Genomic DNA, 54,669 nt, shown 5'->3' with positions numbered 1-54,669 from the left:
GGCTCCCCTCGGCACCTCGCAGCCTCAACTGCGCAGGACATTCAGACTATCACTGTGGAGCCGCAGCGCAAGTGGAAATTTTTCAGAGGAGCCCGCCAATGTTGGGTCTCTGAAGAAATCCCCAGGCATTTCCTAGGAAATCCCCAGTTTCAGAAGGGTCCGGCGCTTCCCCGACTCCACCGCCGGCTGATCAAAGGGATCAACCTCCAGCGCCATGCCGCTAAGCCCCACCACCAGTTGCCAGGCCATGAGGAAGGCGCCCAGAGAGGCTTCGTCCAGAGCATCCAGATGCCAATGCAGCACGGAGATTCCCGCCCCCTCCAGGGCTTCGCGGGTGCCTTCGGCTTGCGCCTGCAGAATCTCGGCGCCGCCCCACCGGCCCAGGCCGGGGAACGGGCACTGCGCCGGAGGATCGGAGGGTTCTGCGGCGATGCTGTTGCCCGTCGTCACCAGCACCACACCGACATTGCGGGGACCATCAAGCCAGCGCTGCAACTGCGCGTGTTGATCCTGGGGACCGACGGCGCGGATGGGCGTGATGCCTCGCCGGCTGCCATCCTTCGCCTGCTTGCCCAGGCTTTCCGCCACGAGCTGGACCCACCAGGCACCCACCGTTTCCAGCGGCGTGGCGTAGGGCAGCAGCACCCACTGATCAGTGCCGCGGAGGAAACCTCCCGTGAAGGCGCGGACCATGTCCCAGACCCGCGTGCCCCACACGCCCCGTTCCTGTTCCGCCTGCGCCACCACCTCGCGGGCTCCTACGAGGAGCCGGCCCGCGTCCAATCCCGCCCAGTGCAGCGGCAACGCACCGATGGCCGTGAAGGCCGAGTAGCGCCCGCCCACCTGCTCGGGAATGGGCAGGATCCTCCAGCCCTCGGCCCGTGCGAGCTGGGCCAGCGGGTTCGCGTCATCCTGCGTGATGGCGATGGGCGCCTGCCGCCAGCGTCCCCAGCCGGCCTGGGCCCGCAGCCGCCCGATCCAGGTCCACAGCTCCAGTGTGCGGCCGCTCTTGGAGGCGAACACGAGCTGGTCTTCCGGCTCCAGCCGGATGCCATTCGGCTCGGGCGAGGCCAGCGGCTGCCAGCGGTGACGAAGAGAGGCTCCGGCCAAGGCATGGATCAGGGCATCCGCGGGCAGGAGGGAGCCGCCGATTCCGCACCAGAGCAGGCGCCCCGGAGCCAGAGAGGCAGGGAGTGCGACATCTTCCGCAGAACGCCACCCCGACATCGGGTGCCCGGCCATCTTTGACCACATTTCCCGCGATTCCATTCCGACCCCTGCCATTCCATTTATCTTAGGTCATCATGGGCCTTCGGAGCCGCCATGAACACCATCCACAAGGCCGTCATTCCCGTCGCAGGCCTGGGCACGCGCTTCCTGCCCGCGACCAAGGCCCAGCCCAAGGAGATGCTGCCCCTCGTGGACACGCCCGTGATCCAGTATGTGGTGGAGGAGGCCATCCGCGCCGGTGTGGAGAGCATCGTGCTGGTGACGGGCCGGGGGAAAGCTGCCATCGAGAACCATTTCGATGTCGCGTATGAGTTGGAGGACACTCTGCAGCGGCGCGGCAAGCAGGAGGATCTGGATCTCGTCCGCGGCATTACGCATCTCGCCCAGTTCGCCTATGTCCGCCAGGGCGAGCCATTGGGCCTCGGCCATGCCGTGCTGTGCGCGCGGCATGCGGTGGGTGACGAACCCTTCGCCCTCCTGCTGGGCGATGATGTCTTCGATGATCGCGATTCCGCGCTGAGCGCCCTCATCGCCGCCCACCAGGCCACGGGCAAATCCGTCGTCGGCGTTCAGGAGGTGCCCGAAGCGCATGTCTCCCGTTACGGCATCGTCAATGCGCCGGGCCCTGGCGAAACTGTTTGGAATGTGACATCCATTGTCGAAAAGCCTCGACCCGAAGCCGCTCCGAGCCGGTGGGCCGTGGTGGGCCGCTATGTGCTGGAGCCCCGTGTGTTCGAACATCTCGCCGCCCTGGAGCCCGGCGTAGGGGGCGAGTATCAGCTGACAGACGCCCTGGCGATCCTGGCACAGGAGGGCCGCCTGGTCGCCGCCCCCATCCCCGCCAAGCGGTTCGACACCGGGAACAAGCTCGACTATCTGAAGGCGAATGTGGAGTTCGCCCTCAAGCGCGAGGACCTGCGCGAGGATTTCTCCGCCTACCTGAAAGAGCTTTCGAAGGGGCTCTAGCGGCGCAGCCGCAGGGCGTTCAGGACCACGGTCAGCGAGCTGAGGCCCATGGCCAGGCCCGCCAGCATGGGGCCACCGAAGCGCTCCAGCTGCCCGAAGGCCGCCAGCGGCACCAGCAGGAGGTTGTAGCCGAAGGCCCAACCCAGGTTCTGCCGGATCACGCGATGGGTGCGCAGCGCCAGGCGCCGAGCCGCCAGCACGGGTTCCAGGCCCGGCCGCAACAAGGCCAGGGGCGCAGCGGCCATGGCCGCTGCCGTGCCCTGCTCGCCCGCCCCGGAGCCCATGGCGATGCCGCAATCCGCCTGGGCCAGGGCCGGCGCATCGTTCACGCCATCCCCCACGAAGCCCACCACGGCGCCGCGGGCCTGAAGATCCCGGATCCGTCCCAGCTTGTCTTCGGGACGCAGGCCGGCGGACACCGACTCGATCCCCGCCGCCGCGGCCATGGCCTGGGCTGCCTGAATCCGATCTCCCGTGAACAAGTGGAGACGAAGCCCCTGGCGCCGGAGCTGCTCCACCACGGCGGGGGTTTCCGCCCGCAGACGATCCCCGAGGACGAAGACGGCCTTCAGCCCGGAAGCATCCGCCAGGCCCACCGCAATGCCATCCCCATCGATTTCCGGGAAGGACGCCTCCAGGAAATCCGCGCTGCCCAGGCGCCAGGAAACGCCCTTCAGATCGCCACTGACGCCCCCTCCCGGATGGGCCCGGAACCCATCGACGGGTTTCAGGGGCCCGCCATGAGCCGCCACCAGGCCTCGGGCAATGGGATGTTCCGAATCCCGTTCCAGGCTCGCGGCGATGTCCAGCAGATCGGCTTCCGAGGCCTCCCCCAGCCGCAGGATCTTCCTCAGCCGGGGTCGCCCTTCGGTGAGAGTTCCCGTCTTGTCGAAGGCGAGATCCGTCGCCTGCCCGAGCGCCTCCAGGGCCGCCGCATCCCGTACCAGCACGCCCCTCCTGGCCGCGGCACCCAGCCCCACCATCACCGCCACGGGCGTGGCCAGCCCCAGGGCGCAGGGACAGGCGATCACCAGCAGCGTCACAGCCGGGCGCCAAGCCTGGGCCAGCGATCCCGTGACCCCCCACCAGCCCGCCAGGGTCAGCAGGGCCAGCGCGAGAATGACGGGCACGAAGACGGCGCTGATGCGATCGGCCAGATCCTGGGCCGGCGCCTTGGAGCCCTGGGCCTGGGCCACGAGGGCCGCCATGCGGGCCAGTTGGGTTTCGGCGCCGACCGCCTGGATCTCCTGCTCCAGGGCCGACCCGTGGACCACCGTGCCTGCCACCAGGGCTTCTCCCACACCTTTGGGGACCGGCAGGGGCTCGCCCGTAAGCATGGATTCATCCACTTCGGCCTGCCCGGTCACCACGCGGCCATCCGCCGGCACGGCATGGCCCGGCAGCACACGGACGCGGTCCCCGGGCCGCAGCGCCGCCACCGGGACTTCTTCCACCGATCCATCCCCCGCCAGCCGGAGGGCCGTCGGCGGCGCCAGGGCCAGCAGTTCCTTCAGCGCGTCCGTGGCCTTCGACTTGGCGCGGCTCTCCAGGTATTTCCCTGTGAGCAGGAAGGCCACGAGAGCCGCGGCGGTCTCAAAGCTGAGGTGGTGCACCCCGTTCAGCCACTCGATCCCGGCGAAGATCCAGGCGACGCCTGCACCCAGGGCGATGAGCGTGTCCATGGACGCCTGCCCATGCCGGGCCTGCCGCGCCGCGCGGCGGAAGAAGCCCCAGCCGGCCCAGAAGACCACGGGGGCCGACAGCACGGCCTGGAGCCAACCCGGCAGGTGCAGGCCCAACCCGGGAACCATCGCCAGGAGCAGGGGCGTGGTGAGCACCAGCGCCACCACCATCCGGCGACGGGCCGGGCCCGGATCCTCCCCGGCCTGCGGTCCCGGGGTCTCGGCTGCGATCCGCTCCAATCCGTAGCCCGCGTCCTCGACCTGGGCGGCCAGCACCTCGAAAGCGGCTTCGCCTTCGACGGTGGCCATGGCCGTGGCCAGGTTCACGGACGCCCCCCGCACGCCAGGCGTGGCGGTCAGGGCCTTTTCCACATGACGCACGCAGGATGCGCAGGTCATGCCGGTCACGGCATAGGTCTCGGTGCTCATGAGCCTTCCTTGGGCCGATTCAGGCCTGTTCCATCAGCTGATAGCCCGCCTCGGATACCCGGGCGGAAAGGGCCTCGAAGGTCGCGGTCCCCGTCACCCTGGCCGTTCCCTGGGCCAGGTCGACGGACACCTCGCTGACGCCGGGCGTGGCGCGAATCGCCTTGTCGACATGGCGGACGCAGCCGCCGCAGGTCATGCCCGTCACGCGATAGATCTGGGTCGTCATGGGACCTCCATTCAGAAAGGTTCAGGCTGGGAGGATCAGGCCCGCGCCGGCAGGCGCTGGGCTTCGGCCAGCAGGGTTTCCATCAGGTTGCAGCCCAGGGCGCTGCTCTGGCCGTCCGGTGTGCCGAGGGTGATCCTCAGAATCTCCACCAGCAGCTGGATTTCGCTCAGCTTGGCCTCCAGGGCGCTGAGCTTGCCGCCCAGGGCCTCCCGCACATGGGCGCAAGGGGCGCTGTCCTGGCGCAGGGCCCGCAACAGCTCCTGGACCTCATCGAGCGAAAAGCCTGCCGCCTGGGAGGCCTTGAGTACGCGCACCCACTGGACGGCTTCCTGCGGGAAGAGCCGGTAGCCCTTGGTCGAGCGGGGCAGTTCCCCGAAGACCCCGGCATCGGCGTAAAACCGCAGATTCCGGGCGGTGAGCCCGGACCGCGCGGCCAGTTGGCCGATCTTCAGCATCCGGGGCGTGGTGGTGGGGCGGGGTTCGAGAACGGCCTGCATGGGAACCTCCCGAAGGTCTACCCTTCCAGGTTAAGGTTCCAGTTACATGGAAGATCAAGGATAAATTTAAGAAAAACTATATGCCCTTGGAGCGATGGATCAGCAGGTGCAGCAAGGTGACCGCCGCCGGGGTGACTCCGGGGATGCGATGGGCTTGGCCCAGGGTTTCAGGTCGGTGCAATTTTAGTTTTTCCAATACTTCCGTGGAAAGTCCTTGAACCTGCTCCATGCGGAAATCTGCCGGGATCCGCACATGGTCCCAGGCCCGGTGACCCTCCAGCAGGCGCGCCTCCCGCTCCCGGTAGGGAGCGTAGCGGAGCTCGAAGAGCAGCAGGTCCCGCTCCCGGGCGGGATCCCAACCCTCTCTTTCCGTCCCCCACCCCTCCAGCTGGGCGAGGCAGGCATCCGCCTCGGCCGGGCCCATGTGCTGGCGGCGCAGCAGGTCCGCCAGGGTCAGGCCCGCGTCGAGGCGCAGCCCCGCGCGCGCGGCGATGGGTCCGAAGGGGCTGGTCTGGGTCACCCAGGCGGTTTCGCACTGGGCGTGCAGCCGAGCCCGGCGCACGACCTTGGCTTCCACCAGGGCCAGTTCTCCCGGCTCCAGGGCCCCCACCGCCCTCGCCACCGTCAGCAGGCGGGCGTCCGCCAGGTCGCAGGCCAGGCCCAGCCGGTGCTCGGCCCGGGCCGTGAGCATGCGGTAGGGTTCGTCCGTGCCCTTGGTCACGAGGTCGTCGACCATCACGCCGAGGTAGGCCTGGTCGCGCCCGAGGACGATGGGTTCCTGGTCCCGCAGCCAGCGCACGGCGTTGATCCCCGCCAGCAGGCCCTGGCCCGCGGCCTCCTCGTAGCCCGTGGTGCCGTTGATCTGCCCCGCGAACCAGACCCCCTCGAGGCCCTCTACGGACAGGTCCCGGTGTAGCTGGAGAGGATCGAAGCTGTCGTACTCGATGGCGTAGCCCGGCCGCAGGATTTCCGCCGACTCGAAGCCCGGGAGGCTCTGCACCATGCGCAGCTGCACCTCCGGTGGCATGGAGGTGGAGAGGCCCGCCAGGTAGATCTCCTCGGTCTCCAGGCTTTCCGGTTCCACGAAGATCTGATGGCGCCCCTTGTCGGGGAATTTCACGAATTTGTCTTCGATGGACGGGCAGTAGCGGGGGCCGATGCCTTCGATGTGGCCCCCGTAAAGGCTCGACTTGGGCAGGTTCTCCCGCACGATGGCCTCGGTCAGAGCCGTGGTGTGGACGATGTGGCAGGGCACCTGGGGCTGGGGGATGTCCCGGCTGAAGAAACTGAAGGGTCGGGGCGGATCGTCGCCGGGCTGGATCTCAAGGCGGCTGAAATCGATGGAGCCCTTCGCCAATCGGGGGCTCGTGCCCGTCTTCAGGCGGCGATGGCGCAACCCCAGCGAACGGAGTTGCTCCGCCAGGTGGGTGCTGGCGGGCTCCCCCGCCCGGCCGGCCTCCAGGCGCCGCTCCCCGATGAGGATGCGGCCGTTGAGGAAGGTGCCGCTGGTGACCACCACGGCGTCGCAGGGCAGCACGGAGCCGTCCAGCAGTTCCACGCCGCGCAGACCTCGGGTGCCGTCCCGCCACAGCAGGCCCGCGGCCGTCCCCTGCCGCAGCTTCAGGTTCTCCGTGTGCTCCAGCAGCCGGCGGGCGGCGCTGCGGTATTTCACCTTGTCCGCCTGGGCCCGGGGGCCGCGCACGGCCACGCCCCGGCTCTCGTTGAGAATGCGGAAATGGATGCCGGTGGCATCGATGAGGCGGCCCATGGCGCCGCCGAGGGCGTCCAGCTCCCGCACCATGTGGCCCTTGCCCACGCCGCCGATGCTGGGGTTGCAGCTCATCTGGCCGATCTGATCGAGGTTCATGGTGAGCAGCGTCGTGGCCAGGCCCATGCGGGCAGCCACATGCGCCGCCTCGATTCCCGCATGCCCACCGCCGATCACCACCACCTGCTTCATCCCAGGACCTCCGCCCAGCCTTCGATGAGGGGAATCGAGGCCTCCCTCCTATCGCGGGCGACATCCAGTCGCCCACTCCCGCGTTCCGCTGCGCGGAGCCGCGGAGTCGGGACAATTCCCGCATGCCCACCGCCGATCACCACCACCTGCTTCAAGCCGCCCTCCACGAGGAGCCAGGATACCCTTCCGCACGCCGGGGAACCCCGGGGGCCGGGATGTGAGAAACTATCCCCATGCGACCCCGTCTGAGCCCCGAGGAACGCCGTGACCGGCGCAAGCGCGCCATGCGGCGGTCCATGTTCGTGCTGCCGTCCAGCATCACGATGGCCTCCATCTTCTGCGGGTTCTCCAGTGTGGTCATGTCCATCAACGCCGCGGGCGCCACGCCCGAGCGCTACTTCCTGTGGGCCGCGGGCCTGCTGGTGCTGGCGGGTGTCTTCGATGGCCTGGATGGCCGCGTGGCCCGGGCCACGAACACGGCCACCGAATTCGGCGTGCAGCTCGACAGCCTGGCGGATGTGGTCAGCTTCGGGATGGCGCCGGCCATCCTGGCCTACCGCTACGGCTTCTTCCAGTTCGGCATCCACGACTCGCACCTGCGGGCCGTGGGCTGGGCGGCCTGCTTCGTCTTCACCGCCTGCGGCGCCCTGCGCCTGGCGCGCTTCAATGTCCAGGTGGGCTCGACGGACCCGCGCTACTTCATGGGCCTGCCCATCCCGGCCGGCGCCGCCTGCGTGGCCTCGGTGATCATCTGGCACCCGACGCCCCCGGCCTCGGCGGCACACGCGTATGCCTTCGCCGCAGAGCTCTTCGCGGTGGGGCTCCTGATGGTGTCCACGATCCGCTTCCCCAGCTTCAAGAAGCGGGCGGGCAGCCCCCGCGCCGCCATGCTCACCAGCCTGGGCATCGTGCTGCTCTTCGCGATGATGATCCTGTTCCAGCAGCGGTTTTTCGTCGGCTTCTTCGCCGCCTATGTGACCCTCAGCCTCCTCCTGAACCTGGCCTGGAAGGCCGGATGGCACGGCATCGAGCCCCCCCGGGACGGCCGCGAAGACCTCGAAATCGTCCATTAATATTTCTAGACAAATATCCAGCTTTCCTCACGCTCCGATAGAGTCGAGGGAGGGGGACTCATGGCGGTGCTGCGGGCCAGGGGCGTGGGCAAGCGATTTGGGCCCCGCTGGGTGCTCCGGTCCCTGGACTTCGACCTCGCCGAGGGCGAGCGGGTGGCCCTGTTGGGCCCCTCGGGGTGCGGCAAGACCACCTTCCTGAACCTGCTGGGGGGCCTCGACCGCCCCGATGCGGGGGCCATCCTCCTCGACGGCGAGCCCCTCCACCTGGCCACCCCCGAGCGGCTGGCGGACCTGCGTCGTTCACGCCTGGGCACGGTCTTCCAGTTCTTTCACCTGATCCCCACCCTCACGGCGGAGGAGAACCTCGAGCTCCCCCTGAGGATGCTGAAGTGGCCCGAGGCCCGGATCCGCGCGCGGTGCGCCGAGCTGATCCGGGCCGTGGGGCTCGCCTCCCGGGCCCAGGCCTGGCCGGCCGAGCTCTCCGGCGGGGAGATGCAGCGGGTGGCCGTGGCCCGGGCCCTGGCGGCCCGGCCCGCCGTGCTGCTGGCTGATGAGCCCACCGGGAACCTGGACCGGGCCTCCGGAGAGGCCGTCCTGTCCCTGTTGGCGGAGCTGACGGAGCAGGAGGGTTCGGCTCTTGTCATGGTCACCCATTCCGAAGCGGCTGCCGGCATCTGCCACCGGGTCCTCCGCATGGAAGACGGCCGCTTTCTATGAGCTGGTTGGCACGGCGGCTGGTGGTCCGGGCCCTGGCGCGGGAATGGGTGCGCACGCTCCTCACCCTGGTGGCCGTGGCCCTGGGCGTGGCCGTGTTCCTCTCCATCCGGCTGGCGAACCGGGCCGCCGTGGCCAGCTTCGAGCAGTTCACCCGGGGGGTGGGCCAGGGATCCGACTTGATCATGCAGGCGGAGGCCGGCCCCCTGCGGGAGTCCATCCTCCCCGGCCTGCGGCCCCTGGCGGAATGGGGCTGGATGCGCCCCGTGGTCGAGGGGAGCTTTGCCCGGGCAGGTACGCTCGAGGGCTTTCAGCTGATGGGTCTCGATCTGGTGAGCCTGGGGGCCACCGCCGGGGAGGATTCCGCCGCCCCCCAGGAGGCAGGCCCTCTCCATCAGACGACGGAGGGTTTCTACGCCCTGCTCCAGGATCCGGAGGCGGTCCTGGTCCCCTCGGCCCTGGCGGCGGAGGGCCTCGGTCCCGGAGCGTTCCTGGAGGGTTTCATCCAGGAGCGCCCGGTCCGCTTGCGCGTGGTCGGCCTCCTGCCCGACCCGCCCAACCGCCCCAAGCTCCAGCGGAACCTCCTCGTCATGGACCTGCCCGCCGCCCAACGGATCCTCAACCGCGCGGGCGAACTGGACCGCATCGAATGGGGCCTGCGGCCCGGGGCCCACCTGGCGGACCTGGAGGGCCAGGCCCGGCATCTGCTCCCCCCCGGCCTCCTGCTGGAGCCTCCGGAGCAGCGCGCTGAGAGTGGGCGCACCATGACCGCCGCCTTTCGCTTCAACCTCACCATCCTCAGCCTCATCGCTCTGGCCGTGGGGGCCTACCTGCTGTTCCAGGCCTTCGATGCGTCCGTGAACCGGCGGCGCGAAACCTGGGCGACCCTGCGGGCCCTGGGCTTGCCCCCCGCCGGCGTCACGCGCCTGCTGCTCGGGGAGGCCGCCCTGTTGGGCCTCCTGGGGAGCCTGCTGGGCGTGGGCCTCGGCTGGCTGCTGGCTCAGGGCACGGTGAAGGCCGTCAGCCGCACGGTGAACGCCCTGTACGGCGCCAGTTCCGCCCGGAGCGCCACCCTCAGCGGCAGCGAAGCCGGACTCGTCCTGACGGTGGGTGCCTTCGCGTGCCTGGTGGCCGCCTGGGTTCCCGCCCGCCGGGCGGCCCTGACCCCGCCGGTCCAGCTGCTGGCCCGGGAGGGCGGTCCCAAGCCCGTGCGCTGGGGCTGGGCAGGCGGGGCGGGCGCCGCCTCGCTGCTGCTGGGCGCGGGCCTGGCCTACGGCCTCCATCCCTCCCCCGGCGTGGCCTGGCACGCCTATGCCGGGTCCGGCCTGGCCCTGCTCGGAGGATCTCTCGTGGCGGTGGCCCTGCTCCCCCTCCTGGGCCTGCCGGGGCGAGGTCTCCGGTCGTGGCGGCTCCGGCTCGCCCTGCGGCCCCTGCTGCGCCCGACAGGCCGCCACGGCTTTGCCGCCGCCGCCCTGGCCGTGGCCGTGGGCATGGCCTCTGGAATGGGCGTGATGGTCCAGAGCTTCGAGCGCACCGTGCTCGCCTGGATCGGCAGCAGCCTCCGGGCGGATCTGTATGTGTCGCCCCTCGGGGCCGCCGGCGCCGGCAGCCACCACCGCATGGCCCCGGCCACCGCGGATCGCCTCGCCGCGGATCCCGCCGTGGCCGCGGCGGATCGCTTCCAGATGCTGCCCATCACCTTCCGGGGCCGCCCCACCTTCCTCGGGGCCGGGGACATGGGCGTCCAGGCCTCCCGGGGCGGCCTCATCCTGGCCGCGGGAGGTCCCTTCCCGGGTCCCCTGCGCGCCCTTCGCGAGGGCGGAACCACCGATCCTGGCGTGCTGGCATCCGAGACCTTCGCCCGACATTTCGGGGTGCGGGTGGGAGAGGTCCTGGAGCTTCCCGTGCCCGGGGGCACCCGCCGGGCCACGGTGCGCGGCATCCTCGCCGACTACGGGAACGAACGGGGCAGCCTGATCCTCGACCGGCCGGTCTTCCTCGCCTGGTTCCAGGATGCGCAGGTGGCCAGCGTGGCGCTCTACCTCAAGCCCGGTGAATCGCCAGAGGCCGTGGCCGCGCAGCTCCGGCGCGGGCATCCCGGTCTGCAGATCCGCAGCAATGGCGCCCTGCGGACCCAGGTGACCACCATCTTCCGGCAGACCTTCGCCCTCACCTACGCGCTCGAAGCCATCGGCCTCCTCGTGGCGGTGCTCGGCCTCGCCCAGGGCCTCACCGGCCTGGCCCTCGCCCGGCGCGGCGAGATCTGGTCCCTGCGGGCGCTCGGCGCCACCCGGGCGGAGCTCACGGGCATCCTCGTGCTCGAGGGCCTCGGCGTGGCCATGGCCGGGCTCCTCGCGGGCCTGGGCCTGGGCCTCCTGCTCGCGCGCATCCTCGTGGATGTGCTCAATCCCCAGGTCTTCGGCTGGACGCTCAGCTTCTCGGTCCCTTGGGGGTTCCTGGGCCTGGCCACCCTGTCCACCCTGGCGGCGGCCCTCCTCGTGCTGATCCCCACGGCCCGCTGGGGGGCCCGGCTCGGAGCCGACCGGGAAGTCGAGGAGGGCGCATGAAGGCGATCCTGGCAGGTGTCCTCGCCCTCGCGTGCAGCGCCGGGGTTCCTGATTCCGGGGCCTTCGCGGTCGCCCGGCCCGGCTACCGGTTCGCCTTCCCGAGGGATCACGGCAGCCATCCCGCCTTCCGCTCCGAGTGGTGGTACTTCACCGGCCACCTCTGGACCCCGGATGGGGCCCGCCGGTTCGGGTACCAGCTCACCTTCTTTCGCCAGGCCTCGCCCCCGGCAACCTGGAAGGGCAGCCCGGCCTGGCGGAGCGACCAACTCCAACTGGCCCACGCCGCCCTGACCGACGAGGCCGGCCATCGCTTCCTGGTGGCCGAACGCCTGGATCGGGCAGGTCTGATGGCCGGGGCGGCCACCGACCGCCTGAGCGTGTTCCACCAGGACTGGCGGGCGGAACAGGATCCTTCCGGGCGCATCCGCCTGCACATGACCGTGCGCGGTGCGACCTTGGACCTGGCCCTGGATCCCGCCACCCCACCCGTGATCTTCGGCGAGGAGGGCGTGAGCCGGAAGGGGGCCGATCCCAGCGCCGCCAGCCACTACCTCACCTGGCCCCGGCTGTCGGCCCAGGGCTCCCTCCGGCTTCCGGAAGGACCCGCGCTCGCGGTCCGTGGCCAGGGCTGGATGGACCACGAGTTCAGCTCCAACCAGCTCGATGCCGAGCAGGTGGGCTGGGACTGGGCGGGCATCCAATTGCGGGACGGCCGCAGCCTCATGGCCTACCGCCTGCGCCGCCGGGACGGCAGCCAGGATCCCTACTCCACGGTGACCGAGGTGGATGCCGGGGGGCGCGTCCGCCGCCGCACCCAAGCCTTCACGCTGGGGGCGACCGGCACCTGGAGGAGCCCTACCAGCGGCGCCGCCTATCCCACGCCCCTGGTGTTGGAGGCCTGGGGAGAACGCCATACCCTCGTGCCGGTGCTCCCGGATCAGGAATTGCGGACGGGCCGCAGCTCCGGCATCACCTACTGGGAAGGCGCCTGCCGGGTCCTGGATGCCGCGGGGCGCGAGGTGGGCGAGGCTTATGTGGAGCTCACCGGCTACGCCCACTCTCTGAAGGGGCGATTCTGAGGCATGAGAAGGCCCCGCCGGGGCGGGGCCTTCGGTGGAGGAAGACGATTAAATGGCGGTGGCGCCCGCGGGCACGGCCACGCCGGCCACGGCAGCCACCTTCGCGTTCGACATCAGCTTGCCCCCGGTGCCGGGCCCGATGCCCAGCGCCGCGCCCTGCTTCACGCCCGCCTCGGTGGTGGCGACAGCGGGCACCTTGAGGGCGGCCATGCGCTGGATGAGGAAGCTGGCGGCGGAGGAGCCGTCGCCGGCCACCTTGTCGCCTGACAGGAGGATCACCGCATCGGGTTTGCGGCCCGTCAGGGTGCCGATGGCCTTGCCCATGTCCTGGGGACCCTTCACATCCACGACCATCACCTTCAATCCGCCGGCGGCGGCGGTGAGGGCCGAAAGGGCGGCCTTGCTGCCGTTCGCGTCGCAGACCACGGCCACGGTGCCGACCTGAGGCCAGGCTTTCTTCATGGCGCCGATCACGGCGTCGTAGTCCCCCGCTGCAAGCGTCATGGAGACGAGGGCAGAAACGAGAACCAAGGAACGGACACGAATCATCAGCACTACCTCCGGCGATCCCCCTTCATCGGCAGATTCGAGGAAAGGCTGGAGCATAGAGTTGTATTGATGGTTTTTTCTAACTGAGGATCCCGGCGATGCAGGCGCTCAGGAAATTCGCCAGGGTCCCAGCCAGCATCGCCCGGATGCCCAGGCGGGCCAGATCGCCGCGACGCTCGGGCACCAGGGCGCCGATGCCCCCCACCTGGATGGCGATGCTGCTGAAGTTGGCGAAGCCGCACAGGGCGAAGGTGGACACCAGGCGGGCCTTGGTGGACAGGTTCGTCATGGCCCCCAGATCCAGGAAGGCCACGAACTCGTTCACCACCATGCGCTTGCCCAGCAGCGATCCCACCTGGCCGGCCTCGATCCAGGGCACGCCCATCAGGTAGGCAAAGGGCTTGAAGACGGCGCCCAGCACCAGCTCCAGGCTGAAGCCTGGGTGGATGGCCTTCATCAAGCCGTTGAGCAGGTAGATGAGCGCGATGAAGGCGATGAGCATGACGGCCACATTGAAGGCCAGCTGGCCGCCCTCGAAGGCGCCCCGGGCCGCGGCATCCAGCACATTGGCGTCGTGGTTGGGGATGTCCACCTTGATGTCGCCGGCCGTCTCGGGCGTTTCCGTCTCAGGCTCCAGCAGCTTGGCCATCATCACCGCGCCGGGCGCCGTCATGATCACGGCCGTGAGCAGGTGCACGATGTCCACATGGGCCACCTGCACATAGGCCACCATGATGCTGCCCGACACATGGGCCATGCCTGCGGTCATGATCACCATGAGTTCGCTGCGGGTCATGCGTGCCAGAAAGGGCCGGATGGTGAGGGGCGCCTCGGTCTGGCCCATGAGGATGCTGGCGGCCACGCTCACGCTCTCAGCGCCGGAGACCTTCAGGAAGCGGCCCATGGCCCGCGCTGCGGCGCTGACCACCCACTGCATGACGCCGATGTAGTAGAGCACCGCGAAGATGGAGGCCACGAAGATGATGGTGGGCAGCACGGCGAAGGCGAAGACCATGCCCACCTTGCCGCCGGGCCCATCGGACAGCGAGCCGAACACGAAGCTGGCCCCTTCGTGGGCGTAGGCCATGAGGTGCTCGACCACGATGCGCATCTGGTCGAAGGAAGAGCCCACGAGATTCCCGCGGAGCAGGCCGAGGACGATCACGCCGAACAGCGCCCAGTTCAGCGCCTTGTTCTCATAGGATGCGAACCGCCGCAGCAGCATCGGCGTGAACATCAGGACCAGCACCACCCATCCGGTCCCCTTCGGGAAGGGGAGGAAGGACAGCAGGCCAGAGATGACGGAGCCCTTGAGCACGATCAGCGCGAAGATCCACTGCAGGGTGAGGCCCCAGCCAATGGTGCGCCAATGGATGGCGCTCCGCTTGTGCGACAGCGCATACGCAATCGCCATGAAGGCCACGATTCCGGCCAATCCGATAAAGCGTTCCATCCAGGCTCCTAGGCCGAGTGGGCGGGTTCATCCCACCCACTTGGCGGGGGCCCGGGGGGACATCGCGAGCGCTGCGAGCAGGCGGTCCCCCCGGACAGCATTACAACTCGTCGTTCAGGGCCTTGATGGCCTGTTCCATGTAAAACCGCGCGCGGCCCAGCAGGCCCTCCCGCTGCATCACGAGCACGAGGGTGCATTGCTCGCCGGCGCCCATCATGAGGATCCAGTGCTGGTCGGTGGCGAAGGCCACCTGCTGCACCTCGCCGCGGTCGAATTCCTCCACGGCCTGCTGGAGGTGCCGTTTCACCATGTGTTGATAGGCGCCCAGGAGTTGCAGCCCCTCGTTCGGGATCTGGATCGTGCGTGACGAGATCGGATCCCCGTCCCGGTCGTTGAAGGTCGCGGCCAGGGACTCGGGCACCCGTTCAATCAGCTGATCCAGGATTTGCTGGAACATAAGGGGACTCCGGTGATTCGTGTCCAAAGCATGACCGGACTAAATCCCGCGCGCCACCTGGAGCGCCCAGATTCCCACCAGGGCGGCCCAGACGGCGAGGCGGGCGGCCCGGGAATCCGGCAGCGCCGGATAGGAGTCCCCCCGCCAGGCGCGGCGGAGATCCCAGAGCACCGCCAGCGGCAGCGCCGCCAGCGCGGCCGCGGCCGGGTACCAGTGGAAGGCTTCGCGCCAATGCCCCCCGGCCAGCGCCAGGACGCAGCGCGTGGCCCCGCAGGTGGCGCAGGCGAATCCGGTGATCCGCTTGAAGGGGCAGACCGGCAGCAGGTCCGCCAGGGGCGCCAGGAAGGTGGCGGCCCAGAGGCCCAAGGCCAAGCCCAGGGCGAGGCCCAGCGCCGCCAGGGCGATCCAGGGCACGCGCCTCATGCCGCGGCCCCCAGCAGCGCCAGCAGGGTCACCCCCAGGCCCAGGGCGCAGATCCCCAGCAGGGCCGCATGAACCACGGTGGCCGCCACGCCCCGCCAGGGTTCGCAGCCGTGCCGAGCGGCCAGGGCGAAGCCCCGGAAGAGCCAGAGGTAGCCGTCCAGGAGCAGGAGCGGGACCGCCAGCAGAAGGCCCAGGCCCGGGAGGAAGCCCAGCAACCCCACCAGCGCCCCCAGGGCGGTGATGCGCAGGGCCTCGGCCTCGGCCCCCAGGCTGGCGCGGAAACCGCGCTTCCCCTTCAACCCGCCCACCAGCCAGAGCCCCATGTGATCCCAGACCGCGTGATGGAACCAGGTGCCCAGCAGGATCAGGGGCACGGCCAGCAGCAGCCAGGGCCACACGCGACCGAAGGCCGGCGGGGGCGGCAAGGAGGCCAGCAGCCGGCCCAGATCCTCGGGATCGCCCCCGAGCCCCCGCGCCAGCCGTTCGGCCAGCCAGGGGGGAGGCCCGTTCTGGCACAGGGCTCCGTAGCCCTGAAGCCCCTGCCAGACCGTCAGGCCCGCGTTCACCAGGACCGGGGGCGCCCACGCGGCGAGCATGGTCCCCACGGCCCGCCCCAGGGGCGGGGCCTCCCCGGGAAAGGCAGCGCCGGGCCGGACCAGGGCCCGGAGGGACGCCGCGAAGGGGAGACCCATCACTTCCTCAGGAAGAGGGCTTCGTACTCGCGGAGGGCGACGGGATCCCCATCGCGCTTGATGGGCCCCTGGAACTCCCGGGGGCTCAGGTCGGCGAATTCCCCGAAGGTGGCCACATTCCCGTTGATGTAGGCGATGAACTCATCCTGCCGGCCCTTGATGTAGCCCCGGAAAGGGCGGGCCATCACGCCCAGCAGGGCCGAGTCCAGGGCCGTCCAGGTCTGGAGGTGGGTCTCGAACCCGCGCTTGCTCTCCCAGTAGCGGTACGAAGTCAGCATCCGGGCCCCCACGGAGAAGGGCGTCTTCAGGCGGCCCTTCTCTGCCCGGCCCTCCACCAGGTACACCCGGTGCCCCGGCCGCTGATACACCAGCCGCAAGGTGCCCCTGAGTCCCCGGCCATCGTCGAGGCTCCAGGCCCCGTCCGGGTGGACGAACCCGTAGAAGCTGGGCACGAACTGGCAATGCCGCCACATGGCCAGGCTCAGGCGCGGGTGGTCGAACAGCTTCTCCATGGTGGCCAGGCGGACATGTTTCGGCTGGGTCTGGGTCTCGAAGATGAAATCGGCGCGGTTCACGATGTCCAGCGCCTCCTCCCGGGCGGCCGGCGGGAGCTGCGCCAGGAAGGCGGGAGGCTGGGCCTGGGCCAGGAGAGCCAGGGAGGCGAAGAACAGGGCGCGCATGCTGAAAACGCTAACACCTCCCGGGGAAATGGTGGTTCTTCACTCCGCGCCGGGTTGGGCCGATGAACCACCTTGATGGCCGCTCCCCTCCGACACCTCCCCGTCACGCCGCTGGACGAACTCCGCGCCTGGCTCGGCAACCCTGCCGAAGGCGATGCCGCCGCCCTGTCCCGGCTGAACCAGCTCCTGCAGCAGCTCCGCCAACTGGCCCTGCCCGAGCTCGGAGGCCGGCTCGTCAAGGCCACCTCCACCATCGCCCTGAAGCGGTTCATCCTCGGGCTCACCGCAAAATTCGACTGGCCGGAGTGGACACCCTGGATCCTGCAGGCCCTGCAGCATGAGCCTGATCTCGGGGTCTTCGACGAGGGCTGTGCCGCCCTCGGCCGCCTGGAGCTCCGCTCGGCCCGGGAGGCCCTGCAGAAGTTGGCCGCCCAGCGCACCGATCCCGATCGCCAGCTGATCCTCCGTCGCGAGCTCAGCGCCCTCGATTTTCAGCAGCCCCTGGCCTTCTACCTGGGCCGGCTGCTGGAGGGGGAGAGCAACCCCCGCCTCGCCCACCAGGGCGCCCGGGGCCTGGCCGCCGGGGCGGAACACGAGGACTTCCCGCAGCTGTGGGAGGCCCTGGCCGGGGCGGACCCCCTGGCGTTCCGGCTCCTGCTCCGGGCCGTGGCCGAGCTGCCTGGGGAAGCCCCGGGCCCCGCCCTCCTCGAGTTGTTCCGGGAGACCCTCCGCACCCTGGAGGACCTGGGCGCCCTCGAGGCCCTCACCCAGCGGATCCAGACCAGCGCCCGCACCGCCGCCCGCACGGATCTGGCCCAGGCTCTCAGTGACCGGATGGCGGCACGGGCCCCCGAGGAAGTCCTGGCCCTCCGGGAAGCCATGGGGGCCGGCGAGGCGGGCCATCCCGGCGCCCCTCTGGATCGCCTGAGGGAACTTGCCCACGGCCCCTACGAGGTCTTCCAGACCGAGGCCCTGGCCATCCTGCTGGAGGGCAAGGTCGCCCGCTTCAGCGCCATGGTCACCGAAGCCCAGGACACCGCCACCAAGCAGCAGGCCCGCCTCTCCGCCACGCTGAACCAGATCTGCGACGGCCTGGTCCGGCAGGCCCTCGCAGGCCACATCCCCGCGGCCGACATCCTTCCGGTCCTCGAGGATGCCTTCGACCGCTTCTCGCACAGCCCGGGCCTGGACTATGCCTTCTGCCGGCTGGTCCCGGCCAGCGCCGACGCCAGCCTGGGCCATGTCCCGAAGGCCCAGGAACCGAAGCGCCGGATCGCCTGTCTGGATGTGCTCGGAGCCCGCGAAGAGGACGCCCTCGTGCCCTTCTTCCTGAGGGCCATGGAGGATTCCATCGTCGAGGTGGGCCAGCGCGCCATGCACCACTTCGGCAAGCTGCCCTCCAGCTTTCCGGCGGTCATGGAGCTGTTCCGCTCCGGACAGCCCGAGCGCGTGCGTACGGCCCTGCACATCTTCGCCGAGAACGGGACCAAGGCCGCCGCCGAACCCCTGATGGAGTATCTGAAGACGGATGTCCGGGACGACCTCGTCCTGGAATGCGTCGAGGCCCTCGGGGCCATCCGCAGCCCCATGACGGCCCCGGTCCTGCTGGACCTGCTCCACGACGGGAAACCGGCCCGGCTCCAGGAGGCCCTGGTGGATGCCCTCGCGGCCATCGCCACCCCCGAATCCGGCCTCGGCCTGCTGGCGAAGGCCGCCCACCTGAAGCTCCCCGAGGTACTCATCGTCGCCCTGGAGGGGGCCCTGGCCGCCTTCCCGGGATTCGAGCGCCCCCTGCCCCAGTCGGAGCTCCCGCTCCTGGAGCAGCTCATCGCCCGCTGCTGCGATGACCGGGAGGGCGAGGGGCAGCGCCTGCGGGCCATTCTCGCCACCCAGCACCTCTACTGCTTCGACCAGGAGTGCTACCTCCGCCTCAAGGACGCCTTCTCCGATGTGCTGTTCGAGCTGCGCACCAAGGCCGACTGGGACCGGGAGACCAATGACCGCGTGGCCGCGGTGGTCAAGGAGCTGGGCCGGCGGAGCGCGAGCCTGGGCCACATCGCCGGGAAAGAAGAGAAAGTCCGCGCCCTCGTGCAGGCGATCCCACCCCAGGGCCCCGGTCGGGCCCCGGCCCTGCTGGCGCTGCGCGAGGCCCTCCACGACCCCGAGTTCATCATGCGGGCCGAGCTGGCCGAGGAGATCGCCACCTATGCGCTGTCCGAGTTCGGCCGGAAAGATCAGGACTGGCGCGAGCTCGCGCGACTCTGCGAAATCGCCGGACTCACCCGGCAGGCCCAGCTCGTGGAGCCGCTGAAGGAGCTCTTCAACCGCGCCACCGGCCTGGGGCTTCGGAGCGCCGCCAAGGAGGCCCTCCTGGCCCTCGGGCTGGACGAGGCGGACATCTCCCGCCGTGCACCCATCCATTCGATCCTGCTGCTGGACCCCAGTGCCTTCTTCCGCAAGCGCCTGCTTGCCGCCCTGGGCGGGACCTGGGATGTCCGCGAGGCCGGAAGCCGCAGCGAGGCCGCGCCCATGCTGACCGAACGGCCTGTGGACCTGCTCATCTCGGAGCAGACGGACGCCACCGGCGACCTGCGCCCCTGGCTGAAGATGCAGTGTGAGACCCGGCGGTGCCGTCAGGTGCTGTTGTCCACCGCCGCCCGCGACACCAGCCCCGGCGAGCCTTGGATCCTGGGGGTGCTGTACAAGCCTTACCCGCCCGAGCAACTCCTGAAGGCCCTGGAACCCTGAACCGGCATGGCCGCTATGATCTCCCTACTGACCTGAGGCCTCCATGCCGTTCGCATCTCCCTGGTTCCGCACTCCGGCCGCCCTCCTCTGCGCCCTGTCGGTCCCAGGCGTGGCCCAGGTGGCCGCGCAGGATGGAGAGCTTGCGGAACGGCTGTACCGGAGCGGCGAACGGGCCTACGCGGCCAAATCCTACAAGGAAGCCCTGGATACCTGGAGCCAGCTGCTTCAGACCACACCCAAGAGCGGGTTCGCCCCCCAGGCCCTGCTGCGGCTGGCCCACCACCAGGTGGAAGTGGAGCGGAAACCCGAGGCGGCCCTGCCCTACCTCGACCGCCTGAAGGTCGATTACATCAAGAGCCCCGAGGCCGCGGAAGGGCTGCTGCTGCGCGGTGTCCTGCTGGCCCGGCAGGCCCGGCGCGCCGCGGACCTGAAAGACGCCATGGCCGAGTTCAATCGCGTCCTCGACCTCTTCCCGGATGCCCCGGCGGTACCCGAGGCCCGCTTCCAGCTGGGCCGGGCCTGGCGGGACCAGGGGCAGTGGGGCCGGGCCCTCCAGCAGTTCGTGGAGGCCTTCCGGATCCGACCCGATGCCGCCGTGGCTCCCCGGGCCATGCTGCAGGCCGCCGAGGTCCTGGACCTGATGGGCGATCTCCCCGGCTGCCTGCGCATGCTCCAGCGCCTCCGGACTCAGGCGCCCCAGAGCCCCGAGGCCCGGGAGGCCGGCTGGCGCATTGCCGTGCGGGTGAAGCACCGGCTCCAGAAGCCGCCCCTCCGCAACGGCGGCCCCTGGCCCGGCGGCCGCGCCAAGTGGCTGAAGACGCCGACCCTGCTGGCCCTGGCCCCGGACGGAGACCTGCTCATCTATCAGAACGACCTCGACCACGCGTTTCGCCTCCACGAGGGGGAGTTGACCGCGGCCGGTCCCGCCGCGACGGGGGCCCGGGCCCTGCTGGCCTCCTCCACCGGCGCCCTCTGGCTGCTGTCCAAGACCGGCCTGGTGCGGGAGGACGCGCCGGTTCCCCTGCCCCTGGGCACCCTCGGTGCCATCACCGGCGCGGCCCAGGACCGCTGGGGCACCCTCTGGGTGGCGGATGCCAAGACGCCCGCCCTCACCCTCTTCGGCCTGGACGGCACCTCGCGCACCGTGGCCTCGCCCACAGCCAACGCCCTGGCCGCCCTGCCCTCGGGCGGCGTCGTCATCGCCGCGGATGCCGACCGCAAGCTGCTCTTCCTGGATGCCGACGGCCAGCCCCGCACCGTGGTGTCCTACGGCAAGGACCTGCCCGCCCCCTTCCGTTATGTGGTGGCCCTGGCCTCGGACGGCGCCGGCCAAGTGGCGGCCCTGGTGGATGGCGGGGACTTCGGCGAGGGCGTGGTGGTCCTCGGGCCCGATGGCGCGGTGCTGCGCCAGGCCACCTTCAAGGCCCTTGGCATCAGCGGGCGCATCACCTCGCTGGCCCTGGACCGAGAGGGGGGGCTCATCCTCTGCGACCGCCGCAACGACCTCCTGATCCGTGTGGACTGACATGCGCCTCCGACGCTTCCTCCCACTCGCGCTCCTCCTCGGGCTTTCGCTCGGGGCGCAGGATCCGGCCCTCCGGGATACCTTCCTCCAGGCCAAGGCCCTCTGGGCCACCCAGGGGGACCGGGAAGGCGCCACGGCACGCTTCGAAAAGGTCGTCGAGGCCCTGGCGCCCAGGGGGGCTTCCTTGGAGGCCGATTGGCTCGCCGCGCTGTGCGAGAGCTACAACTGGCTCGCCGTGCTGGATGACCGCAGCGCCCCGAACCGGCCCCGGGCCCAGACGCGGCTGCAGGCCCTCATCGACCTGAACCCGGATTTCGACGTGGACCGCGCCCTCACCTCCCAGCGCCTGGCCACGCTGTTCGATCGCCTGAAAGCCGAGAAGTACGCGCCGGTGAAGCTGAGCTATGCCCCGGAGGGCGGGAAGCTGCTGGTGGACGGCCGCCCCGGACCGCCCCTGGCCCGGAAGTTCCTCCCCTTCGGGACCCACAAGCTGACCTACACCCGCCCGGGCTTCGCCCCTGCGGAACTCAGCCTCGAACTCGCCCCCCGCGACGCCAAGACCGCCGACTTCAAGCTCGTCCGCGTGTCCTCCACAGTCACCCTCTATGTTCAGCCCAGCGGCGCCGAGGTCCTGGTGGATGGGCGCAGCCTGGGTCGCACCCAAGGCAAGGCGGGCCCCGAGGCCGCATCCGTGGCCGTGCCCCTGGGCCTGCGGCCCGAGGACCTCTCCGAGGCCTTCGTCATTTCCGAGCTCGGTCCCGGCAAGCACAAGCTCGAGTTGCGCGCCCCCTGCTTCCGCACCAAGGTGCTGGAGATGGGCGAAGGGCTTGCCACCCCCTGGGCGGACCACACCCTGGAACCCATCCGCCTCGAGTCGTCCAAGGGTACCCTCACGGTGACCTCCGCCTGGGCGGGCGGCGAACTCTTCCTGTCCGGGCAGAGCCAGGGGCCCCTCCCCGTCACCCAGCTTCCGGTCTGCTCGGGTGCCTATGATCTGCTGGTCCGCTTCCCCGCGGGCGGGTTCTCCCAGCGCATCACCGTGGAAGATGGGAAGGCCCTCTCCGTGGAGGCGCGACCCAAGCCCCGCCTGGCCTTCCTGGGCCTGGAGGGCGAGGCCGACTTCACGGGCCGGGCCCGGTTCCTGGCCCAGCTCGAAGGGCTTGGCGACCGCCTGCAGCAGGTGGCCTTCCTGCCCGCCCGGCCCGGCGAAGGCACCGGGGAGGCCCTGGCCCGGGTGAAGGCCTCGCGGGAAGCAGAGCTGGTCCTCCTGGCGACCCCCGTGCCCGACAAGGTCATCCACCAGGTCGAGCTTCGGCTGGCCACGCTCGAGGGCGAGGAGGAACGCCTGGTGGTGAAGCCCCTGGAGCAGGACCCCCTGGGACCGCTCGCCACCCGCCTCAACACCCTCCCGGTCATCCACGAACCCGGCCTTGGCCTGTCCCTGCTCGACCTTCCCGGTGAACCGGGCCCCTGGGTCCTCGCCGCATCAGAACCGGCCCAGAAGGCCGGCATCCAGCCCGGGAAGGCCCTCACCCAGGTGAACGGCAAGCCCATCAGCTCCGTCCAGGCCCTGCGGCCCCTTCTGGAAGGTGTCCGCGGCCCCGTCACCCTCGTCCAAGGGGGGGGCGCCTCCGTGACCCTGCCCATCCAGACCGAGGCCCTGGAGATCCCCCTGAGCGCCCCGGACCTCTGCTACCCGGCCGTCCTCGCCCACCTGCGCCTGCAGTACGCCGGGGCCCGGGGGGATGAAGCCAACCTGATCCGGCTGAACCTGGCCCTCGGCCACATGCACTTCCGGGCCTTCGACAAGGCCATCGACCTCCTGCGGGATGCACGCCTCAGCACCGTCGCCGGGGTCAGCCAGGGCACCCTGGACTACCACACGGGCATCTGCTTCCTCCGCCTCGGGGCGGCCTACCAGGCTGAAGCTGTGCAGGCATTCCGGCAGGCTCTGAAGTATCCTCAGGCAACCCTTCTCGGTCCCGACGGTCCCCTGGTCGCTCCCCTGGCGCGGCAGGCCCTGGAGGATCTGAAGTAGCGGAGGCACCCATGAGGCACCAGCGCGGCGAAGGCAAAATCGGCTGCATCATCTCCCTGCTCGTGTTTGGCACCTTGGCCGCCGCAGGCTACAAGGCCATTCCCGTCTACTACGGCAACAGCGAGCTGGTGGATGCCTGCGACTTCATCGCCAGCGGCGCAGCGCGCAAGCCCGTCGAAACCCTTGAGCGGGAAATCAAGGACAAGGCCCGCGAGTTGGGCGTCCTTGAAGTCTTGACGGATAAGAATGCCATCCGCGTCAGCAAGACCGGCTATGGGGAGACAGGAAACTGCACCATCACGCTTCGCTACAAGCGCGTCATCGATTTCTACGGCACCTACAAGTGGACCGTGGTGACCGACAAGCGCATCACGAAGCCCATCTTCGAGAACATCGGCTGAGGCCGCTGCCGTTGACGGCGCTGATCTCCTGCTGAAGGCTTGCGGCGGGGCGCCGGACGCGGCACCCTCGCTGCATGTCCCTGTCACTTCCTGAAGACAGCCAGTTCCCTTCTGGAGCGGCGTTCCGCCCGGTATCCATCCCCGGCTCCAAGTCGGTGAGCAACCGCGCCCTGCTTCTGGCCGCGTTGGCCCCGGGCGAGAGCCGTCTGAAGGGGGGACTGGAAGCCGAGGACACGCGCTGGATGCGCCGGGCCCTCGGCGACCTGGGGATTCCAGTCGCGGTGGCGGATGGGACCTGGACGATCCGCGGCGGCGACCGCCCCCGAGCGGCCGCGCCCCTCTGGCTCGGCGCCTCGGGCACCACCTTGCGCTTCCTCCTGCCCTGGCTAGCCCTGCGGGCCGGGAGCGACCTCCGGATGGAAGGCGATCCGCGCCTCTTCGAGCGGCCCCTCGGTCCCCTGCTGGAGCCTCTGACGGCCTTGGGCGCGACCTGGCATCCCGATGCCTCCGGGGCCTGGCTCCGCCCCGTGGCCGCACCCCCCGAGCGCCTGGAGCTGGTCGTGGACGCGCGCCTCAGCAGCCAGTTCCTCACCGGGTTGGCCCTGGCCGCCGCCGCGCTGCCGGGAGGGGGCATCCTGCGGTGGACCGAAGCCGCCAGTCCGAGCTACCTGGCCCTCACCACCCAATGGCTGCGCCGCTTCGGCTGCAAAGCCGACCTGGAGCCCGGCCACTGGCGCATTCCGGGCGGAGCCCTGGAACCGCGTTCCCTGGACCTGCCCGGCGATTGGAGCGGGGCCGCGGCCTTCCTCGCCGCGGCGGCGGCCACGGGGCGCCGTCTCCGCCTGGGCCCCCTGGACCCTGAAGATGCGCAGGGCGACCGGGCCATGGTGGCCATCCTTCATGCCGCCGGGTGCCGCGCCCAGTGGACCGGGCCACAGATCCTGGAGGTGGAGGGCCCCCTCGTCCGGGGCCTCGACGCCGACCTCACCGACTGTCCAGACCTGGGCCCCGTGCTGGCGGCCCTGGCGGCCCTGGCCCCCGGCCCTTCGGAGCTGCGTGGCCTCCACACCCTGCCCCTGAAGGAGTGCGACCGCCTGGATGCTTCCGCAGAGCTGGTGCGCTGGCTGGGCGGGACGGCCGAGGTGATTGGAGACCACACCCTGCGCGTGAGGCCGGCGCCTAGGTTCAGGCCTGGGTTCAGAGCTGAATTCGGGACCCGATCCGGGCCGAATGCTCCGTCCGACCCCCGCCCGCCCTTCAACCCCCGGAACGACCACCGCATGGCCTTCGCCGCCGCCGTCGGCGGGCTCCGTCACGGCGGGGAGCTTCTCGACCCTCACTGTGTGGCCAAGACCTTCCCGGATTTCTGGGATGTCTGGCGCGGGATGCTGGGGTGCTGAAGGCCCCCTGGCTCGGCCACTGGAAGGCCCCCTGGGGTCTGGATCGCGGCCGGCGCTGGGGCGACCCGGCCTGGGCCCTGGCCGCCATCGCCCAGGCCTGGCTGCTGGGCGGGCGCGAGGGCCTGTGGCCGCAGGTGGAGCAGGAAGCCCGGCGGCCCTTCGGACCCCAGGTCTCCCGCCAGCCCACCGTCTTTGGTCCCCGCCCCGATCCCGCGTGGGTGGCCCGCCTCCGCCACGGCAGCCCCACCGTACCGGCTTCGCAACGGGGCGCCCGGGAGGACGAGCTGCAGGCCTGGGCCTGGGAGGCCCTGCTCGAAGGCGACGGCGCCCCCTGGATGGCCGTCGGGTCGGTCCTTCTGGATCGGCCCCAGCGTCTGCGATGGATCGCCCTACTGGGAGCCGTGGACGCGGAGGGGATCCTCCACCTCCCGCCCTTTCTCGACATCCTGGTGCCGCCCGCACTCCATCGCCTGCCACCGCATTGGTGGGCCTTCCTCCTGCAGAGCCAGGACTCCGGAGGACGCCTGCTGCCGGAGGGTGCACTGGACGCGGACCTGCCGTGGTCCATCCTCCAGGCCCACGCGGGATCCCTGGTGCTGGAGGTGCTGCCCGAAGGCCTGAAGCCCCATCGCGAGGCCCCCTGGCTGGCCGCCCTCCCCGGGGGCCGCTGGATGCTGGACCCGCGCCTGCGGGCCTGGGCCCGGGGTTTCGGGGCCTCCCCGGCCGGCCTGGAAGGCCTCGCCCTCAACGGCCTGGCGGGAGGGGCCGCCCCCGAGGTGGGCCTGACGGCCCTGCTCCGGCTGCAACCCTCTCCCGCCTTCCCCGATGGCTGGACGCCTTCCCTGGAAGCCGACATCCGGGAGGATCTCCGGCGGCCAAGCCTCCCGCCGACCTCAGGCCATCCCACCTGGGATCGGGTGCGCATGCGCTGGGGTGGCGAGGCCCCGGAACCTGCCGAGGGCTATCCCGCCTGGGGCACCCGCGTGCATCCCTGCGCGGACCCGTTCCACTGGATGGCCCAGGGGCAGCGCGCCATCCAGGCCTGTGAACCCGAGGCGGCCCTGCGGGCCTTCACCCTGGCCCACGCCCACTTCGGGCGGCTGACCGCCACCGGATGGGCTGGCCGGGCCGCGTCCAACGCCGCCGTCGCCGCCCTCCAGTGGGCGGATCTCCCCGCTCACGCCCGGTGGGCGGCCCTCCGCGGCTCACTTCCCCAGCCCTGGCGGGACCTGGAAACGGCCCAGCTGGCCGAGGTGCATCTGGAGCCCGAGGCCGCCCTGACCCGGATCCGCGGGCTGGTGGAGGCCCACCCCGGCCTTCCCGGGGCCTGGGGCCTGCTTGCCAGCCACGGGGCCGACCGGGAGCGCTGGGACCTGGTGCGGGAAGGCCTCGCCGGAGCCGGTGACCACCCCTACACCCGCTTTCTCCACGCCGTGCTGGGACCCTTGACGGAGGAACCGCCGCACGATGCCGACCCCGAAACCCGCCTGAGCTGGGAGACCCATCGCCTCTTCCGGGGGGGCGTGGATCCCGAGGCCTTCTGGGCGGCGTGGCGGGCCTGCCCCACCCAGATCATGTGCCTGGAATTGGGCCTGCAGGTGATGGAACGGCGACCGGATCTCCGTCGGGCTTCTTCCCTGCTGGCCCTCCAGGCCATCGCCGATCGGGCGGCCAGCCCGCGGCACCAGCGGCGCCTGGCGGCCCTGTGGCCCCAACCCGATGCCGTCGCTGATCCCGCCCCCCTTCACCTCATCAAGGACTGGTTGGCCAGCCTGACCACCCCCACCTGGATCACCTGGGAAGAAGAGGGGCGGCTGCACGCCTTGGGTACCGGAGAGGCCCCGCCCGAGGGCGCCCTCAGCCGCCTTGCCCAAGATGGAACGCTGGCACCTTTCGCCCAGGGCCCCTGGGTCTGGTGCGGGCATCCCCTGGTCTGGGAGGGCTGCCCCGTGGGCGCAGTGCTGCTGGCCCGGCCTGCGGAGGCCGTGCCCACGGCTCCGCTGGAACCGCTCCTGATCTCGCCCTGGCTCGCCCGGATCCGCGCCCGACAGCCTGTCGAAATCGCGGTCGAGCCCGGCCTCCTGCTCACGGATGGCAGCGAGCCCATGGCCTCCCTGCTGCGGGAGCTTGACCGCGTGGCCGCTTCCGACCTGCCCGTGCTGATCCTCGGCCCCACGGGCAGCGGCAAGGAACTGGCGGCCCGGGAACTGCACCAGAGGTCGGGCCGCTCGGGCCCGCTGGTGGCCGTGAACTGCTCGGCCTTTGCCGAGGGCCTGTTGGAGTCCGAGCTCTTCGGCCACACCAAGGGCGCCTTCACAGGCGCGGACCGCGACCGGCGCGGAGCCATCGAGGCCGCCCGGGGGGGCACCCTGTTCCTCGACGAGGTGGCGGACCTGTCGCCGCGCCTGCAGTCTCTCCTCCTGCGCGTCCTCCAGGAGCGGGAGATCCGCCGCGTCGGCTCGGACCATGCCGTGAAGGTGGATGTCCGCTTTGCCGCCGCCACCCACCGCCCCATGGAAGACCTCGCCACGGCCGGGGCCTTCCGGCGCGACCTGCTCTTCCGCCTCCAGGGCGCGGTGCTCCGCCTCCCGCCCCTCTCGGCTCGCCGCCATGAATTCCCCTTCCTGGTGCCGCGGTTCGTGGTGCGGGCCGCAGCCTCGGCCAGACGGCCCGTGCCGGCCCTGGCCCCGGGCCTGCCCGAGGCCCTGGCCCGCCTGCCCTGGCCCGGCAATGTGCGTGAGCTGCTGCACGCCCTCGAGCGGGCCATCCTCCGCTGCGAGGGCGGCACCCTCAAGCCTTCCCACCTCCCGGAGCTGGAAGCGCCCATGGCCCAGGCACACACCTGGGATGACGCCACCCGCGCCTTCCAGCGGCGCCTGCTGCTGGAGACCCTCCAGGCGAGCGGGTTCCGCGTGGCCGAAGCCGCACAGACCCTCGGCCTCGCCCGCCCCGCCCTCTACGCCGTGGCCAAACGGTTGGGCGTGGATCTGGTGGCGGAGCGATCGGAGTCGACTCCGGGTCCCGCGGTCAGGAATCGTGAGGTCGGCAGGATCGGGTGAGGTCTCCGGAACGACGGAAGGTCCAGCGGCAGGAATTTCTGGCCATCATGGAGACCTGATCTTTCACCCCGACACCCCGTGATGGGAGCTTCATGGCCTTCCAAGACCCTCCACTGGTGAGCATCGGCGTCCCTGTCTTCAATGGGGAGAGGTACCTGGCCGACTCCCTGGACTCCCTGCTGGCCCAGGATCATCCGAACCTGGAGATCCTCATCTCCGACAATGCCTCCACCGATGGAACCGGCGAGATCTGCGAAAGCTATGCCCGGCGGGATCCGCGCGTACGCTATGTCCGACAGGACACCAACATCGGGTCCACTCGGAATTTCGAATTCGTCTTTGAACACACCCGGGGGGAATACTTCTATTGGCAGGCGCACGACGACCTCCGTCATCCGACCTTCACCTCGAGGTGCCTGGAGGCGTTGCAGAACCATCCCAACGCTGTCCTCTGCAACAGCGCCGTCGAGATCATCGATGAAGCGGGGTCTTCCCGCCCCGATTGGGAGGACCTCAACTTCTCGACGGTGGGGCTCACGGTTCTTGAGAGACTCCACCGGCTCTACGATCACATGGACTGGGTGGACATGATGGGACTGGTCCGGCGGAAGGCTCTCGCCAAGGCCCTGCCCTTCGAGGGAACCTGGGGCGGAGATGTCCTGATCAGCGCCAAACTCCTGCTCCAGGGTGATTTCTGCAAGGTGGATGCCCCTCTGTTCCGCTACCGGGTTCGCGAGGTGCCCAAGGGGAGCGAGCAGACCTTGAAGGAGTGCTTTGATGAGGGGTTCGAAAGCCCGAAACCCTACACCGCCTTCGCCCAGACCTGGCTCAGGATCCTCGTGACCTCGCCCCTGGGAATACCTGAGCGGAGGTGGCTCTTCACCGATTTCCTGAAGACCCTGGTGCACCTGGTGCCCCGGGGCCCTCACCCCTGCTGGCGGGACATCCTCAGGGGCGAACATTCGGGGGCTTTCGCGGTGCCCAACCCACCGACCCTTTCGACTTTCCTCGCCGACACCTTCTTCCCCCTCGCCCAGTCCAGCGGCATCGCCCTGGGACGCACTGCCGTCGAGCATCTGGCGGCCTCGGCCCGCACCGCCCTTCTCTGGATTCCAGGCGGTCTCCCCGAGCACGAAGCAGCGGGCCCCTTCTTCTCCGCTCTGCGCAGGGCCCTTCCTGACACCCGCCTGATCCTCGTGTGCCCCGTCGAGGCCCTCGAAGCCGCCGAGGCCAACCCGGACCTCGATGACCTCATCGCGTTCGACCTCCGCACCTTCGTGCTGGACTCAGCTTTCCGCCAGGAGATCGTCGATCTCGTCGGCACCCTGGATATCGACCTGGTCTACTGCGCCGCCCTGGCTCACGATCCGCATCTCTGGCCCTTGGTCCAGGCGGCGAAGCCCGCCCTGGCTGCGGCCCATCAGGATGGCCATTCGGGTGAGGACACCCTCGCGCCCTGGATGTCCCCACCCTACGACTGCTTCCTACCCCCCAGCCGCCTTGGCGAGTTGACCCGGACCGTCCTCCCGGCCCTGGGGCTCAGCGGGTCCGTTTGAGCCAGCCGCCCGGCCAATAGGTCACGGGATGCTCAACCTGCCCTTCGTTGAAGGGACGGGGGGGCTCCACAATTTCAAAGGCCGGACATTCGTCGATGAAGGCCCGGGCCGCGGCTTCGGGATTGTTGGTGGCCCAATCCGGCTGGCTGCGAGGCGCACCCACCAGGTCCTTCATGATGCCGTCCGCCGCCAGGATGTACGAACCCACCGACACCAGCGGAGCATAGAAGCGGAGTTCCTGCAGGACATGATCCTTTGAGTGGCAGGAATCCAGGACCACCAGGACGCGGTCGTCCGGCCGGATCCGACTGCGGACCGCCTCCACCACGGCCGGATCGACGGAACTGCCTTCGATGAGGTCGATCCGCTTCGCCATCGGATGGGTCTCGATGGCGGTGCGATTGTGGGGGCGGATCTCGATGTCCACGCCCACGACCCGCCCCGTCCCCATGGCCTCGAAGAGGCTGGCGTAGAAGATCAGCGATCCGCCATGGGCGACGCCGGTTTCAATGATGAGGGTCGGCCGGACCTGGTGGATGACCTCCTGGATCCGGAACATGTCCTCAGGGAGCTGAATGATGGGCCGTCCCATCCAGGTGAAACCGTAGACATACTTGGTGTCCCAGCCCACGCGCAACCAGGCCTTCGAGACCAATTCAAAGGCCTCCGCCGTGCCCGCCTCATGGGATTCGACCGGACCCGTTCCCCGCTCTACCTCCACCCGGCCGTTGTCCATGTCGATGCTGATTTTCATCGTTCCAGCTCCAGGCCCGCGGCCATAAAAAGACGATCCAGGTCCGCCCGATGGAATTCCCTGGCCAGGGCCTCTTTTACGCAGGCCGGAACCACCTCCACCCGCCCTCCGGCTCCTTCGAGATAGGCGAGCCCATAGGGCGGCGCCCAGAAGGCCCGGGCATGGCGATCGATGATCGCCCCATCGGCGCCCTCCGGAATCCGCTTCAGGGCCTCGAAACCGGCCCGGTCCAGGTAGCGCATCCGAGCGGGGTCCTGGGCTTCCCGGGGCAGCTCGCTTCCGGATTCCGCCAAGGCGCAGAACTCCAGGAAGAGCTGGATCATCTCCTCCTGGGAGCGGCGCTCCAGGCTCTCGGCCGTCTCCTGCGCCGGATTGATGGGGAAGCGCCGGACTCTGAGGAGATCGCCCGCGTCGAAGGCGTCTTCCATGTAGTGGCATGTGCAGCCGTACTCTCTGCGTTCCTCGAGAATCGCCACATTGTAGAAAGCCCAGCCGCCAAACTCGGGAAGGGGACCTGCGTGGAAGTTGAGGGCCGCTCGGCGGGCGAGAGCACGGGTGGAGGCTGTGACCCGGTTCCGGTACATGTAGCTGATGACGAAATCGACCGGCGGCGGATCGAGCAGTTCCTTCTGGCTTCGGACGGGGATGCCGCGGCGACGGGCGTGGGCTTCCAGATCAGGGGTGGGCATCCAGGGATGGGAGACATTCCGCCCCACCACCACCATGGGGACCTCCCAGCCCCGCCGGAGCAGTATCTCTAGGGCGACGACACTCCCTGGCTTGGAGCCCATCAGAATGGCACTGGGTCTGGTTGGGCTCACGCGGACCACCTCACTTATCAAAAAAGGCCCGGATAGCCGTCACCGTGCGGTCGAGGTCGGCATCCCGCATGGCCGAATGCAGAGGCAGGGAGAGGATCTCGTGGCCCACGCGTTCCGTCACCTTTAGATCGCCCTTCCGACAGTCCTTGAACAGGGTGAACCAGTGACCTGGCTGCCAGTGGATGCCCGTATCGATGCCCCGCTCCTGGAGAAAACCCCGCAGATCATCCCTCCCCTCGGGTGGAACCCGGATGTAGTAGAGGAAGGGCACCACGCCTTCAAAATCGCTTCTGGGGGTCCGGACCGTCGGCAGGTCCGCCAGTCCTTCGCTGTAGCGGCGACAGGCCGCCCGGCGGGTCCGCTCGATGGTGTCCATCTTGGAGAGCTGTCCGAGGCCGATGGCCGCATGCAGGTTGGCCATGTGATAGCGGAATCCGAGACGATTCACATCGTAGGTCCAGGCCCGGCGGTTCTGATACATGAGCGTGGACGGTTGCCCCATGCCGATGAGCCGCATCTCTTGCAGGGCGCGCTTCTCTTCCTCCGTGCGGACGACCACCAGACCGCCATCGATGCAGGTGATGGTCTTCACCGGATCGAAGCTGAAAATGGCGATGTCCGAGAAGCTGCCGATCCGCTTCCCATGGTACCGGGACCCGAAGGCGTGGGCGGCATCGTGGATGACCCGGAGGCCGTGCCGGGCCGCCAATCGGCCCACTTCATCGTGATCGCAGAGAATGCAGTCGTAGTCCATGGCGATGATCGCCTTGGTGCGGGGTGAAATCAGCGCCTCGGCCCGCTCCAGGTCGATGCAGAGGGTGTCGTCGCTGATGTCACAGAAGACCGGGTCCGCACCCGTGGCCAAGATGGCCTGGAAGTCCGCCACATTGTTGAAGGAGGGGGTGATGACCTCATCGCCGGGTCCCACCCCCGCGACCAACAATGCCAGATGCAGGGCGGCGTGCCCGGTGCTCACCGCCACCACATGGCGATCGTCTGCTTCCAGGTAGGTCCGGGTGGCCTCCTCGAACTGCCCGACATAGCTGCCCATGCCCAGCCAACCCATCTCCAGGGCCGCCCGCGCAGCCTGGAAATCCGTTTCATCCAAGAAAGGTCTGAATACCGGCAGGGCCCGTTCAGTCATGGTGTTCCCCCTTCTCCCTCAGCTTGTCCGCATGCCACGCACCCAGATCCGGCCAGGCGCGATCCTGTTCGGACAGCACCGGATCCCCCTGGGGCCAGGGGATTCCGAGATCCGCATCATCCCAGCGGATGCCCCGCGCCACCCCAGGGACATGAAGGGCCGAGATCATGTAATGGATCTCCGAGTCATCCACCAGCGTCTGGTAGCCGTGGGCGAGGCCCACGGGGACGAAGAGGGTCCTCAAGTTCTCCCGGCTCAGCTCCACACCCCACCAATGGCGGTAGGTGGGTGACCCGGAACGGAGATCGACGATGACATCGAAGATCCGTCCCACCGCGCACCGCACCAGCTTGGCTTCCTGATGGGGCGCCTCCTGGAAGTGCAGGCCCCGGAGGGTGCCCTTCCGCCGGTTCCACACGCTGCTGGACTGGGGCCAGGTCACGGGCAGCCCCGCCTGCCGGAAGGCCTGCTCGCAATAGACCCGGGCGAAGAAACCCCGGTCGTCCTCGTGCCGGTCGGCCTCGATGACCATGGCCCCGGGAATCGGCGTCTCCAGGAAGTTCACGCCATTACCTCCAGCCGGGGGACGGCGGTCACGAAACGCCCTCCCCACCCGCGGATGTGGCCCATCTGCTCGCGGATCTCCTCTCGGAGGTTCCAGGGGAGGATGAGCAGAAAATCCGGCCGCCGGGCAGCCACGGCCTCGGGTGCCAGGATGGGGATGCGGCTTCCCGGAAGGAATCGGCCCTGTTTGTGCGGACTCCGGTCCACCGTGAAAGGGATCAGATCCGGTCCGATCCCGGCAAAATTCAGGAAGGTGTTTCCCTTGGCTGGAGCCCCGTAGGCCCCGACCACTCGCCCCGCGCGTTTCTGGTCGATGAGAAAGGTGAGCAAGGCGTTCTTCAGGTCCCACACCCGCGCCTGGAATCCCGCGTAGCCTTCCTTCCGGTCGAGACCGGCCTCGTGCTCCAGCCGCCTCAGGAGGCGCAACCGCTCAGAGGGATGGGCGGCCCGGGGATCAGCAGAGCCGCATCCGTGGATGCGGAGAGACCCCCCATGGGTGGAGAGACGCTGCACATCGAAGACAGCCAGCCCATGTTCCGCAAAGAGCCGCTCCACGACCAGCAGGCTCAGATAGCTGAAGTGTTCGTGGTAGATCGTGTCGAATTGGAGGCCCTGAATCAGCTCCAACAGGTGGGGAAATTCCAGGACCAGCGTGCCCCGGGGCGCCAGGGCCCGGCGCAGGCCCTCCGTGAAATCATGCAGGTCCGGGACATGGGCCAGGACATTGAGGCCCAGCAGGAGATCGGCCTGACGCCCCGACTGCGCCAGCTCCTCGCCGAGCTCGGTCCCAAAGAACCGGGTCAGCGTCGGAATACCCTTGGCCGCGGCGGCCTGGGCCACATTGGCGGCGGGCTCGATGCCGAGGACCGGGACTCCCGCCTCTTTGAAATACTGGAGCAGGTACCCGTCGTTGCTGGCGACCTCGACCACGCGGCTCCGGGTGTCCAGTCCGAGGTCCCGGATGGCCTCGGTGGCCAGGGCACGACCATGAGCAAGCCACGCATCCGAGAAGGAGGAGAAATACAGGTAGTGCCCGAACAGGGCCTCGGGTGTCTCGAAGGCGGGGAGCTGGATCAGCCAGCAGGACTCGCAAACCCGCGGATGCAAAGGGTGGTACACCTCGGACCGTTCCAGGTCCTCCGGCCTGAGGTAAGCGTTGGCCAAAGGGCTCGTACCCAGATCCACCAAGCTCAACTCGAGGGGTGAGCCGCAGATGCGGCAGGTCAGGTGGCTCATCCGCGGGCCTCCAGATCGGTTTCGCAAAGGACGCGCGCTGGCACCCCATCCGCGAAGGCCCGGTACCATCGGACGCTCCGCTCAATCGCCGCTTCCACGGTCCATCGCGGCGTCCAACCCAGCCGTTCCTGGATCCGGGAACCGTCGAGTTCCAGCCGCTCCGCCTCCAGCCCAGAGGGAGTATCTTCCCGAATCCAGCTCGCCGTCCCCCCCCAAGCCCGGCAGCAGGCATCGGCGACTTGGGCCACCGTCCAGGCCTGCTCCGGGGTGGGGCCGACATTCCAGGGCCCGGACCAGGGTCCCGGCTCAGCCGCCAGCTTGGCCCCGAGGCGCAGGTAGCCATCCAGGGGATCCAGGACATGCTGCCAGGGCCGCCGGGCTTCAGGCCGCCGGATCCCGGGGGTCCTCCCCTGCTGGAAGGCGCGCACGAGGTCCGGGACCAACCGGTGGGCCGCCCAGTCGCCGCCTCCGATGACATTGCCTGCCCGGACCGTGGCGAGGCCGACCCCCTCCTGGAAATAGGAATGGCGATAAGCGGCCGTGGCGAGTTCGGCACAGGCTTTGGAGGCGCTGTAGGGATCCTCCCCACCCAGGGGATCGTCCTCGCGGAACGGGCGCCTCCCGGGTTGGCGGTAACACTTGTCGCTGGTCACGACCACCATGGCCCGGATGGAGGGCTGGTGGCGGCAGGCTTCCAGGAGATTCACCGTGCCCATGAGGTTGGTGGCGAAGGTGCCCACGGGATCTTCGTAGGAAGGAAGCACGAGGGCCTGGGCCGCCAAGTGGAAGACGAGTTCCGGACGGAAGGTGTCCACCAGGGCCCGCAGCCGTCCGGAATCGCGGATGTCTGCATACTCCGAGCGCACCTCCTTCTCGAGGCCGAGGGCGGACCAGAGGTTCGGCTCGGTGCCCGGGGGCAGGGCGACCGCCCCGACTTCCGCCCCCAGGCGCCGCAGCCAGAGGACCAGCCAAGCCCCCTTGAACCCGGTGTGCCCAGTCAGCAGGACGCGCTTGCCGCGGTAGGCTTCGCCCAAATCCATTGGATCACCAGGTCTTCCAGGGAGCATGCCCCGAATGCCACAGATCCTGGAGCAGCTCCATTTCCCGGTAGGTGTCCATGCACTGCCAGAATCCCTCGTGGAAGTAGGCCCGGAGCTCGTCCCGCTCCGACAGCTTCCTCAGGAGGCCCAATTCCAGAGAGTCCTCGTCTCCCTCGATGAGATCGAGGACTTCCCGCTGGAAGACGAAGAAGCCGCCGTTGATCCACCCCTCCCGCACCTGGGGCTTTTCCGCAAAGAGGGTGACGCTGTCGCCCGACAGGCCCAGTTCGCCGAATCGGGAGCTGGGACGCACAGCCGTCACCGTCGCTAACTTCCCATGCGAGGCATGGAAGGCCAGGAGTCGGGGAATATCCACATCGGCCACGCCGTCACCGTAGGTTGCCAGGAAGGTCGGCCCCTGGATGTATTTCTGGATGCGCTTCAGGCGCCCGCCCGTATTGGTCTCCTGCCCGGTGTCCACCATCCAGATCCGCCAGTTCCTTTCCTCGTACCCGGCCTCCAGCGGCACCACATGCTTCGTGCCCAGCTCGAGCAACACATCGGAATGGTTGAGATCGTAGTTCAGGAAATAGTCCCGAATCAGCTCGGCCTTGTACCCCATGCACAGGACGAAGTCACTGACCCCGTGGGTCGCGAAGTGCTTCTGGATGTGCCAGAGGATCGGCTGGTCACCCACGCGGATCATGGGTTTCGGTTTGAATTCGGTCTCTTCCCGAAGGCGCGTGCCCTTCCCCCCACAAAGAATCACGGCCTGCATGGAAGCTCCCTCGCTGGTTGGGGATCCCATCGGGTTTCCTCCGGGATGGGCTGAGAATTGGGCAGCTTTGACCCTGTTGAGGCCAGGGCGCCTTCCGGGGGCCCGATCAAAGCCTCCGCCCGAAGCTCCGCTCCAGGTCCTCCAGGGTCAGTTTCTTGATGATCGGCCGGCCGTGGGGGCAGGTGTTGGGGACTTCGCAGGCGAGGAGGTCCTGGATGAGGCCCAGGGCCAGATCGGGCGGCAGTGCGTGGTGCTTCTTGATGGCGGCGCGGCAGGCCAGTTCGGCGTTGAGGTCGCGGCGGAACGCGTCGAGGTCCACGCGCCCTTCCCGCTCCAGCCGGGCCAGCAGATCCTCCAGCAGGGCCTGCGGGTCGCGATCCACCAGGAAATCCGGCAGGCCGCGCACGACCAGGGCATCGGCCCCAAACGGATCGACCTCCACGCCCGCAGCGGCCAGTTCCGCCAGGAAGGGCAGGAGGCGGGCCAGCGCTTCCGGCCCCAATTGCACGACCTGGGGCGGCATCAGGGGCTGGATGGCGGGCGCATGGCGGCGCAGAAAGAGCTGCTCGAAGAGCACCCGTTCATGGGCCACATGCTGATCCACGATCCAGAGTTCGGGCCCCGCAGGGCCAGTGATCTCCGCCAGCAGGTAGGTCCGCTGGAAGGCCCCCAGGTACCGGATGCCCGCCTCTGAATCCGGGCCCTCCGCCACGCCCGAGGGCGCCGGTTCGTAGGCATAGACGGCGTCCGACGGTGGCGTGCCGAAGGCCTCCTCCAGGGCCCGGTACCCCCCGAGGGCTCCCCCCGAATGATCGGACCAGAGCCGCGGATGCTGGGGCACCAGCCGGCGCGAAGGGTCCAGCTCGAACTCGGCCTCCAGGGGCTTGGGCGGCAGCTCCAGCACCGACGCCAATCCGCCACGCAGTTTCGCCCAGGCCTCCTCGGCGCCTCCCCGCACCCAGGCGAAGATGCGCTGGGGTTCGCGGAAGCGCACCTCAGCCTTGGTGGGATGCACATTCACATCCACCGCCTCGGGAGGCAGCTCCAGGAAGAGCACGGCCGCCGGGTACGAGCCCTTGGCGAAGGTGCCGGACCAGGCCTCGGAGAGCGCCGCCAGCAGAAGGCGATCCCGCACGGCCCGGCCATTCACGAAGAGGTAGAGGTGGTTGCGGTCGCGGAAGCTGAGATCCGGCGGCGACACGAAGCCCCGCAGACGCCAGGGGCGTTCTCCGTTCACGAAGGGCACCAGGCGGCCCAGCTTCTCGCCCAGGAGCGGCGCCAGGCGCTGCCCCGGGTCGTCCACGGGCGGCAGCACCAGGGGCGCGCCGCGATCCGGGCGGATGGTCCAGTGGACCCCGGGCGAGCTCAGGGCCAGCCGCGCCACGGCGCCCCAGAGCTGGGCGTGTTCCGTATCCGTGGACTTCAGGAAGCGGCGCCGCGCCGGCAGCTGGGCGAACAGGTCGCGCACGGCCACGGTGGTGCCTCGGCTGCGGGAGACCGGCGCCACCTCCTTGATGACGCCGAATTCGCAGCGAAGACGGTGGCCCGCACCCTCGGATTCCGCGCTCGTGAGGTCGAAGCGGCTGACGCTGGCGATGCTGGGCAGGGCCTCGCCACGAAACCCGAAACTGGCCAGGTGCCCCAGATCCTCCGCGGTGCGCACCTTGCTGGTGGCGTGGCGCTCCAGGGCCAGGTACAGGTCATCCCGGGCCATGCCCGAGCCATCGTCCGCCACCTCCAGGAAGCGCTTGCCACCCTCCTCCCAGGCCACTTCAATGCGGCGCGCGCCGGCATCCAGGGCATTCTCCACCAGCTCCTTCAACACCGAGCTGGGTCGCTCCACCACCTCCCCGGCGGCGATCTGGTTGGCCACCTGGTCGGGCAGGATCCGGATGCGGGACATGGGTAAGACGCTATCAGCTGTCCGGCCCCGCCCGTATAGGGAAGGCAGGAAGGATCCCCCGCGAAAGGGCACACTGGTGTCATGAACTGTCGATCCCTCTCCGCCGGCATCGCCCTTCTGTCCGCCCTGGTCCAGGCGGCGCCCCCGGTCCAGGCGCCGGACGCCCGCTGGCTCACCTTCAGCACGGCCCACTACCGGATCCACTGCCCCGCGGCCTTCGAGTCTTTCGGCCGGGAGGTGGCGAGCCGGGTGGAAGGCATCCACGCCCAGTACCTGGGACTCGTGGGATTCGCCTATGAGAAACCCGGTCAGCCCATCGACATTCTGATCCAGGATCCCGTGATGGAGGCCAACGGCATGGCCTTCCCACTGCTCCGGCGCCCCCATGTGGTGCTCTGGAAGACCGAACCCGAGGCCGATTCCATCATCGGCCACCACCGGGGCTGGGCCGAACTCCTGGTCGTCCACGAACTGGGGCACATGCACCACCTGCTGCGCCCCGCCCGCAAGCCAAATCTGTGGCAGCGCTGGACGGCCGTCCTCGGCCCCCTCACTGAAAAGTCGCCCCGCTGGGTCACCGAGGGCTACGCCACCCTCATCGAAGGCAAGCTCACGGGCAGCGGCCGGCCCCACAGCGCCATCCGCGCCGCGGTGCTGCGCCAGTGGGCCCTGGAGGGCAAGCTGCCCACCTACGAAGCCCTGAGCCGCACCGACGGTTTCCTCGGTGGCAGCATGGCCTACCTGGGGGGCAGCGCTTATCTGGCCTGGCTGGAGACGAAGTCCACGGATCCGAAGGTCCTCCAGGGGCTGTGGACCCGCCTGGCCGGAACGCGCGGTTTCGAGGCCGCCTTCACCGCCACCTTCGGATTCGGCCCCAAGGACGGCTACCAGCGCTTCTGTGCCGAGCTGACCCACACGGCCCTGGAGCTGGAGCGCCGGGCCAAGGCGCAGGGCCTGCGCGAGGGCGAGGTCTTCACCCGCCTCAACGGCTGGGTCAGCGACCTGGCCCTGAGCCCGGATGGCACGAAGCTCCTGGCCCGGGTGCTGGATCCGAAACACCCCGGCCTCTACCTCTGGGACCTGAACGCTCCGAAGCCCGCTCCCAAAGCCGCCCCCTCAGCCTCGGACGAGCCCCCCGACCATGCCCCCGCCACCCCCACCGTGGCCCCCACTCGGCGGGTTCCCCGCCTGCAGGGCACCTTGCCCTGGAAGCCGGTCTGGCTCGGAGCCGACACCGTGGGCTTCCAGCTCCGCCTGCCCAACGAAGAAGGCGTGCTGCAGGCCCAGCCGTATCGCTGGATCCTCGGCACCAGCGTCCGGCCCGGAAAGTTCACCCCACCCGCCCCGGCGAAGGGGGGCCCGGGATGGAAAGACATCGACGGCATCTGGAACCTGGTGGACGCCCAGGGCCGGACCCTCACCCGGACCCTGGCCGCCGCGTGGAACCCTGTGGCCACGCCGGACGGCAAGTGGATCTACTTCACGCGGCTCACCGCCTCGGGCGTCGAGATCCGCCGCCTGGAGGTCACGCAGCCGCCCCCCGCGGCTCCACCGCCATCCTGGATGGACCCGGCGCCCCTGGTGGCGGGCGCCATCCTCTCTCCTACCGACGAGCCCAGCCCCCTGCCCGCCTCGGTGCCCGTCGAGCCCCATCCGTATCGCGTCGGCGAAAGCCACGACGCCTTTGCCCTCGCCGGGTACAGCGCCGCGCCCTCGGGCTTCAGCGCTCAGCTCGGCTTCGGGGGCAATGACCTGCTCCACCGCCTCAACTGGCAGGTCCTGGCGGGGCTGGGCGATGGCGCCGGCCCCCGCGGGGGCATGGCGGGGGTCGCCTGGCGCGGGTGGCGGTGGGCTCCCTCCCTTCAGGCCTTCTCGCTCCTCGAACGCCCTTCGAGCCAGCGCTTCGTACCGGCGGCGGGCTTCGATCGTGAACGCCGGGGCGCCGAGCTGGCCTTCGAGCGGGAAGACCTGGGCCGGCCCCGGGCGCGCATTCGGCCCGTGGTGGCCTTCGAGCGCGTCGAAGGTCCGGACGGACTGACCACCCATCGGTCTCTCGGGGGCGTGGAGGCGGGTCTGGGCAACCACTGGAGCCGCGACGATCAGGGCGTCCTCCTGAGCGCGGCCCTCCGCGAGCAGCGCGGCCGCACCGCGGGCCAGACCTGGAACCTGACCCGGGCCGCCCTCACCCTGGGCTGGCTCAATCCCTGGAGCCCCCTCACGGTGCGGCTGGAAGAGGGGCGGATCACGGGCGACCCCACCGCCCTCGACCGCTTCCACCTGGGGGGCGTGGCCACCTCGCTGCTGCCTTCGGCCCTGGACGCGAACCGCGTGACCCAGGCCGCGCTCCCGGCCTACACCGCCACGGGGGACCGCCTCCGCCGCCTGCGTGGCGAGCTGGGCCTCGGGCCCCTGGAGGCCTACCTGGAGCATTCGACGGTGTGGGACGGGGCCCAGCCCCGGCCCGCCGCCCAGCGCGTGGCGGGGCTGGAACTGGACAGCCGCCGCCTGGGCCTGCCCCTGGATGTGCTTCGCCGCCTGAGCGGCAACTTGAGCTTCACCCTGGGCCTGCATCGCCCCTTGGATGGGCCGATGAAGCACCGTACTGTGGGGACCCTCAGCGTGATCGTGAGACCGTAGTACTTCTGTTGAGCCCTTGATGCCCTTCCTGATCTCGCTCGTCCTCATCTTCCTGGTCCAGTGGCTGCACTTGCGGCTGCTGCGCCTGGAGGTGGCCGCCCCCTACCGGCGCTGGCTGCCGTGGATTCTGGGCCTGATCCATGTGCCCCTCGTGCTCTTCGCGGGCTTCCGCATCCTGGGGCTGGGCGGCCATGGCGCCCTGCCGTGGCTGCGAACCCTGGCCCGGGGGGGCTTCTACTTCCAGGCCTTCACGGTCCTGCACCTGCTGGCCGGCATGCTGGCCGAGGGTACCTGGCGGTTCTGGCGAAGGAACCGCCCAGAGGAACCCGGCGCAGAGGTCGGCGACGGCGCCGTGGACCTGAGCCGCCGAGCCTTCCTGCAGACCGCCGCCCTGGCGAGCACGGGCGCCGCCGTGGCCCTGGGGGCCGGAGGCGCGCGGCAGGCCTACGGCGACCCCGAGATCACCCGCCGGGCCCTCGGCTTTCCGGACCTGCCTGAGGGACTGGATGGCCTCCGCATCGCCCACCTCAGCGACCTCCACGCCGGCCCCCTGGTGAGCCCGAGCCTCCTCCGCCGCTGGCGGGAGCTGACCGAGCGCGAGCGGCCGGACCTGCTGCTCTTCACGGGCGATCTCGTCGACAGCCGCCCCGACGAACTGGAACCGCTGCTGGAGGCCTTCCGCGGCTTCTCTCCGCCGCTGGGTACCTTCGCGATCCTGGGCAACCACGACTACTTCGACGATCCGCGTCCCATCTGGCGGGATCTGGAAGCCGAGGGCATCCGCTGCCTGGAGAACGCCTCGACGCTGATTCGGCGCGACGGGGCCACCCTCGCCCTCCTCGGCCTCCAGGATCCGATGGCGCGGAACGGACGCTTCCGCCGCATGGTCTTCGGCCCCGGGCCGCGCCCCGCCGAAGCGGCCCGGGACCTGCCCGCCGAGGCCTTCCGCATCTGCATGAACCACCGCCCCAGCGAGTGGGAGCGCGCGCTGGAAGCCGGCGCCCGCCTCACGCTCTCGGGCCACACCCACGGGGGCCAGATCAACCCCATCCCCGGCTTCAGCAGCGCGCACCTCATCGGCCCCCGCACGGACGGGCTCTACCGCCAAGGGGATGACCTGCTCTATGTAAGCCGCGGGCTCGGGGTGGTGGGCCTGCCCATCCGCATCGCCGCACCTCCGGAGATCGCGATCCTCACGCTGCGGCGGGGGCCGGCGGCGCCCGGGACCAGACCCTAAGGATCAAAGCGGTCCAGGAGCGCGGGAGGCAGGCGGGGGCAGACCCCTTCCGGCGGCCGGAACAGGTGTGCGCGGAAGCGGGCGACCAGGTTGTACCCGCCGTCCCGGAGGGGCCGGGGAACGACCGCCAGCAGGCGGCCTCCCACCGCCCAGGTGCCGCCCAGGGCCCGCAGAAGGTGGATCACGGCGTCCGAGCGCACAAAGGCGCGGCCCTCCGGGGAAAGCACCACCAGGCTGTCCGGCAGGTTCCGGCGATCCATCTCGGGAATCTGTCGCTGGAAGGTGGCTCCCCCCAGGGGGGCGAACCGAATGCAGCCTGCCGCATCGCGCCGGGCGATGAAGCGCACCGCCGCATGGCAGAAGCCGCAGCCACCGTCGTAGAAGAGGCGGATCGGGCCTGAAGCAGGTCCGGGAGCGGGCCCGGAGGTCAGCCCTTGATCAGCACCCACAGACCCACCGCAATGAAGGCGCATCCTGCGGCCCACTTGATGGCGGCCTCCGGGATGTAGCGGAACAGGACGCCGCCCAGGGCCACGCCGATGGCCGTGGCGCAGACCAGGGCCGCGCTGGCGGCGAGAAACACGGTCCAGATCTGGCCGCTGCGCACGGTGGCCGTCATGGCCGCCAGCTGAGTCTTGTCGCCCACTTCCGCGAGAAATACGGTGGCGAAGGTGGTCCAGAAGAGGGAGCGGTTCATGAGGCCTCGCAGATCGTGACGAAGGATCATGGTACCGGACTGCCATACTGGCCGGATGGTGCTCGATCACTTCGACCTTCCCACGACCTTCGTGGACACGCCCGAGAAGCTGCAGGAGGCGCTCCCCCTGTGGCACGCGGCCGGCGTGCTGTCCGTGGACATCGAGTGCAGCCTCACGGGCATGCACCACTGCGTGCTGGCCCTCATGCAGGTCGCCACGCACGACCAGGCCTGGCTGGTGGATCCCCTGGCCCTCGACGACCTCATGCGGCCCGCCCTGCAGGCCATGGCCCAGGTGCCCTGGATCGTCCACGACTTCTCCGGCGACGGCATCGTCTTCAAGCGGATCTACGATGTGGTGCCCGACAGCATCTTCGACACCATGCTGCTGTCCCGCGCGCTCGGCTACCCCCAGCCCGGCCTCAAGACCATGGCCAAGCTCAAGCTGGGCCTGGACATCCCCAAGGAGGAACAGGATTCCAATTGGATGCTGCGCCCCCTGCGGGACGCCCAGATCAGCTACGCCAGCCGCGATGCGGCCCTGCTCCTGCCCCTGCTGCGCATCCTGGCCGACGAGGCCGATGCCAAGCGGGACCATCCGGAGATCGGCCCCCGGCTCGCCAGCCTGCCCAAGGAGATGCGACACCTGCTGAAGCGGGTACGGGCCTATGTGCCCCCCAAGCATGACCCCGTGGTGGACAAGGTCAGGCACCTGGGCGACCTGGCCGTGGAACGGGCCAAGAAGCTCACGGCCCTGCGCTGGGCCTGGGGCAACGAAGGCGATGTCGGGGCCGTCATGGAGCTGGGCAACCGCTGGCTCATGGCCCGCCTGGCGCATCCCCCGGCCTCCAAGGAGGCCCTGGAGCGCACCATCCCCAACCCGCGCTTCCGCCGCAAACGCGCGGAAGCCCTCTGGGAGGTCTTCCGCGAGGGAGGACTTGAAACTCAGGAGGACGCTGATTCGTCCGATGGATTGATCTGGAACAACACCGAGCGACCATGACCACGACCGATGACGGCATCCTCCTCACCTTTCCCAAGGGTCTCCTGGGCTTCCCCCAGCTGACGACCTTCCGGCTCTTCGAGCCCCGGGACGGCTACCCCCTGAAGTTCCTCCAGTCCGTGGAGTCTCCGGAGATCGCCTTCACCTGCCTGGATCCGGCGGGCATCCAGGAGGACTACGCCGTGCCCCTGGGCGACGAAGACGCCGAAGCCCTGGGCCTTGAGGTCCCGGAGGACGCCCTGATCCTGACCCTCGTGGTGATTCCCGAGGATCCCCGGCGGATGACCACGAACCTGGCCGGGCCCCTGGTCGTCAATGTGAAGACCCGCGTGGGCTTCCAGATCGCGCTGAACGCCGAGAAATACCCCCTGCGATTCCCGATCCTCCCCCAGGACTGACCCACCATGCTCGTCATCACGAGGAAGCCGGATCAATCCATCGTCATCGGGGGCGAGGTGGAGGTCATCGTCCTCGGCATCACGAAGGAAGGCGTCCGCCTGGGCATCAAGGCCCCACGAAGCGTTCAAGTCCACCGACGCGAAGTGTTTGAAGCCATTGCAGCCGAGAACAAGGCCGCCACCGAGGCCCGGATCCCGGTCCAGGACGCCGCGGCCCTCCTCCGGGCCGCTCAAGTCCGCAAGCCAAGGGCCCGATAAGGCCCACTGAGGTTCCCGTGGACATCACCCTCGCCGCCATCTCCGCCCAGAAGCAGCTCCAGACCCAGAACGAGGTCGTCGTCAGCGTGCTCAAGAAGGTCATCGACATCCAGGCCGAGCAGGGGGCCGACATGGCCAAGCTGGTGGCCCAGGCGGGCGGCACCGGACAGCGGGTCGATCTCTACGCCTGATTTCTTTCCCGGCCTGATCCCTATTTCAGGTAGGGCGCCGGGTACTTCCCCGTCACGCTGGTCTTCTTCCGCGCCACTTCCTCGGGCGTGCCCACGGCGATGACGCGGCCACCTTCGCCGCCGCCCTCGGGACCGAGGTCGAGGATCCAGTCGGCGGTCTTGAGGCCGAAGCAGGAGCGGAGGCCCACCGTCACGCGGAGCGTGATGGTCCGAAGGGCGCGGCCCAGGAGGGGCCGCGTGAACATGCCATGGGCAGTGGCTCTTCACTCAACCTTGGCAACCATGAGCATCAGGCCCAGCGGAAAGTCGGCAGGGCCACGCCCGATATGGAACCCAAGGGAAGGGGTGCACTGGCTTGGAGCTGATCATCACTTCAAATAGGGCGCCAGGTACTTCCCCGTCACGCTGGTCTTCTTCCGCGCCACTTCCTCGGGCGTGCCCACGGCGATGACGCGGCCACCTTCGCCGCCGCCCTCGGGACCGAGGTCGAGGATCCAGTCGGCGGTCTTGAGGCCGAAGCAGGAGCGGAGGCCCACCGTCACGCGGAGCGTGATGGTCCGAAGGGCGCGGCCCAGGAGGGGCCGCGTGAACATGCCATGGGCAGTGGCTCTTCACTCAACCTTGGCAACCATGAGCATCAGGCCCAGCGGAAAGTCGGCAGGGCCACGCCCGATATGGAACCCAAGGGAAGGGGTGCACTGGCTTGGAGCTGATCATCACTTCAAATAGGGCGCCAGGTACTTCCCCGTCACGCTGGTCTTCTTCCGCGCCACTTCCTCGGGCGTGCCCACGGCGATGACGCGGCCACCTTCGCCGCCGCCCTCGGGACCGAGGTCGAGGATCCAGTCGGCGGTCTTGAGGCCGAAGCAGGAGCGGAGGCCCACCGTCACGCGGAGCGTGATGGTCCGAAGGGCGCGGCCCAGGAGGGGCCGCGTGAACATGCCATGGGCAGTGGCTCTTCACTCAACCTTGGCAACCATGAGCATCAGGCCCAGCGGAAAGTCGGCAGGGCCACGCCCGATATGGAACCCAAGGGAAGGGGTGCACTGGCTTGGAGCTGATCATCACTTCAAATAGGGCGCCAGGTACTTCCCCGTCACGCTGGTCTTCTTCCGCGCCACTTCCTCGGGCGTGCCCACGGCGATGACGCGGCCACCTTCGCCGCCGCCCTCGGGACCGAGGTCGAGGATCCAGTCGGCGGTCTTGATCACATCGAGGTTGTGCTCGATGACGATGACCGTGTTGCCGGTCTCCACGAGCCGGTTGACCACTTCCAGCAGCTTCTGGATGTCCTTCAGATGCAGGCCCGTGGTGGGTTCGTCCAGGATGTAGACCGTGCGGCCCGTGGGGCGCTTGCTCAGCTCCTTACCCAGCTTCACGCGCTGCGCCTCGCCCCCCGACAGCGTGGTGGCGCTCTGGCCCAGGCGGATGTAGCCCAGCCCCACATCCATGAGGGTCTGCAGCTTGTTGGCCAGCACCGGAATGGGAGCGAACAGCTCCAGCGCCTCTTCCACGGTCAGGTTCAGCACATCGGAGATGCTCTTGCCCTTGTAGTGGATTTCCAGCGTCTCGCGGTTGTAGCGCTTGCCCTTGCACTGCTCGCAGGTCACATACACATCCGGGAGGAAGTGCATCTCGATCTTGAGGACGCCGTCGCCCTCGCACTTCTCGCAGCGGCCGCCCTTCACATTGAAGCTGTAGCGGCCCGGCGCGTAGCCGCGGGCCTTGCTCTCGGGCAACTGGGCAAAGAGCTCCCGCAGCGGCGTGAAGAGGCCCGTGTAGGTGGCCGGGTTGCTGCGGGGCGTACGGCCGATGGGCGCCTGGTCGATGTCGATGACCTTGTCCACGGCCTCCAGACCCTTGATGGCCTTGTGCTTCCCGACGATGTGCACGCCCTGGTGGAGCTGGTTGGCCAGGGCCTTGTAGAGGATCTCGTTCACCAGGGTGCTCTTGCCCGAGCCGCTCACGCCGGTGACGCAGGTGAAGAGACCGATGGGGAAATCCGCATCCACCTTCTTGAGGTTGTTCTCCTCGGCGCCCAGCACGGACAGATGCCCGCGCTTGGCCTTGCGCCGGGTACGGGGCACGGAGATGGCGTCGCGGCCCGACAGGAAGTCGCCCGTCACGGATCCCGGCGTGCGGCTGATCTCGTCCGGCGTACCTTGGGCCACCACCTGGCCGCCGTGCTCCCCGGCGCCTGGGCCCATGTCCACCACATGATCGGCGGCGAGAATGGTTTCCAGATCGTGCTCCACCACCAGCACGGAGTTGCCCAGGTCCCGCATCTCCTGGAGGGTGCGGATGAGCTGCAGGTTGTCGCGCTGGTGCAGGCCGATGCTGGGTTCATCCAGCACATAGAGCACGCCCTGGAGCTTGCTGCCGATCTGCGTGGCGAGGCGGATGCGCTGGCCCTCGCCGCCGGACAGGGTGGCCGCACTGCGGTCCAGCGTGAGGTAGCCGAGGCCCACATCGTCCAGGAACCCCAATCGCTCGCGGATTTCCTTCAGCACCTTCTCGGCGATGACGGCCTCCTTGCCTTCCAGCGCCAGGTCCGCGAACCACTTCCGGGCATCACGCACACTCTGGGCGACCACCTGGGCGATGTTCTGTCCGCCCACATACACCGCCAGCACTTCGGGCTTCAGGCGCAGCCCCGCGCAGGCCTCGCAGGGGACGACGCGCATGGACTCCTCCAGCTCCGCGCGGATCTCCTCGCTGGTGGTCTCGCGATAGCGTCGCTCGAGGTTGCCGACGATGCCCTCGAACTGGTGGACGAAGTCGTAGCGGTTCTTTTTGTTCTCGTAGGTGAAGCGCATCTCCTTCTCGGTGCCATGCAGCAGCAGGCGCCGGATGTCCGCAGGCAGCTTCTTCCAGGGCGTATCCAGGCTGAACTTCGCCTTGCGGGCCAGCTGGTCCAGCATCTGCGAGCGCCAACCATCCTCGGACACGCTCTTCCAGCCGCTGGCCTGGATGGCGCCTTCGTTGATGGAAAGCGCCGGATTGGGAACGATGAGCTCTTCCGCGAACTGGCGCTTGAAGCCCAGGCCGTCGCAGGTGGGGCAGGCGCCGTACGGCGTATTGAAGGAGAAGGACCGCGGCTCCAGCTCAGGCAGACCCTGGCCGAACCTCGCGCACTTCGGATTGTTGCAGGCCAGCTTGCTGGAGAAGAGCGTCTCGGTCCCATTCAGATCGATCAGCGCTGAACCTTCCGCCAGGTTGCACGCGATCTCCAGGCTGTCGGCCAGCCGCGACTGGATGGAGGGGCTCACCTTCAGGCGGTCGATGACCACCTCGATGGTGTGCTTCTTCTGCTTGTCCAGATCAGGCACGCCTTCAGTGAGATCCAGCATCTGCCCGTTGACCCGGGCCCGGATGTAGCCGCGTTTCATGAGGTCCTGGAGCAGCTTCTTGTACTCGCCCTTGCGGCCCCGCACCACGGGCGCCAGGAGCTGCAGCTTGGCACCTTCGGGCTGGCTCAGGATCTGGTCCGCCATCTCCTGGATGGTCTGGCTGGCAATGGACTTCCCGCAGGCCACGCATGTGGGCTTGCCCGTGCGCGCGAAGAGCAGGCGCAGGTAGTCGTAGATCTCCGTCACCGTGGCCACGGTGGAGCGGGGGTTCTTGCTGGTGGTCTTCTGCTCGATGGAGATGGCGGGCGAGAGGCCCTCGATGCTGTCCACATCGGGCTTTTCCATCTGGTCGAGGAACTGGCGGGCGTAGGCCGACAGGCTTTCCACATAGCGCCGCTGGCCCTCGGCGTAGAGCGTGTCGAAAGCGAGGCTGGACTTGCCCGAGCCCGACAGCCCCGTGATCACCACCAGCTGGTTCCTCGGCAGGCTGAGGTCGAAGTTCTTGAGGTTGTGCTCGCGGGCACCCTTGATGTGAATGTGTTCCATGGTCGCTCCAGTTTACGCCATTTTTTCGCTTCTGCGGATTGCGTCTAGAATCATGGGATGCATCCAGCCGAACTGGCGATCCTGCTCCACCGCGCCCTGGAGGTCCGGCTGGCGGGCCTGCAGGCGCTGCTGGCTCCGGAGGACTGGGCCGACGACATGGAACAGCTGCACCAGGTGCGCGTCTCGGCCCGGCGCCTCGGCGCGGTGCTCGACCTGGTGGATGCCGAGGCCTATCCCGGCCACAAGACCCGGCGCCGGGCCCTGAAGGATCTGGTGGATGTCCTTGGCCTGCCCCGCGAACTCGATGTCCACGCGGACGGTCTGAGGGCCCGGCTCCTCGAAACCCGGAACCCGGTTCAGGCCGCCGCCCTCGAACACCTGCTGGAGGGGATGGACCGCGCCCGCGCCAAGGCCCGCCGGGCCATGCGCCGAGAGCTGGAGCGCCTCCGCCTCCCGGATCTGCAGCGGTTGCTGGAAGTTCCGGCCCTGCGCGACCCCTTCCAGCAGACTTCGCTCCAGGAGGCGGCCTGGGCCTGCCTGGGGCCCCGCGTGGAGGCTGCGCTGGGGGATCTGGCCCCCCTGGCCGCCCAGGAAGATGCCCCCGCCCTGCACAAGGCGCGGGTGCGCATCAAGAAGCTGCGCTACGCGCTGGAGGCCCTGGAAAGCGCCTTCGCCGTGCCGCCCGAGGCCCTCTTGAAGGAGCTGCGCGGTCTCCAGACCGCCCTGGGGGAACACCACGACCTCGCCACCCTCGAGGCTCTGTTGTGGGAAACGGAGGCCGGACTCCGCAGCCGGGATCGGGGCACCCTCCGCGGGGGCGTCCTGGAACTCCTGGGCGAGGTGGCCGAAGCCCGCCGGGCCGCCTTCGACCGCTTCACCACCCTGGCCCAGAAGCAGGGCCCCGTGGCCTTCTCCCGCGAGGCGCGCGCGGCCCTGGGGCTCCCGCCCGCCGACGGCTCCCTGTGATGCTGCGGCGCGTGCGCATCCGTCCCCTGGCCTGGCTGCGCAGCGTCCACGCCAAGCTCTTCCTGCTTCTGGGTCTCGTCACCAGCGTTCTCACGGTGGCCGTCGCCTACAACATCACCCGCAACAGCGGCCGGGAGCTGGAAAGTTACACCCGCAAGCTGACCATCGACACCGCCGGCACCGTGGAGACGGATGTGGTGGAGCGGGATCCCGGCTTCAAGGATCCCGACAAGCTCGATCAGCTGCTTTCCAGCATTGCCGGCCCAGACCGCAGCATCTTCCAGATCGATGTCTTCAAGCGCATCGGCAAGAGCAACGAGGTGGAGCTGGTGCGTTCCTCCGGGGACGAGGCCAATGTGGATTGGGGCCCCGAGATCGGCTCCTACCTCGCGTTGACCGCTTCCCAGGCGGAGTTGGTGGATCTGAATACCGGCAGCCGGGCCTGGAAGGTCTATCAGCCCATCCGCTCCCACAAGCCTGGCCAGCCGCCCCTGGGCCTCATCCGCGTCTACTGTGACCTGGAGCGCTGGGATGTGATCTGGGACAACAACCTGAAGCGCACCCTCCACACCCTCCCTGGCGTCCTCCTTGGCGAGTTCATCCTCCTCTGGCTCATCCTGCGGGTGCTCATCAGCGACCCCATCGAGGCCATGGTGCTGGCCATGCAGCAGCTGGAGCGCGGTGAAGCCAAGGCTCGCGTGACCATCAAGCGCAGCGATGAGCTGGGCCTGATCGCCACCCGCTTCAACGAGATGGCCGTCCAACTCGAGCGGGCGGGCGAGGAGCGCGAGGCCCTGATCCGCGAAATCCGCGGCCTGAACGCCAACCTGCAGGACCGCATCGATGCCGCCCTGTCCGAACTTCAGGCCAAGAACGCCGAACTGGCCTCCATGGCCGAGCGCATGGCGCTGCTGCGGGAGGAACTCAGCACCCAGGAACGGCTCGCCGTGGCTGGCCAGCTCGCGGCCACTTTCGCCCACGAGGTGGGCACGCCCCTCAATCTGGTGAATGGCCACCTCCAGCTCATGGATGCCCAGTCGGATCTCCCCGACAAGCTGCGTGAACGCCTCCGGGTGATCCACGCCCAGATCCAACGCGTGGGCGACATCGTGCGCCGCATGCTCGACCTCACCCGGCGCCCCCAGCTGCACCGGGAGGCCCAGGCCTTCGCAGATCTTCTGGACGACCTCCAGCAACTATGGGCGCCCACGCTGACCTCGCATGGGGTCACCGTGGAAACCGAGATCCCCGCCGGCTGCCGCCTGGATGTCGACCGCAAGCAGATGGAACAGCTCTTCCTCAACCTCATGAAGAACGCCGTGGACGCCATGCCCGCCGGCGGGACCGTGCGCCTTGCGGCGAAGCCCGCCGAGGACAGCACCCCCAACGGCCCCTGGTGGGAGCTGCGCTTCTCCGATTCGGGCCAGGGCATCCCCGCAGACCTGCTGAGCCAGGTCTTCCGCCCCATGTTCACCACCAAGCCCGAGGGCAAGGGCACCGGCCTTGGGCTCAGCATCTGCCGCGAGATCGTCCGCAACCACGGGGGCGACATCCGCCTCGACAGCACCGAAGGCAAGGGCACCTGCGTGGTATTCACCCTGCCCGGCGCGGTGGCCTGAGCGGATTCAGAACAGCCTGCCCCGAATGCGCTCAAAGGCGGCGGTCCCAGGCCGGTAGGTTTCCGAGGCCATCTCCGGCAGGTCCGAGAGGTGGTAGCAGAAGCGATCGACCCCAATCTCCCCAGCCAGCCTTTCCGCTTCCGCGAGTTCCTCGTCACTGTCGTTCCATGGGAACAGGATGTAGCGCCACAGGATTCTCGGCCGCAGCAGCCCCGCCCGGTCCCGCTCGTCCTTCAACAGGCGCATGCCCCGAAGGATGTCCTCCAATCGGCCCCCGCGCCGATAGACTTCGTAGGTGGCCTGGCTGGCGCCGTCCACGGAAATGATGATCTCATCCAGGCCCGAGGCCAGCAGCCCAGCCCGAACGCCCGGATCCCCGAGCCTGCTGCCATTCGTGCTGGTGGTGATGAGGGATGACGGGCAGCGCTCCCGCATCAGGCGGCACATCGCGCTGAATTCCGGATGGAGGAGCGGCTCACCGTAGTTGTAGAAGCAGATCTTGTCGATGGGCAGGTCGATGGCTTCGACCAGCTGCCGGAAGAGATCCATCGGCATGAATTTCACCCGTCGGCCCGAGACAGGCTGCTTCGCTTTCGGGAAGCTGTGTCCGCAAATGGTGGGGCAATCGAAATTGCACACGGCCGTGGGTTCGATCAGCAGCTGGTGAATCCACGGAGCCCCTCCCCCGCCCGATGCCCGTTCTTCATCCGACAACGGCTCGAAGCCCGGACACCGATTCAGATGACACTCTAAACAGGCGCTCCGGTCCCCCGCCAGCATGCGGGCCCGCATGGACCGGAATCCTTCACCCTCCCAGATCCCCGTCAGGCCGACCGATCCAGCGCCCTCGATCAAAGCGTCCAGGATCGGGGCTTGGGCGGTCGAGCCGCAGGCCACCGTCCCATCGCAGTTGATGACCATTTCCCGAAAGGGGATGGGACACGGGAGCGCCCCACCCTCCGTGGTCTTGGGAACCCGGATGGACCCTGGGCTGGCCCACCGATGCATCTTGTGGAATAACTTGGCCACTTTCAGCAGGGGATAGGCCCACACCTGGCCCTGCTCACGCCGGCGCGCGAAGTGGAGCCGAGCTCTCAGCAGGCGAACCCCGGCCAATCCTTTCATCCCGCCCCCTAGACCCACGATGATACTGACGGGCCGGGCCTGGATTAAATCTCCACCACTTCGACATCCCCCAGCGCCTCTTCCAAGAAGCGGCTGCCCACTTCCTTCAGGCGGCTGCTGGCGTCGGTGAGCTGGACGCGAAGGCTGCCGCGGGCGCCGGCGGTGCGGTAGCCGAGGGTGCCCTGCAGCATCCGGTCCACAGCCTTGGCGGTGACGCGGCCGCTGTCGATCCAGCGGGTGCCGGGACGGCTGCGTTCCAGGCTCGTCATCAGCGTCGGGTAGTGGGTGCAGCCCAGCACCACGGTCTTCACCTCGAAGGGCAGCTCGTTCATGTAGCGGCGGCAGATGCTGTCGGTGACCGGATCATCGAACCACCCCTCCTCCGCCAGGGGCACCAGCAGGGGACAGGCCACGCTGTGGATGACCTTGCCGGGGTCGCGGCGCCGGATGGCGAGTTCGTAGGCCGCGCTGCTCACGGTGGCCAGGGTGCCGATGATGCCCACGGGACCCGGAACCTCCGCCGCGGCCTCGGCGCCAGGTTCGATCACCCCGATCACGGGGCAGGGGCTCACGGCCTGCAGGGCCGGCAGCCCGTGGGCGCTGGCGGTGTTGCAGGCGATGACGATGAGCTTCGGCTCGTGGCGCTGCAGCAGCTCGCCCATCTGCAGCGTGTAGCGCTCGATGGTGCGGTGGCTCTTGGTGCCGTAGGGCAGCCGGGCCGTGTCGCCGAGGTAGACCAGGTCCTCCTGGGGCAGCAGCTGGCGCAGGGCATGGATGACCGTGAGCCCGCCGATGCCCGAGTCGAAGATGCCGATCGGACGGTCCGCGCGGCTCATGATGCCCGCACCGCCAGCACGGCGATCCACTCGCCTTCCGTCCGCACCTTCTCGGGCTTGAACCCGTGGGAGACGAGGCTCACCAGGGCCTCGTCCGTGCGCTCGGCCAGGATGCCGCTGGCGATGAGCCAGCCTCCGGGCGCGGCCACTTCGGCCATGCGGGGCAGCAGCTCCTGGATGGTCTCCAGCAGGATGTTGGCCAGCAGGCCGGGATAGGGGCCCTGCACGCGCGGGTGATCCAGCGTGCCGACGAAGCTGTCGTAGGGTTTCGCGCCTTTCAGCAGGTGCGCATTGAGCGCAATGAACTCTTCCATCGCGGGCCCGCAGTCGGGGTCGTTGTCGAAGGCCGTGAGGTCCCGGCCCCCCAGCAGGAAGGCGGCCAGCGACAGGATGCCGGTGCCCGCGCCGATGTCGAGGACCGGCCCCTTCAGGCGACCCGCCGCGGCGAGTTCCTCCAGCAGCTCGATGCAGAGGCGGGTGGTCTCGTGGCCGCCGGTGCCGAAGGCTAGGCCGGGGTTCACCACGAGGTCGAAGCGGTCCGCAGGGGCGGGCGTCTCGTCCCAGAGGGGCCGCACATGGAAGCGCGCGCCCACTTCGAAGGCGCCGAAACCCTCCCGGCTCTTGGCCAGCCAGTCCTCGTCCCCGAAGGTCTCGGTCTCAAGCAGGCGCACACCGGGGAACGCGGCCAGGCCACCCGCTTCAGGAGGCGCCTGGTCCGGCGGGAAGTAGGCGTAGCAGGCCCGCGGCGGATCGGCCTCGCGATAGAAGGCGGAGGAACCGGCCCCCTCCAGCCAGGTGCAGAGCCCTTCTTCCTGGGGGTCCGGGACTTCCAGTTTCCATCTCAGATGCGTCGCGTTCGCCATCCCCTCAGGGTAGCAGGGGGGGTCAGGCCTCAGCCTCGGCGCCGTCTCCATCCTCCAGGTCCAGCCGCTTCATTTTCTCGAGGAAGGTGGTGCGCTTGAGGCCCAGCAGGTCGGCGGCGCGCTTCTTGTTGCCGCGGGTGATGGCCAGGCTCTGGAGCATGAGCGTCTTCTCCATGTCCGACACCACCTGGTTGAGGTCCAGGCCCTCGGGCGGCAGGTCCAGGCCGTAGGCGGCGGCCGGAGGCGGCGCGAAGAGGGCCGAGGAGAAGGCCTGGCCCGCGGGCGACATGACTGGCTGGGAGGTCGGCCGGGGTTCGAGCCGCGCGGTGCCGTCGGCGGGGGTCGCGGCCAGGGGCTCGGGTGATTCGCCCATGCGCTCCGCGAGGAAGGCGAAGTCCTCCCGCGTGAGCACGGGGCGGGTGCCCGACAGCACGATGGCGCGCTCGATGGCGTTCTCCAGCTGGCGCACATTGCCGGGCCAGGGCAGGGCCATGAGCAGCGGATCCACGCTGGGGTGCAGGGCCTTGGGGTAGAGGCCGTGCTCGCGGGCCTTCCGGTTGAGGAAGTGCTGGGCCAGGAAGGGCACCTCCTCGCGGCGCGCGCGCAGGGGCGGCATGGTGATGGGCACCACCTCGAGGCGGTAGAAGAGATCCTCACGGAAGCTGCCGTCCTTCATCTTCTTCCAGAGATCGACATTGGAGGCCGTCACCACGCGCACATCCACCTTCACCGGCGCGCCGCCGCCCAGGGGCTGCACCTCGCGCTCCTGGAGCACCCGCAGCAGGCGCACCTGGGCGCCGAGCGGCATGGTGCCCACTTCGTCGAGGAAGATGGTGCCGCCATGGGCTTCGCGGAACTTGCCCGGCGTGTCCTTGCGGGCATCCGTGAAGGCGCCCTTGTTGTAACCGAAGAGCTCGGATTCCAGCAGGTTCTCCGGGATGGCACCGCAGTGCACGGCCACGAAGGGCTCACCGGCCTCGGCACTCATGCGGTGGATGGCCCGGGCGATGACTTCCTTGCCCGTGCCGCTCTCCCCCAACAGCAGCACCGTGGCGCGGGTGGCGGCGGCGCTGCGGGCGCGAACCAGCACATCCTGCATGGCCGGGCTGGTGCTCACCAGGCCGAAGGCCAGCGCCTGCGAGGCGCTCAGCTGGGTGGTGGTACCCGAGCGCGGACGCAGCCCGGGCATGGGCGGCTCGGGCCCGAGCACGGCCCAGCGCACGGACCCCAGCGAGCCCCACTCGCCCAGGGCCTTGGCGTCCATGGGCGCCGCATCCGGCTTCAGGCCCAGCAGAATGG

The 54,669-nt window shown here is 69.2% G+C and carries 49 protein-coding genes (1 of these 49 running past the window's edge); 20 read left to right on the top strand and 29 right to left on the bottom strand.

What is annotated here, in order from left to right:
* Window positions 1-132: 132 nt before the first annotated feature.
* Window positions 133-1,242: a hypothetical protein gene (locus QZ647_RS15530; RefSeq protein WP_291273029.1), complete on the bottom strand. Its 1,110-nt coding sequence runs from the start codon at window positions 1,240-1,242 to the stop codon at window positions 133-135.
* An 81-nt stretch (window positions 1,243-1,323) separates the two neighbouring features.
* Here QZ647_RS15530 and galU point away from each other — a divergent pair, with 81 nt between their 5' ends.
* Complete coding sequence (galU, locus tag QZ647_RS15525) at window positions 1,324-2,196, top strand: UTP--glucose-1-phosphate uridylyltransferase GalU (RefSeq protein ID WP_291273028.1); 873 nt, start codon at window positions 1,324-1,326, stop codon at window positions 2,194-2,196.
* Here galU and QZ647_RS15520 read toward each other — a convergent pair.
* The 4 genes from QZ647_RS15520 to mnmG form a co-directional block, all read right to left on the bottom strand.
* A complete protein-coding gene (locus tag QZ647_RS15520; protein WP_291273027.1) occupies window positions 2,193-4,307 on the bottom strand; it encodes a cation-translocating P-type ATPase in 2,115 nt (704 codons plus the stop codon). The two genes, galU and QZ647_RS15520, sit on opposite strands and share 4 nt — an antisense overlap.
* Before the next feature lie 19 nt (window positions 4,308-4,326).
* On the bottom strand, window positions 4,327-4,533 hold the full coding sequence (locus tag QZ647_RS15515; RefSeq protein WP_291273026.1) for a heavy metal-associated domain-containing protein: 207 nt from the start codon (window positions 4,531-4,533) through the stop codon (window positions 4,327-4,329).
* Between the two features lie 35 nt (window positions 4,534-4,568).
* Window positions 4,569-5,030, bottom strand: coding sequence for a MerR family transcriptional regulator (locus QZ647_RS15510; RefSeq protein WP_291273025.1), 462 nt, complete (start codon window positions 5,028-5,030; stop codon window positions 4,569-4,571).
* A gap of 76 nt (window positions 5,031-5,106) precedes the next feature.
* Window positions 5,107-6,990, bottom strand: a complete 1,884-nt coding sequence (mnmG, locus tag QZ647_RS15505) for a tRNA uridine-5-carboxymethylaminomethyl(34) synthesis enzyme MnmG (RefSeq protein WP_291273024.1) — start codon at window positions 6,988-6,990, stop codon at window positions 5,107-5,109.
* A gap of 233 nt (window positions 6,991-7,223) precedes the next feature.
* On the opposite strand from mnmG, the gene pssA reads away from it, so the two are divergent.
* Genes pssA through QZ647_RS15485 form a run of 4 tightly spaced genes read left to right on the top strand, consistent with a single transcriptional unit; the run spans window position 7,224 to window position 12,423 of the window.
* Window positions 7,224-8,063 (top strand): CDP-diacylglycerol--serine O-phosphatidyltransferase, encoded by an 840-nt coding sequence (gene pssA / locus QZ647_RS15500; protein ID WP_286354398.1) that lies wholly within the window; start codon window positions 7,224-7,226, stop codon window positions 8,061-8,063.
* Window positions 8,064-8,123: 60 nt separating this feature from the next.
* Window positions 8,124-8,780, top strand: a complete 657-nt coding sequence (locus QZ647_RS15495) for an ABC transporter ATP-binding protein (protein ID WP_291273023.1) — start codon at window positions 8,124-8,126, stop codon at window positions 8,778-8,780.
* Window positions 8,777-11,344 carry an ABC transporter permease gene (locus QZ647_RS15490; RefSeq protein ID WP_291273022.1) on the top strand — a complete coding sequence of 856 codons (2,568 nt, stop codon included), beginning with the start codon at window positions 8,777-8,779 and terminating at the stop codon, window positions 11,342-11,344. The genes QZ647_RS15495 and QZ647_RS15490 overlap by 4 nt, the downstream gene beginning before the upstream one ends.
* Entirely contained in the window at window positions 11,341-12,423 is a 1,083-nt protein-coding gene (locus tag QZ647_RS15485) for a lipocalin-like domain-containing protein (protein WP_291273021.1), read from the top strand. The genes QZ647_RS15490 and QZ647_RS15485 overlap by 4 nt, the downstream gene beginning before the upstream one ends.
* Before the next feature lie 48 nt (window positions 12,424-12,471).
* Here the strand turns inward: QZ647_RS15485 and QZ647_RS15480 are convergent, their stop codons facing one another.
* The 6 genes from QZ647_RS15480 to QZ647_RS15455 form a co-directional block, all read right to left on the bottom strand.
* The gene (locus QZ647_RS15480; protein ID WP_291273020.1) at window positions 12,472-12,972 is read right to left on the bottom strand and encodes a hypothetical protein; all 501 of its coding nucleotides are present in this window, start codon (window positions 12,970-12,972) and stop codon (window positions 12,472-12,474) included.
* Between the two features lie 79 nt (window positions 12,973-13,051).
* A complete protein-coding gene (locus QZ647_RS15475; protein ID WP_291273019.1) occupies window positions 13,052-14,425 on the bottom strand; it encodes a nucleoside transporter C-terminal domain-containing protein in 1,374 nt (457 codons plus the stop codon).
* 100 nt (window positions 14,426-14,525) lie between these two features.
* On the bottom strand, window positions 14,526-14,882 hold the full coding sequence (locus QZ647_RS15470) for a hypothetical protein (RefSeq protein WP_286354404.1): 357 nt from the start codon (window positions 14,880-14,882) through the stop codon (window positions 14,526-14,528).
* A 39-nt stretch (window positions 14,883-14,921) separates the two neighbouring features.
* A complete protein-coding gene (locus tag QZ647_RS15465; protein WP_291273018.1) occupies window positions 14,922-15,305 on the bottom strand; it encodes a DUF2752 domain-containing protein in 384 nt (127 codons plus the stop codon).
* The gene (locus QZ647_RS15460) at window positions 15,302-15,997 is read right to left on the bottom strand and encodes a hypothetical protein (protein WP_291273017.1); all 696 of its coding nucleotides are present in this window, start codon (window positions 15,995-15,997) and stop codon (window positions 15,302-15,304) included. Before QZ647_RS15460 ends, QZ647_RS15465 begins: the two co-directional genes overlap by 4 nt.
* On the bottom strand, window positions 15,997-16,677 hold the full coding sequence (locus QZ647_RS15455; RefSeq protein WP_291273016.1) for a hypothetical protein: 681 nt from the start codon (window positions 16,675-16,677) through the stop codon (window positions 15,997-15,999). The genes QZ647_RS15460 and QZ647_RS15455 overlap by 1 nt, the downstream gene beginning before the upstream one ends.
* 75 nt (window positions 16,678-16,752) lie before the next feature.
* Here QZ647_RS15455 and QZ647_RS15450 point away from each other — a divergent pair, with 75 nt between their 5' ends.
* The 7 genes from QZ647_RS15450 (at window position 16,753) to QZ647_RS15420 (ending at window position 29,404) form a co-directional block, all read left to right on the top strand.
* Window positions 16,753-19,425: a HEAT repeat domain-containing protein gene (locus tag QZ647_RS15450; protein ID WP_291273015.1), complete on the top strand. Its 2,673-nt coding sequence runs from the start codon at window positions 16,753-16,755 to the stop codon at window positions 19,423-19,425.
* A gap of 43 nt (window positions 19,426-19,468) precedes the next feature.
* Window positions 19,469-20,950 carry a tetratricopeptide repeat protein gene (locus tag QZ647_RS15445; protein WP_291273014.1) on the top strand — a complete coding sequence of 494 codons (1,482 nt, stop codon included), beginning with the start codon at window positions 19,469-19,471 and terminating at the stop codon, window positions 20,948-20,950.
* Window position 20,951: 1 nt separating this feature from the next.
* A complete protein-coding gene (locus QZ647_RS15440; protein ID WP_291273013.1) occupies window positions 20,952-22,988 on the top strand; it encodes a PDZ domain-containing protein in 2,037 nt (678 codons plus the stop codon).
* 11 nt (window positions 22,989-22,999) lie between these two features.
* Window positions 23,000-23,389: a hypothetical protein gene (locus tag QZ647_RS15435; protein WP_291273012.1), complete on the top strand. Its 390-nt coding sequence runs from the start codon at window positions 23,000-23,002 to the stop codon at window positions 23,387-23,389.
* A gap of 74 nt (window positions 23,390-23,463) precedes the next feature.
* Complete coding sequence (locus QZ647_RS15430) at window positions 23,464-24,789, top strand: hypothetical protein (RefSeq protein WP_291273011.1); 1,326 nt, start codon at window positions 23,464-23,466, stop codon at window positions 24,787-24,789.
* Window positions 24,783-27,848, top strand: coding sequence for a sigma-54 dependent transcriptional regulator (locus tag QZ647_RS15425; protein WP_291273010.1), 3,066 nt, complete (start codon window positions 24,783-24,785; stop codon window positions 27,846-27,848). Before QZ647_RS15430 ends, QZ647_RS15425 begins: the two co-directional genes overlap by 7 nt.
* Window positions 27,849-27,940: 92 nt before the next feature.
* Window positions 27,941-29,404: a glycosyltransferase gene (locus QZ647_RS15420; protein ID WP_291273009.1), complete on the top strand. Its 1,464-nt coding sequence runs from the start codon at window positions 27,941-27,943 to the stop codon at window positions 29,402-29,404.
* Here QZ647_RS15420 and QZ647_RS15415 read toward each other — a convergent pair.
* The 8 genes from QZ647_RS15415 to mutL form a co-directional block, all read right to left on the bottom strand.
* Window positions 29,388-30,158 carry a CmcI family methyltransferase gene (locus QZ647_RS15415; RefSeq protein WP_291273008.1) on the bottom strand — a complete coding sequence of 257 codons (771 nt, stop codon included), beginning with the start codon at window positions 30,156-30,158 and terminating at the stop codon, window positions 29,388-29,390. The genes QZ647_RS15420 and QZ647_RS15415 overlap by 17 nt on opposite strands.
* Window positions 30,155-30,883 carry a formyltransferase family protein gene (locus tag QZ647_RS15410; protein ID WP_291273007.1) on the bottom strand — a complete coding sequence of 243 codons (729 nt, stop codon included), beginning with the start codon at window positions 30,881-30,883 and terminating at the stop codon, window positions 30,155-30,157. The genes QZ647_RS15415 and QZ647_RS15410 overlap by 4 nt, the downstream gene beginning before the upstream one ends.
* Before the next feature lie 106 nt (window positions 30,884-30,989).
* On the bottom strand, window positions 30,990-32,087 hold the full coding sequence (locus tag QZ647_RS15405; RefSeq protein ID WP_291273006.1) for a DegT/DnrJ/EryC1/StrS family aminotransferase: 1,098 nt from the start codon (window positions 32,085-32,087) through the stop codon (window positions 30,990-30,992).
* A gap of 28 nt (window positions 32,088-32,115) precedes the next feature.
* Window positions 32,116-32,688, bottom strand: a complete 573-nt coding sequence (gene rfbC, locus QZ647_RS15400; RefSeq protein ID WP_291273005.1) for a dTDP-4-dehydrorhamnose 3,5-epimerase — start codon at window positions 32,686-32,688, stop codon at window positions 32,116-32,118.
* A complete protein-coding gene (locus QZ647_RS15395; RefSeq protein WP_291273004.1) occupies window positions 32,685-33,923 on the bottom strand; it encodes a class I SAM-dependent methyltransferase in 1,239 nt (412 codons plus the stop codon). The genes rfbC and QZ647_RS15395 overlap by 4 nt, the downstream gene beginning before the upstream one ends.
* Complete coding sequence (gene rfbG / locus QZ647_RS15390; RefSeq protein ID WP_291273003.1) at window positions 33,920-34,963, bottom strand: CDP-glucose 4,6-dehydratase; 1,044 nt, start codon at window positions 34,961-34,963, stop codon at window positions 33,920-33,922. The genes QZ647_RS15395 and rfbG overlap by 4 nt, the downstream gene beginning before the upstream one ends.
* Before the next feature lie 4 nt (window positions 34,964-34,967).
* Window positions 34,968-35,741, bottom strand: coding sequence for a glucose-1-phosphate cytidylyltransferase (rfbF, locus tag QZ647_RS15385; protein WP_291273002.1), 774 nt, complete (start codon window positions 35,739-35,741; stop codon window positions 34,968-34,970).
* A gap of 106 nt (window positions 35,742-35,847) precedes the next feature.
* Window positions 35,848-37,644, bottom strand: coding sequence for a DNA mismatch repair endonuclease MutL (mutL, locus tag QZ647_RS15380; RefSeq protein ID WP_291273001.1), 1,797 nt, complete (start codon window positions 37,642-37,644; stop codon window positions 35,848-35,850).
* An 81-nt stretch (window positions 37,645-37,725) separates the two neighbouring features.
* On the opposite strand from mutL, the gene QZ647_RS15375 reads away from it, so the two are divergent.
* Window positions 37,726-40,281 carry a hypothetical protein gene (locus QZ647_RS15375; protein WP_291273000.1) on the top strand — a complete coding sequence of 852 codons (2,556 nt, stop codon included), beginning with the start codon at window positions 37,726-37,728 and terminating at the stop codon, window positions 40,279-40,281.
* Window positions 40,282-40,300: 19 nt separating this feature from the next.
* Complete coding sequence (locus QZ647_RS15370) at window positions 40,301-41,518, top strand: metallophosphoesterase (RefSeq protein WP_291272999.1); 1,218 nt, start codon at window positions 40,301-40,303, stop codon at window positions 41,516-41,518.
* Here the strand turns inward: QZ647_RS15370 and QZ647_RS15365 are convergent.
* Entirely contained in the window at window positions 41,515-41,967 is a 453-nt protein-coding gene (locus QZ647_RS15365) for a thiol-disulfide oxidoreductase DCC family protein (protein ID WP_291272998.1), read from the bottom strand. The two genes, QZ647_RS15370 and QZ647_RS15365, sit on opposite strands and share 4 nt — an antisense overlap.
* Window positions 41,946-42,215 carry a TMEM165/GDT1 family protein gene (locus tag QZ647_RS15360; protein ID WP_286354426.1) on the bottom strand — a complete coding sequence of 90 codons (270 nt, stop codon included), beginning with the start codon at window positions 42,213-42,215 and terminating at the stop codon, window positions 41,946-41,948. Before QZ647_RS15360 ends, QZ647_RS15365 begins: the two co-directional genes overlap by 22 nt.
* A 28-nt stretch (window positions 42,216-42,243) precedes the next feature.
* Between QZ647_RS15360 and QZ647_RS15355 the strand changes: the two genes are divergently transcribed.
* Genes QZ647_RS15355 through QZ647_RS15340 form a run of 4 tightly spaced genes read left to right on the top strand, consistent with a single transcriptional unit; the run spans window position 42,244 to window position 44,065 of the window.
* Window positions 42,244-43,218 carry a hypothetical protein gene (locus QZ647_RS15355; RefSeq protein ID WP_291272997.1) on the top strand — a complete coding sequence of 325 codons (975 nt, stop codon included), beginning with the start codon at window positions 42,244-42,246 and terminating at the stop codon, window positions 43,216-43,218.
* The gene (locus QZ647_RS15350) at window positions 43,215-43,616 is read left to right on the top strand and encodes a flagellar assembly protein FliW (protein ID WP_286354428.1); all 402 of its coding nucleotides are present in this window, start codon (window positions 43,215-43,217) and stop codon (window positions 43,614-43,616) included. The genes QZ647_RS15355 and QZ647_RS15350 overlap by 4 nt, the downstream gene beginning before the upstream one ends.
* 6 nt (window positions 43,617-43,622) lie before the next feature.
* Window positions 43,623-43,874 (top strand): carbon storage regulator CsrA, encoded by a 252-nt coding sequence (gene csrA / locus QZ647_RS15345; RefSeq protein WP_291272996.1) that lies wholly within the window; start codon window positions 43,623-43,625, stop codon window positions 43,872-43,874.
* Window positions 43,875-43,891: 17 nt separating this feature from the next.
* On the top strand, window positions 43,892-44,065 hold the full coding sequence (locus QZ647_RS15340) for a YjfB family protein (RefSeq protein ID WP_286354430.1): 174 nt from the start codon (window positions 43,892-43,894) through the stop codon (window positions 44,063-44,065).
* Window positions 44,066-44,085: 20 nt separating this feature from the next.
* Here QZ647_RS15340 and QZ647_RS15335 read toward each other — a convergent pair whose 3' ends face one another.
* The 4 genes from QZ647_RS15335 to uvrA all read right to left on the bottom strand — a co-directional run bounded on the left by QZ647_RS15335 (window position 44,086) and on the right by uvrA (window position 47,961).
* Window positions 44,086-44,310: a hypothetical protein gene (locus QZ647_RS15335; protein ID WP_291272995.1), complete on the bottom strand. Its 225-nt coding sequence runs from the start codon at window positions 44,308-44,310 to the stop codon at window positions 44,086-44,088.
* A gap of 123 nt (window positions 44,311-44,433) precedes the next feature.
* Window positions 44,434-44,658, bottom strand: coding sequence for a hypothetical protein (locus tag QZ647_RS15330; protein ID WP_291272994.1), 225 nt, complete (start codon window positions 44,656-44,658; stop codon window positions 44,434-44,436).
* 123 nt (window positions 44,659-44,781) lie between these two features.
* The gene (locus QZ647_RS15325; protein ID WP_291272994.1) at window positions 44,782-45,006 is read right to left on the bottom strand and encodes a hypothetical protein; all 225 of its coding nucleotides are present in this window, start codon (window positions 45,004-45,006) and stop codon (window positions 44,782-44,784) included.
* Window positions 45,007-45,129: 123 nt separating this feature from the next.
* The gene (gene uvrA / locus QZ647_RS15320; protein WP_291272993.1) at window positions 45,130-47,961 is read right to left on the bottom strand and encodes an excinuclease ABC subunit UvrA; all 2,832 of its coding nucleotides are present in this window, start codon (window positions 47,959-47,961) and stop codon (window positions 45,130-45,132) included.
* Between the two features lie 57 nt (window positions 47,962-48,018).
* Between uvrA and QZ647_RS15315 the strand changes: the two genes are divergently transcribed.
* Window positions 48,019-48,927, top strand: coding sequence for a CHAD domain-containing protein (locus tag QZ647_RS15315; RefSeq protein ID WP_291272992.1), 909 nt, complete (start codon window positions 48,019-48,021; stop codon window positions 48,925-48,927).
* Window positions 48,927-50,546, top strand: coding sequence for a HAMP domain-containing sensor histidine kinase (locus QZ647_RS15310; protein WP_291272991.1), 1,620 nt, complete (start codon window positions 48,927-48,929; stop codon window positions 50,544-50,546). The genes QZ647_RS15315 and QZ647_RS15310 overlap by 1 nt, the downstream gene beginning before the upstream one ends.
* A 6-nt stretch (window positions 50,547-50,552) precedes the next feature.
* Here QZ647_RS15310 and QZ647_RS15305 read toward each other — a convergent pair whose 3' ends face one another.
* The 4 genes from QZ647_RS15305 to QZ647_RS15290 form a co-directional block, all read right to left on the bottom strand.
* On the bottom strand, window positions 50,553-51,338 hold the full coding sequence (locus QZ647_RS15305; protein ID WP_291272990.1) for a radical SAM protein: 786 nt from the start codon (window positions 51,336-51,338) through the stop codon (window positions 50,553-50,555).
* Between the two features lie 377 nt (window positions 51,339-51,715).
* On the bottom strand, window positions 51,716-52,537 hold the full coding sequence (gene murI / locus QZ647_RS15300; protein ID WP_286354435.1) for a glutamate racemase: 822 nt from the start codon (window positions 52,535-52,537) through the stop codon (window positions 51,716-51,718).
* Window positions 52,504-53,370, bottom strand: coding sequence for a 50S ribosomal protein L11 methyltransferase (locus tag QZ647_RS15295; protein ID WP_291272989.1), 867 nt, complete (start codon window positions 53,368-53,370; stop codon window positions 52,504-52,506). Before QZ647_RS15295 ends, murI begins: the two co-directional genes overlap by 34 nt.
* Window positions 53,371-53,392: 22 nt before the next feature.
* A protein-coding gene (locus QZ647_RS15290; protein ID WP_291272988.1) for a sigma 54-interacting transcriptional regulator crosses the window boundary here: on the bottom strand, window positions 53,393-54,669 show its 3' portion. The gene runs 211 nt beyond the window's last position; the window shows 1,277 of its 1,488 coding nt (coding positions 212-1,488); the start codon falls outside the window, past its right edge; the stop codon is at window positions 53,393-53,395.

Origin of the sequence: Geothrix sp. (assembly GCF_020622065.1) — a bacterium.
Taxonomy (GTDB): Bacteria; Acidobacteriota; Holophagae; order Holophagales; family Holophagaceae; genus Geothrix.
The sequence above is the reverse complement of the archived record's forward strand: the minus strand, read 5'-3'. Positions and strand labels throughout refer to the sequence as shown.

Coding starts and splice junctions, on each gene's coding strand:
- QZ647_RS15530 (WP_291273029.1), bottom strand. CDS start 1,242: ATGGCCGGGCACCCGATGTCGGGGTGGCGTTCTGCGGAAGATGTCGCA.
- galU (WP_291273028.1), top strand. CDS start 1,324: ATGAACACCATCCACAAGGCCGTCATTCCCGTCGCAGGCCTGGGCACG.
- QZ647_RS15520 (WP_291273027.1), bottom strand. CDS start 4,307: ATGAGCACCGAGACCTATGCCGTGACCGGCATGACCTGCGCATCCTGC.
- QZ647_RS15515 (WP_291273026.1), bottom strand. CDS start 4,533: ATGACGACCCAGATCTATCGCGTGACGGGCATGACCTGCGGCGGCTGC.
- QZ647_RS15510 (WP_291273025.1), bottom strand. CDS start 5,030: ATGCAGGCCGTTCTCGAACCCCGCCCCACCACCACGCCCCGGATGCTG.
- mnmG (WP_291273024.1), bottom strand. CDS start 6,990: ATGAAGCAGGTGGTGGTGATCGGCGGTGGGCATGCGGGAATCGAGGCG.
- pssA (WP_286354398.1), top strand. CDS start 7,224: ATGCGACCCCGTCTGAGCCCCGAGGAACGCCGTGACCGGCGCAAGCGC.
- QZ647_RS15495 (WP_291273023.1), top strand. CDS start 8,124: ATGGCGGTGCTGCGGGCCAGGGGCGTGGGCAAGCGATTTGGGCCCCGC.
- QZ647_RS15490 (WP_291273022.1), top strand. CDS start 8,777: ATGAGCTGGTTGGCACGGCGGCTGGTGGTCCGGGCCCTGGCGCGGGAA.
- QZ647_RS15485 (WP_291273021.1), top strand. CDS start 11,341: ATGAAGGCGATCCTGGCAGGTGTCCTCGCCCTCGCGTGCAGCGCCGGG.
- QZ647_RS15480 (WP_291273020.1), bottom strand. CDS start 12,972: ATGATTCGTGTCCGTTCCTTGGTTCTCGTTTCTGCCCTCGTCTCCATG.
- QZ647_RS15475 (WP_291273019.1), bottom strand. CDS start 14,425: ATGGAACGCTTTATCGGATTGGCCGGAATCGTGGCCTTCATGGCGATT.
- QZ647_RS15470 (WP_286354404.1), bottom strand. CDS start 14,882: ATGTTCCAGCAAATCCTGGATCAGCTGATTGAACGGGTGCCCGAGTCC.
- QZ647_RS15465 (WP_291273018.1), bottom strand. CDS start 15,305: ATGAGGCGCGTGCCCTGGATCGCCCTGGCGGCGCTGGGCCTCGCCCTG.
- QZ647_RS15460 (WP_291273017.1), bottom strand. CDS start 15,997: ATGGGTCTCCCCTTCGCGGCGTCCCTCCGGGCCCTGGTCCGGCCCGGC.
- QZ647_RS15455 (WP_291273016.1), bottom strand. CDS start 16,677: ATGCGCGCCCTGTTCTTCGCCTCCCTGGCTCTCCTGGCCCAGGCCCAG.
- QZ647_RS15450 (WP_291273015.1), top strand. CDS start 16,753: ATGGCCGCTCCCCTCCGACACCTCCCCGTCACGCCGCTGGACGAACTC.
- QZ647_RS15445 (WP_291273014.1), top strand. CDS start 19,469: ATGCCGTTCGCATCTCCCTGGTTCCGCACTCCGGCCGCCCTCCTCTGC.
- QZ647_RS15440 (WP_291273013.1), top strand. CDS start 20,952: ATGCGCCTCCGACGCTTCCTCCCACTCGCGCTCCTCCTCGGGCTTTCG.
- QZ647_RS15435 (WP_291273012.1), top strand. CDS start 23,000: ATGAGGCACCAGCGCGGCGAAGGCAAAATCGGCTGCATCATCTCCCTG.
- QZ647_RS15430 (WP_291273011.1), top strand. CDS start 23,464: ATGTCCCTGTCACTTCCTGAAGACAGCCAGTTCCCTTCTGGAGCGGCG.
- QZ647_RS15420 (WP_291273009.1), top strand. CDS start 27,941: ATGGCCTTCCAAGACCCTCCACTGGTGAGCATCGGCGTCCCTGTCTTC.
- QZ647_RS15415 (WP_291273008.1), bottom strand. CDS start 30,158: ATGAAAATCAGCATCGACATGGACAACGGCCGGGTGGAGGTAGAGCGG.
- QZ647_RS15410 (WP_291273007.1), bottom strand. CDS start 30,883: ATGGTGGTGGTGGGGCGGAATGTCTCCCATCCCTGGATGCCCACCCCT.
- QZ647_RS15395 (WP_291273004.1), bottom strand. CDS start 33,923: ATGAGCCACCTGACCTGCCGCATCTGCGGCTCACCCCTCGAGTTGAGC.
- rfbG (WP_291273003.1), bottom strand. CDS start 34,963: ATGGATTTGGGCGAAGCCTACCGCGGCAAGCGCGTCCTGCTGACTGGG.
- rfbF (WP_291273002.1), bottom strand. CDS start 35,741: ATGCAGGCCGTGATTCTTTGTGGGGGGAAGGGCACGCGCCTTCGGGAA.
- mutL (WP_291273001.1), bottom strand. CDS start 37,644: ATGTCCCGCATCCGGATCCTGCCCGACCAGGTGGCCAACCAGATCGCC.
- QZ647_RS15375 (WP_291273000.1), top strand. CDS start 37,726: ATGAACTGTCGATCCCTCTCCGCCGGCATCGCCCTTCTGTCCGCCCTG.
- QZ647_RS15370 (WP_291272999.1), top strand. CDS start 40,301: ATGCCCTTCCTGATCTCGCTCGTCCTCATCTTCCTGGTCCAGTGGCTG.
- QZ647_RS15360 (WP_286354426.1), bottom strand. CDS start 42,215: ATGAACCGCTCCCTCTTCTGGACCACCTTCGCCACCGTATTTCTCGCG.
- QZ647_RS15355 (WP_291272997.1), top strand. CDS start 42,244: ATGGTACCGGACTGCCATACTGGCCGGATGGTGCTCGATCACTTCGAC.
- QZ647_RS15350 (WP_286354428.1), top strand. CDS start 43,215: ATGACCACGACCGATGACGGCATCCTCCTCACCTTTCCCAAGGGTCTC.
- csrA (WP_291272996.1), top strand. CDS start 43,623: ATGCTCGTCATCACGAGGAAGCCGGATCAATCCATCGTCATCGGGGGC.
- QZ647_RS15335 (WP_291272995.1), bottom strand. CDS start 44,310: ATGTTCACGCGGCCCCTCCTGGGCCGCGCCCTTCGGACCATCACGCTC.
- QZ647_RS15330 (WP_291272994.1), bottom strand. CDS start 44,658: ATGTTCACGCGGCCCCTCCTGGGCCGCGCCCTTCGGACCATCACGCTC.
- QZ647_RS15325 (WP_291272994.1), bottom strand. CDS start 45,006: ATGTTCACGCGGCCCCTCCTGGGCCGCGCCCTTCGGACCATCACGCTC.
- uvrA (WP_291272993.1), bottom strand. CDS start 47,961: ATGGAACACATTCACATCAAGGGTGCCCGCGAGCACAACCTCAAGAAC.
- QZ647_RS15315 (WP_291272992.1), top strand. CDS start 48,019: ATGCATCCAGCCGAACTGGCGATCCTGCTCCACCGCGCCCTGGAGGTC.
- QZ647_RS15310 (WP_291272991.1), top strand. CDS start 48,927: ATGCTGCGGCGCGTGCGCATCCGTCCCCTGGCCTGGCTGCGCAGCGTC.
- QZ647_RS15305 (WP_291272990.1), bottom strand. CDS start 51,338: ATGCGGGCCCGCATGCTGGCGGGGGACCGGAGCGCCTGTTTAGAGTGT.
- QZ647_RS15295 (WP_291272989.1), bottom strand. CDS start 53,370: ATGGCGAACGCGACGCATCTGAGATGGAAACTGGAAGTCCCGGACCCC.